This window comes from Pseudomonas sp. MF08831, from assembly GCF_059862645.1.
This window is the reverse complement of sequence record NZ_JCBCUX010000004.1, coordinates 282,432-337,203: the sequence shown is the minus strand read 5'-3', so window position 1 is coordinate 337,203 and position 54,772 is coordinate 282,432. Positions and strand designations below refer to the sequence as shown.

General features: G+C 61.9%; 54 protein-coding genes (2 of these 54 only partly in view). 29 read left to right on the top strand and 25 right to left on the bottom strand.

Features of this window, described 5'->3' with window-relative positions:
* Together AC19YS_RS10610 and AC19YS_RS10605 are read left to right on the top strand one after the other, a co-directional pair.
* A protein-coding gene (locus tag AC19YS_RS10610; protein ID WP_119739116.1) for a low temperature requirement protein A crosses the window boundary here: on the top strand, positions 1–987 show its 3' portion. It extends 201 nt beyond the left edge of the window; the window shows 987 of its 1,188 coding nt (coding positions 202–1,188); the start codon falls outside the window, past its left edge; its stop codon occupies positions 985–987.
* A 71-nt stretch (positions 988–1,058) separates the two neighbouring features.
* Positions 1,059–1,421 (top strand): 5-carboxymethyl-2-hydroxymuconate Delta-isomerase, encoded by a 363-nt coding sequence (locus AC19YS_RS10605; protein WP_106577293.1) that lies wholly within the window; start codon positions 1,059–1,061, stop codon positions 1,419–1,421.
* A gap of 3 nt (positions 1,422–1,424) precedes the next feature.
* On the opposite strand, the gene AC19YS_RS10600 is transcribed toward AC19YS_RS10605, so the two are convergent.
* The 4 genes from AC19YS_RS10600 to AC19YS_RS10585 form a co-directional block, all read right to left on the bottom strand.
* Positions 1,425–2,360 carry a LysR family transcriptional regulator gene (locus tag AC19YS_RS10600; RefSeq protein ID WP_106577292.1) on the bottom strand — a complete coding sequence of 312 codons (936 nt, stop codon included), beginning with the start codon at positions 2,358–2,360 and terminating at the stop codon, positions 1,425–1,427.
* 137 nt (positions 2,361–2,497) lie between these two features.
* Positions 2,498–3,685, bottom strand: coding sequence for a cyanate transporter (locus AC19YS_RS10595; RefSeq protein WP_500601658.1), 1,188 nt, complete (start codon positions 3,683–3,685; stop codon positions 2,498–2,500).
* Positions 3,686–3,891: 206 nt separating this feature from the next.
* On the bottom strand, positions 3,892–5,334 hold the full coding sequence (locus tag AC19YS_RS10590; protein ID WP_500601656.1) for an aldehyde dehydrogenase family protein: 1,443 nt from the start codon (positions 5,332–5,334) through the stop codon (positions 3,892–3,894).
* Positions 5,331–6,956, bottom strand: coding sequence for a 5-guanidino-2-oxopentanoate decarboxylase (locus AC19YS_RS10585; protein ID WP_200623260.1), 1,626 nt, complete (start codon positions 6,954–6,956; stop codon positions 5,331–5,333). The genes AC19YS_RS10590 and AC19YS_RS10585 overlap by 4 nt, the downstream gene beginning before the upstream one ends.
* A 110-nt stretch (positions 6,957–7,066) precedes the next feature.
* Here AC19YS_RS10585 and AC19YS_RS10580 point away from each other — a divergent pair, with 110 nt between their 5' ends.
* Positions 7,067–7,939, top strand: a complete 873-nt coding sequence (locus tag AC19YS_RS10580) for a LysR substrate-binding domain-containing protein (RefSeq protein ID WP_124416691.1) — start codon at positions 7,067–7,069, stop codon at positions 7,937–7,939.
* Between the two features lie 135 nt (positions 7,940–8,074).
* Here AC19YS_RS10580 and AC19YS_RS10575 read toward each other — a convergent pair whose 3' ends face one another.
* Together AC19YS_RS10575 and AC19YS_RS10570 are read right to left on the bottom strand one after the other, a co-directional pair.
* Entirely contained in the window at positions 8,075–8,689 is a 615-nt protein-coding gene (locus AC19YS_RS10575) for an NAD(P)-dependent oxidoreductase (protein ID WP_367241388.1), read from the bottom strand.
* Between the two features lie 32 nt (positions 8,690–8,721).
* The gene (locus AC19YS_RS10570; RefSeq protein ID WP_200623259.1) at positions 8,722–9,588 is read right to left on the bottom strand and encodes an MBL fold metallo-hydrolase; all 867 of its coding nucleotides are present in this window, start codon (positions 9,586–9,588) and stop codon (positions 8,722–8,724) included.
* 104 nt (positions 9,589–9,692) lie between these two features.
* Between AC19YS_RS10570 and AC19YS_RS10565 the strand changes: the two genes are divergently transcribed.
* Both AC19YS_RS10565 and AC19YS_RS10560 read left to right on the top strand, forming a co-directional pair.
* Positions 9,693–10,598, top strand: a complete 906-nt coding sequence (locus AC19YS_RS10565; protein ID WP_124416694.1) for a LysR family transcriptional regulator — start codon at positions 9,693–9,695, stop codon at positions 10,596–10,598.
* Positions 10,599–10,697: 99 nt separating this feature from the next.
* Positions 10,698–10,874, top strand: a complete 177-nt coding sequence (locus AC19YS_RS10560) for a hypothetical protein (RefSeq protein ID WP_164487913.1) — start codon at positions 10,698–10,700, stop codon at positions 10,872–10,874.
* Here the strand turns inward: AC19YS_RS10560 and AC19YS_RS10555 are convergent.
* On the bottom strand, positions 10,867–11,751 hold the full coding sequence (locus AC19YS_RS10555; protein WP_106576975.1) for a helix-turn-helix domain-containing protein: 885 nt from the start codon (positions 11,749–11,751) through the stop codon (positions 10,867–10,869). The two genes, AC19YS_RS10560 and AC19YS_RS10555, sit on opposite strands and share 8 nt — an antisense overlap.
* Before the next feature lie 180 nt (positions 11,752–11,931).
* On the opposite strand from AC19YS_RS10555, the gene pobA reads away from it, so the two are divergent.
* Positions 11,932–13,125 (top strand): 4-hydroxybenzoate 3-monooxygenase, encoded by a 1,194-nt coding sequence (pobA, locus tag AC19YS_RS10550; RefSeq protein ID WP_500601653.1) that lies wholly within the window; start codon positions 11,932–11,934, stop codon positions 13,123–13,125.
* A gap of 67 nt (positions 13,126–13,192) precedes the next feature.
* The gene (locus AC19YS_RS10545; RefSeq protein WP_367241390.1) at positions 13,193–14,710 is read left to right on the top strand and encodes an MDR family MFS transporter; all 1,518 of its coding nucleotides are present in this window, start codon (positions 13,193–13,195) and stop codon (positions 14,708–14,710) included.
* A gap of 132 nt (positions 14,711–14,842) precedes the next feature.
* On the opposite strand, the gene AC19YS_RS10540 is transcribed toward AC19YS_RS10545, so the two are convergent.
* Positions 14,843–15,679, bottom strand: coding sequence for a cache domain-containing protein (locus tag AC19YS_RS10540; protein ID WP_200623254.1), 837 nt, complete (start codon positions 15,677–15,679; stop codon positions 14,843–14,845).
* A 51-nt stretch (positions 15,680–15,730) separates the two neighbouring features.
* A complete protein-coding gene (locus AC19YS_RS10535; protein WP_500601650.1) occupies positions 15,731–16,504 on the bottom strand; it encodes a transporter substrate-binding domain-containing protein in 774 nt (257 codons plus the stop codon).
* A gap of 402 nt (positions 16,505–16,906) precedes the next feature.
* Between AC19YS_RS10535 and AC19YS_RS10530 the strand changes: the two genes are divergently transcribed.
* From AC19YS_RS10530 to AC19YS_RS10510, 5 genes are all read left to right on the top strand, one after another.
* Positions 16,907–18,277, top strand: a complete 1,371-nt coding sequence (locus tag AC19YS_RS10530; protein ID WP_200623250.1) for a glutamine synthetase family protein — start codon at positions 16,907–16,909, stop codon at positions 18,275–18,277.
* A 215-nt stretch (positions 18,278–18,492) separates the two neighbouring features.
* Positions 18,493–19,092 (top strand): class I SAM-dependent methyltransferase, encoded by a 600-nt coding sequence (locus AC19YS_RS10525; RefSeq protein WP_106576970.1) that lies wholly within the window; start codon positions 18,493–18,495, stop codon positions 19,090–19,092.
* A gap of 122 nt (positions 19,093–19,214) precedes the next feature.
* Entirely contained in the window at positions 19,215–20,348 is a 1,134-nt protein-coding gene (rnd, locus tag AC19YS_RS10520; RefSeq protein ID WP_124416699.1) for a ribonuclease D, read from the top strand.
* A complete protein-coding gene (locus AC19YS_RS10515) occupies positions 20,345–20,638 on the top strand; it encodes a YcgL domain-containing protein (protein ID WP_056857316.1) in 294 nt (97 codons plus the stop codon). The genes rnd and AC19YS_RS10515 overlap by 4 nt, the downstream gene beginning before the upstream one ends.
* A 106-nt stretch (positions 20,639–20,744) precedes the next feature.
* Positions 20,745–21,677, top strand: a complete 933-nt coding sequence (locus AC19YS_RS10510) for a D-2-hydroxyacid dehydrogenase (protein WP_106576968.1) — start codon at positions 20,745–20,747, stop codon at positions 21,675–21,677.
* Between the two features lie 106 nt (positions 21,678–21,783).
* Here the strand turns inward: AC19YS_RS10510 and AC19YS_RS10505 are convergent, their stop codons facing one another.
* Complete coding sequence (locus tag AC19YS_RS10505; RefSeq protein ID WP_169368487.1) at positions 21,784–22,368, bottom strand: nitroreductase family protein; 585 nt, start codon at positions 22,366–22,368, stop codon at positions 21,784–21,786.
* Positions 22,369–22,521: 153 nt separating this feature from the next.
* Here AC19YS_RS10505 and AC19YS_RS10500 point away from each other — a divergent pair, with 153 nt between their 5' ends.
* Positions 22,522–22,971: a YcgN family cysteine cluster protein gene (locus AC19YS_RS10500; RefSeq protein WP_500601648.1), complete on the top strand. Its 450-nt coding sequence runs from the start codon at positions 22,522–22,524 to the stop codon at positions 22,969–22,971.
* A 13-nt stretch (positions 22,972–22,984) separates the two neighbouring features.
* The gene (locus AC19YS_RS10495; protein WP_179606838.1) at positions 22,985–24,205 is read left to right on the top strand and encodes a hypothetical protein; all 1,221 of its coding nucleotides are present in this window, start codon (positions 22,985–22,987) and stop codon (positions 24,203–24,205) included.
* 142 nt (positions 24,206–24,347) lie between these two features.
* Here AC19YS_RS10495 and AC19YS_RS10490 read toward each other — a convergent pair whose 3' ends face one another.
* From AC19YS_RS10490 to AC19YS_RS10480, 3 genes are all read right to left on the bottom strand, one after another.
* Entirely contained in the window at positions 24,348–24,698 is a 351-nt protein-coding gene (locus AC19YS_RS10490; protein ID WP_119739148.1) for a YgaP family membrane protein, read from the bottom strand.
* 67 nt (positions 24,699–24,765) lie between these two features.
* A complete protein-coding gene (locus AC19YS_RS10485) occupies positions 24,766–25,233 on the bottom strand; it encodes an RNA methyltransferase (RefSeq protein ID WP_003189607.1) in 468 nt (155 codons plus the stop codon).
* A 197-nt stretch (positions 25,234–25,430) separates the two neighbouring features.
* Positions 25,431–25,805, bottom strand: a complete 375-nt coding sequence (locus AC19YS_RS10480; protein WP_003210675.1) for a YajD family HNH nuclease — start codon at positions 25,803–25,805, stop codon at positions 25,431–25,433.
* Positions 25,806–25,956: 151 nt separating this feature from the next.
* On the opposite strand from AC19YS_RS10480, the gene AC19YS_RS10475 reads away from it, so the two are divergent.
* Entirely contained in the window at positions 25,957–26,877 is a 921-nt protein-coding gene (locus tag AC19YS_RS10475; RefSeq protein ID WP_500601645.1) for a ParB/Srx family N-terminal domain-containing protein, read from the top strand.
* A gap of 38 nt (positions 26,878–26,915) precedes the next feature.
* Here the strand turns inward: AC19YS_RS10475 and AC19YS_RS10470 are convergent, their stop codons facing one another.
* Complete coding sequence (locus AC19YS_RS10470; protein ID WP_046035159.1) at positions 26,916–27,602, bottom strand: spermidine synthase; 687 nt, start codon at positions 27,600–27,602, stop codon at positions 26,916–26,918.
* Positions 27,603–27,680: 78 nt separating this feature from the next.
* On the opposite strand from AC19YS_RS10470, the gene AC19YS_RS10465 reads away from it, so the two are divergent.
* Entirely contained in the window at positions 27,681–27,965 is a 285-nt protein-coding gene (locus AC19YS_RS10465) for a hypothetical protein (RefSeq protein ID WP_106576962.1), read from the top strand.
* Here AC19YS_RS10465 and AC19YS_RS10460 read toward each other — a convergent pair.
* Both AC19YS_RS10460 and AC19YS_RS10455 read right to left on the bottom strand, forming a co-directional pair.
* Entirely contained in the window at positions 27,962–28,435 is a 474-nt protein-coding gene (locus AC19YS_RS10460; RefSeq protein WP_448199070.1) for a cyclic nucleotide-binding domain-containing protein, read from the bottom strand. The two genes, AC19YS_RS10465 and AC19YS_RS10460, sit on opposite strands and share 4 nt — an antisense overlap.
* 70 nt (positions 28,436–28,505) lie before the next feature.
* Complete coding sequence (locus AC19YS_RS10455) at positions 28,506–30,560, bottom strand: S9 family peptidase (protein ID WP_500601643.1); 2,055 nt, start codon at positions 30,558–30,560, stop codon at positions 28,506–28,508.
* Between the two features lie 21 nt (positions 30,561–30,581).
* Between AC19YS_RS10455 and AC19YS_RS10450 the strand changes: the two genes are divergently transcribed.
* From AC19YS_RS10450 to AC19YS_RS10440, 3 genes are read left to right on the top strand one after another with little or no spacing between them, the layout of a single operon-like run.
* Positions 30,582–31,118 (top strand): MFS transporter, encoded by a 537-nt coding sequence (locus AC19YS_RS10450; RefSeq protein WP_500601641.1) that lies wholly within the window; start codon positions 30,582–30,584, stop codon positions 31,116–31,118.
* Between the two features lie 30 nt (positions 31,119–31,148).
* Positions 31,149–31,925, top strand: coding sequence for a class II glutamine amidotransferase (locus AC19YS_RS10445; RefSeq protein WP_106576958.1), 777 nt, complete (start codon positions 31,149–31,151; stop codon positions 31,923–31,925).
* 11 nt (positions 31,926–31,936) lie between these two features.
* Positions 31,937–32,479 carry a DUF2937 family protein gene (locus AC19YS_RS10440; RefSeq protein WP_106576957.1) on the top strand — a complete coding sequence of 181 codons (543 nt, stop codon included), beginning with the start codon at positions 31,937–31,939 and terminating at the stop codon, positions 32,477–32,479.
* Between the two features lie 125 nt (positions 32,480–32,604).
* Here AC19YS_RS10440 and AC19YS_RS10435 read toward each other — a convergent pair whose 3' ends face one another.
* Positions 32,605–33,519: a LysR family transcriptional regulator gene (locus tag AC19YS_RS10435; protein ID WP_119739157.1), complete on the bottom strand. Its 915-nt coding sequence runs from the start codon at positions 33,517–33,519 to the stop codon at positions 32,605–32,607.
* 188 nt (positions 33,520–33,707) lie between these two features.
* Here AC19YS_RS10435 and AC19YS_RS10430 point away from each other — a divergent pair, with 188 nt between their 5' ends.
* From AC19YS_RS10430 to AC19YS_RS10420, 3 genes are read left to right on the top strand one after another with little or no spacing between them, the layout of a single operon-like run.
* Positions 33,708–34,448, top strand: a complete 741-nt coding sequence (locus tag AC19YS_RS10430) for a 5-oxoprolinase subunit PxpA (RefSeq protein WP_500601639.1) — start codon at positions 33,708–33,710, stop codon at positions 34,446–34,448.
* A complete protein-coding gene (gene pxpB, locus AC19YS_RS10425; RefSeq protein ID WP_500601637.1) occupies positions 34,445–35,149 on the top strand; it encodes a 5-oxoprolinase subunit PxpB in 705 nt (234 codons plus the stop codon). The genes AC19YS_RS10430 and pxpB overlap by 4 nt, the downstream gene beginning before the upstream one ends.
* Complete coding sequence (locus tag AC19YS_RS10420; RefSeq protein ID WP_500601636.1) at positions 35,146–36,060, top strand: 5-oxoprolinase subunit C family protein; 915 nt, start codon at positions 35,146–35,148, stop codon at positions 36,058–36,060. Before pxpB ends, AC19YS_RS10420 begins: the two co-directional genes overlap by 4 nt.
* 121 nt (positions 36,061–36,181) lie before the next feature.
* Here AC19YS_RS10420 and AC19YS_RS10415 read toward each other — a convergent pair whose 3' ends face one another.
* The 4 genes from AC19YS_RS10415 to AC19YS_RS10400 form a co-directional block, all read right to left on the bottom strand.
* The gene (locus AC19YS_RS10415) at positions 36,182–37,360 is read right to left on the bottom strand and encodes a vWA domain-containing protein (RefSeq protein WP_169368492.1); all 1,179 of its coding nucleotides are present in this window, start codon (positions 37,358–37,360) and stop codon (positions 36,182–36,184) included.
* Positions 37,360–38,205 (bottom strand): AAA family ATPase, encoded by an 846-nt coding sequence (locus AC19YS_RS10410; RefSeq protein WP_003210690.1) that lies wholly within the window; start codon positions 38,203–38,205, stop codon positions 37,360–37,362. The genes AC19YS_RS10415 and AC19YS_RS10410 overlap by 1 nt, the downstream gene beginning before the upstream one ends.
* Before the next feature lie 93 nt (positions 38,206–38,298).
* Positions 38,299–38,532 (bottom strand): hypothetical protein, encoded by a 234-nt coding sequence (locus tag AC19YS_RS10405; RefSeq protein ID WP_124416707.1) that lies wholly within the window; start codon positions 38,530–38,532, stop codon positions 38,299–38,301.
* 76 nt (positions 38,533–38,608) lie between these two features.
* Positions 38,609–39,682: a DUF748 domain-containing protein gene (locus AC19YS_RS10400; protein WP_106576951.1), complete on the bottom strand. Its 1,074-nt coding sequence runs from the start codon at positions 39,680–39,682 to the stop codon at positions 38,609–38,611.
* A gap of 124 nt (positions 39,683–39,806) precedes the next feature.
* Between AC19YS_RS10400 and cysK the strand changes: the two genes are divergently transcribed.
* Both cysK and AC19YS_RS10390 read left to right on the top strand, forming a co-directional pair.
* Positions 39,807–40,781, top strand: a complete 975-nt coding sequence (cysK, locus tag AC19YS_RS10395; protein WP_119739169.1) for a cysteine synthase A — start codon at positions 39,807–39,809, stop codon at positions 40,779–40,781.
* Between the two features lie 414 nt (positions 40,782–41,195).
* Entirely contained in the window at positions 41,196–42,134 is a 939-nt protein-coding gene (locus tag AC19YS_RS10390) for an aspartyl/asparaginyl beta-hydroxylase domain-containing protein (RefSeq protein ID WP_106576949.1), read from the top strand.
* A 133-nt stretch (positions 42,135–42,267) separates the two neighbouring features.
* On the opposite strand, the gene acnA is transcribed toward AC19YS_RS10390, so the two are convergent.
* The gene (gene acnA, locus AC19YS_RS10385; protein WP_119739172.1) at positions 42,268–45,009 is read right to left on the bottom strand and encodes an aconitate hydratase AcnA; all 2,742 of its coding nucleotides are present in this window, start codon (positions 45,007–45,009) and stop codon (positions 42,268–42,270) included.
* Between the two features lie 196 nt (positions 45,010–45,205).
* On the opposite strand from acnA, the gene rlmM reads away from it, so the two are divergent.
* Positions 45,206–46,282 (top strand): 23S rRNA (cytidine(2498)-2'-O)-methyltransferase RlmM, encoded by a 1,077-nt coding sequence (gene rlmM, locus AC19YS_RS10380; RefSeq protein WP_500601635.1) that lies wholly within the window; start codon positions 45,206–45,208, stop codon positions 46,280–46,282.
* Positions 46,283–46,434: 152 nt separating this feature from the next.
* Complete coding sequence (tusA, locus tag AC19YS_RS10375) at positions 46,435–46,686, top strand: sulfurtransferase TusA (protein WP_119739175.1); 252 nt, start codon at positions 46,435–46,437, stop codon at positions 46,684–46,686.
* On the opposite strand, the gene AC19YS_RS10370 is transcribed toward tusA, so the two are convergent.
* The gene (locus tag AC19YS_RS10370) at positions 46,683–48,065 is read right to left on the bottom strand and encodes an MATE family efflux transporter (RefSeq protein ID WP_500601633.1); all 1,383 of its coding nucleotides are present in this window, start codon (positions 48,063–48,065) and stop codon (positions 46,683–46,685) included. The genes tusA and AC19YS_RS10370 overlap by 4 nt on opposite strands.
* 302 nt (positions 48,066–48,367) lie before the next feature.
* On the opposite strand from AC19YS_RS10370, the gene pdxB reads away from it, so the two are divergent.
* A complete protein-coding gene (gene pdxB / locus AC19YS_RS10365) occupies positions 48,368–49,510 on the top strand; it encodes a 4-phosphoerythronate dehydrogenase PdxB (protein ID WP_169368493.1) in 1,143 nt (380 codons plus the stop codon).
* Between the two features lie 85 nt (positions 49,511–49,595).
* On the opposite strand, the gene AC19YS_RS10360 is transcribed toward pdxB, so the two are convergent.
* The gene (locus AC19YS_RS10360) at positions 49,596–49,769 is read right to left on the bottom strand and encodes a PA1571 family protein (protein ID WP_027604248.1); all 174 of its coding nucleotides are present in this window, start codon (positions 49,767–49,769) and stop codon (positions 49,596–49,598) included.
* 258 nt (positions 49,770–50,027) lie between these two features.
* On the opposite strand from AC19YS_RS10360, the gene AC19YS_RS10355 reads away from it, so the two are divergent.
* Complete coding sequence (locus tag AC19YS_RS10355; RefSeq protein ID WP_169368494.1) at positions 50,028–51,815, top strand: ABC transporter transmembrane domain-containing protein; 1,788 nt, start codon at positions 50,028–50,030, stop codon at positions 51,813–51,815.
* A 349-nt stretch (positions 51,816–52,164) separates the two neighbouring features.
* Here AC19YS_RS10355 and AC19YS_RS10350 read toward each other — a convergent pair whose 3' ends face one another.
* Entirely contained in the window at positions 52,165–54,093 is a 1,929-nt protein-coding gene (locus AC19YS_RS10350; protein ID WP_106576941.1) for a transglycosylase SLT domain-containing protein, read from the bottom strand.
* Between the two features lie 213 nt (positions 54,094–54,306).
* On the opposite strand from AC19YS_RS10350, the gene AC19YS_RS10345 reads away from it, so the two are divergent.
* Positions 54,307–54,772: the start of an ATP-binding cassette domain-containing protein gene (locus AC19YS_RS10345; protein ID WP_367241404.1), read on the top strand. It continues 1,457 nt past the right edge of the window; only the first 466 of its 1,923 coding nucleotides appear in the window; the start codon lies at positions 54,307–54,309; its stop codon lies off the right edge, out of view.

Sequence of the window (54,772 nt, the reverse complement as noted above, 5' to 3'; positions counted from 1 at the left end):
TCGTGGATCACCAACTGGCTCGATCCAGAAAAAATCCCGATACGCCTCGGCCTGTTCGGCTTGATGGTGGCCGGTCTGCTGCTGTCTTCCTCGATCCCCAAGGCTTTTACCGACCGAGGTGTACTGTTTGCCGGCGCCTACGTATTCATGCAGGTAGGACGCACGCTGTTTGCATTGTGGGCAGTGCGTGGCGAGTCGCTGAACATGATTCGCAATTTTCAGCGAATCCTGGCGTGGATGCTGTGTTCCGGCGTGTTCTGGATCACCGGCAGCCTGCTCGAAGGTCAACAGCGCCTGGCTTTCTGGGCGCTGGCGCTGTTGATCGAACTGATATCGCCGTCGGTGTATTTCTGGGTACCGGGCCTGGGGCGTTCGACCCTGGCGGACTGGAACGTCGAAGGCAACCACATGGCCGAGCGCTGCGGCCTGTTTGTGATCATTGCCCTTGGCGAATCATTGCTGGTGACCGGCGCCACCTTTGCCGAATTGCCCTGGAGCGTAGAAGGCCTGGGCGCATTCCTGGTGGCGGTGGTGGGCAGCATTGCGCTGTGGTGGATCTATTTCGACAGCGGCGCCGAGCGCGCCCATCACCGGATTGCCAGCTCTGCCGACCCGGGCCGCCAGGCGCGGATTGCCTATACCTACCTGCACGTGTTGATCGTTGCCGGCATCATTGTCAGCGCGGTGGCCGACGAACTGGTGCTGGTGCATCCGGGCCATGCCAGCCAGGCCGGCGTGGTCGCGATCATCGCCGGCCCATGGTTGTTTCTAGTGGGCAGCGCGTTGTTCAAGTGGGTAATGAGTGACCGGTCATTGCCACCGCTGTCGCACCTCGGCGGGTTGCTGATGTTGCTGGTGGTGTTGCCGCTTGGGTTGCAGCAGGTGTTTTCGGCCTTGGTGCTGGGCGCGCTGACCACGGCGGTGTTAGTGATCGTGGCCGTTTGGGAAAACCGTGCGCTGCGCAGCCTGAACGAAGTTTCACACTGAAGGCGTTCTGATTCGGTTCGGCTGCGTGCTATATGTATCGCTCTTTTTCCTACAACTATTCGGAGCTTTTCATGCCGCACCTGCACCTGGAATACACCGCCAATCTGACCGGCCTGGCCGTCGAGAAAACCCTGTTGCGGCTCAACAATGTGCTGATGGCGTCCGGGCAGTTCGGTTCCGAGTTCGATATCAAAAGCCGCGCCGTCAAGGTTGAGACGTTCCAGGTCGGCACCTCACTCAACCCACGAGGGTTTATTGCGCTGAAGCTGTCACTGCTCAGCGGGCGCTCGCCGCAGGTCAAGAAGCAGTTGTCGGAAAGCCTGTTGGCGGCGTTGCAGGACCAGGGCGAATGGCCGGCGAATATTCAGGTTCAACTCAGCGTCCTGCTGGTCGACATGGACCGCGATTCCTACAGCAAAGTCGCGATTGGCTGAGGGCTACAACAACCCCTGATCGGCGCACACCTTCACCACTTGCTCACGAAACCAGGTATTGGCACTGTCCTGGCCGCTGGTTTCGTTCCACTGCATGTCCAGGGTGAAGCCCGGCAGCCCGTTGGGCGCCTCGCAATGGCCAAACACGCTGGCGGGCGCCAAGAGCTTTTGCACACGGCGCGGCAGGGTGACGATGAAGTCGGTGCCGGTGATCATCTTCAACGCGGCGCTGTAACTGTTGGCCCTGGCGACCACTTGGCGCGTGTGGGCCTGGCGTGCCAGCCAGCCGTCGATCATGTTGGTGTGGGAGGTCCAGGGCGTGGGAAACACGTGCCGCCGCTCGACGAAGGATTGCAGGCTGAACGCCGGCTCGCGCGGGGTCGCGCGTTTATCGAACACACACACCAAGTCATCTTCCAGCAGCATCTGGACCTTGAAGTCTTTGTGGGCGCGGTGAAAGTTCGGGCCGAAACAAATCACCAGGTCGAGGCGACCTTCGCGCAAGTCCTCGGCGGGAATCTCGGTTTCCAGCTTTTGCACATTGACGATCACTGGCAGGTCGGCGCGGTCGAAGTTCTTCAACAGGCGCGGCAGGATCAATTGCTCAAAGTACTCCGGCGCGCACACGTTGAACGTCACGGCCTTCTGCGTCGGGTCGAAGGTCTGGCCGCCGGCGTGGCACAGGTTGATGCTCTCGAGGATCTTCTGCACATGCCCGTACATGGTCGTGGCTTTGTACGTAGGCCGCATGCCTGCCCGCGTGTTGATAAACAGCTCATCCTCAAAACTGGTGCGCAGTTTCTTCAGGCTGTAACTCACAGTGGACTGGCTGACGAACAGCGTTTCAGACACCTCGGTAACGCTGCTCTGGTCGTAGACGGCGATAAACACCATCAAGTCCTGCATATCGAGCTTTCTGAGCAAATTACTGTTTAGCATCCGTTCCATCCGGTAAGCCTTGGCACTGAGGCAGCGCGCGACAAGGGCAAAAGCTTAACGGAACGGTCGTGCCATTAGAAAGCTCTGTAGGGCGTTTCTATGTTTGGTGTGGGACAAAAAATGTTGGCAATACGACGTCAGCGGATATGTCGTGCGTAATGCTTCGGATTGAAACGCGTGACGATCAGCAGCATCACCGCAATCACGGCGGTCAGTGACCACCAGGCCCATTCGAAGCTGCCGAGTTGGTCGCGGATCATCCCGGCAATAAGTGGCGACAAGCCAGCAATCAGGTAGCCGATGCCTTGCACAAACGCAGTCAGGCCGCCGGCGCGGCGCGGGTTGTCCAAGTGGTCGAGGGACAGGATCAGGCTCATCGGAAACAGACCGCCAATGCCCAGGCCCAGCAGGCAAGGCCACAGCAGGCTCAGGTATTGAGGGCTGAGAATAAGGCCGCAAAAACCGCAGATGATCAGCACCAGCAACACCGCAACTACCCCGCGTTTGTCCTCACGGCGGTTGGCGATGGCCGGGGTGATCAGGCCGGACACGACTTCCATGGCGGTCAAGAACCCCAGCAGCAGGCCGGCCTGTTGTTCGCTCCAGCCTTGCTCCACGTAGTACGGCGCCAGCCACGCCAGCACGCAGGTGTAGGCGGCGGTGCCGAGGCCAAAAAAAATCGCCAGCAACCATGCGCGACGATTGCCGAAAAACGATTCCTGCGCGCCGGCACCGGCCTGGGGCAGTGGCGGCATTGCCGAACGCTGGGCGTACCAGAACACCAGCGCCAATACCGCAAGCGCCGCCCAGATGGCCAGGCCGATACGCCAGCTGCCGGTCTGCACCTGCACGAGCGGCGCGAACGACGCGGCCAGTGCCGCGCCCCCCATGATGGCGGTGACGTACAGGCCCATGAACAGCGAGACGTTGGCGCTGAAGCGCGTCTTGATCAGCGCCGGCATCAACGCCTGGATCATCGCGATACCGACGCCAGCAGCGATGGCGCTGACGATCAACGCCGACGCCGAATCCACAAACAGCCGCGACAGCGTGGCCAAGCCAATCACCAGCAGTGACAGCACAATGCTGCGGTGCTCGCCCATGCGTTTACCCAAGCCCATGCCGAAGAACATCGCCAGGCCCATGGCCATGACTGGCAGCATGGTCAGCAGCGCGGCGCTGCTGAAACTCAACGGCACGTCGCCGCGAATCGATGACAACAGTGGACCGACGGCGGCCATCGACGGGCGCAGGTTCAGGGCGACCAGTACGACGCTGATCATCAGCCAGACGGCGGTGGCGGGCGTTGCGCGAACGTTTTCCATGGGTGGACCTTGAAGAGACAAGGGCGAATCAGGCCACGCAGGGGAGGAGGGGAGCAAATCAGAAAATCGTTGGGGCTATCTAAAAATTGCAGGTGATCAAACATGTAGGCGCTGGCTTGCCTGCGATGGCGGTGGGTCAGTCCAGAAATGACTGCCTGATACACCGCTATCGCAGGCAAGCCAGCTCCCACAAGGGATCTGTGTCACTAGAGGGCGCGGATCACATGTTTGATCTCCTGAAACGCCGCCAAGCCCCACGGGCCCAACTCGCGGCCGATGCTGCTCTGCTTGTAACCACCCCACGCCGTTTGCGGGAAGATCACCTGCGGGGCGTTGATCCACACAAGCCCGGCCTGCAAGGCGTTGGCCACGCGTTCGGCGGTGTCGACATCGGCGCTCACCACACTGGCGACCAGGCCGAAATCGCTGTCATTGGCCAGGGCAATGGCTTCCTCGGCAGTGGTAAAACGTCGGACACACAGCACCGGGCCGAAGATCTCCTCGTTCCACAACGCGCTGTTCAACGGCACATCGGTAAACACGGTCGGGCGAATGAAATAGCCCTTCGCCAGGTCGGCCGGTCGTTCACCACCGCACAGCAAACGCGCGCCGTCTGCGATGCCTCGCTGAATATGCCCCAGCACTCGCTGATACTGCGCACGGTTGATCAACGCGCCCATTTGCACCTCATCGGCAAACGGGTCTGCCACGCGAATCCCCTCGGCCCGTGTCTGCAAACGCTGCAGGAACGCGTCCGCCAGGCTGTCAGCCACCAGCACGCGGCTGGTGGCCGAACACATCTGCCCGGCGTTGAAAAAGCCACCCCCACAGGCCAGCTCCACCGCCAGGTCAAGGTCGGCGTCCGCGAGCACCAGCAACGCCGATTTACCACCCAGCTCAAGGCTTACACCCTTGATGGTTTCTGCCGCGCGCTGCATCACTTGCACGCCGACGGCGTTACTGCCGGTGAAGGAAATCTTCGCCACGCGGCGGTCTGCGGCCAGCGGTGCGCCAACCGCCAGGCCCGTGCCGCAGACCAGGTTGAACACACCCGCCGGCAGCCCTGCCTGGGCAATAATTTGCGCCAGTTGCAACTCCGCCAACGGCGTGACTTCCGATGGCTTGAGCACCACGCAACATCCGGCCGCCAGGGCCGGGGCGAGCTTCCAGGCGGTGGTCACCATCGGGAAATTCCACGGCACAATCAGCCCGACCACACCACAGGGCTCACGGCGCAGGCGTGCGCTGAAGTCCTCGCCGGGCAGTGCCACCGGGCGGTCTTGCGTGGCGTCCATGTCGTCGCACATGCCGGCGTAGTAGTCGAAGGTGGCGATCACATCGTCCACATCAATGCCGGCCTCAAACAGCGGCTTGCCATTGTTGCTCGACTGCAACTGCATCAGCTGGTCGCGCTGGGCGCTCACACCCTGGGCGATCTTACGCAGCACGGCGCCGCGGTCACGGCCGGTGCTTTTCGACCAGTCGACGAACGCCGCGCTGGCCGCCGCCACCGCGTGGGCCACGGTGCTCGCGTCGCCCACGCTGACGTTGGCCAGGGTGGCTTCGGTGGCGGGGTTGATCACCTCGATAACGTCATGGCCTGCGCGCCATTCGCCTGCAATGTACACACCGTCCAATACTGCGTTCATACCGCTACCTCCTGCATCCACAGCCCCTGGTCGATTTCTATCAGCGTCGGTCCCTGGCGATCAGCGGCGGCGCGCAATGCCGTGCGCAGCTGCGCGATACCCTGAATGCTCTCGGCGGCGCAGCCCAAGGCTTTGGCCACACCGATAAAGTCCGGGGTGTAGATGTCCACACCGACCGGCTCGATGGCGCGGTTGAGCATGTACTTCTTGATCTCCTCGTAACCCTGGTTATTCCACAGCAGCACGATGACCGGCACGCGCGCCTCGACCGCGCTGGCCAGTTCCGGCAGGCTGAATTGCAGGCCACCGTCGCCGATCAGGCACACCACCGGTTGCCCGTCGCCGCGTCCCAGCCAGGCGCCAATCGCTGCGGGCAGGGCGTAGCCCAAGGTGCCGTAGCCGGTGGAGGAATTGAACCAGCGGCGTGGGTGGTCGAGGTTCAGCGTCAGGTTGCCGCTGTACACCGGTTGGGTGGAGTCGCCCACCAGCACGGCGCCGGGCAGTTGCGCCAGCACGGTGTTGAGAAACAGGGTTTGCGCGCGGGTGGCGGCGTCCCAGGTGGGCGTCAATTCAGCCCACAGACGTGCGACGCGTGCGCTGCCCCAGTCGGGGGCGCGATCGCCCGATACCTGGGCGTCCAGCGCGGCCAACAAGGCTTGGGCTGCGATCTGCGCATCGGCCACCAGTGCGACCTGAGGCGGGTAATTGCGCACGGTCTGGTCGGGGTCGATATCGATGCGCAGCAGCGTGCCGGGAATCTCGAAACCCCCGGCGAAGGTCACGTCGTAATCGGTTTCCGCCAGCTCGGTGCCGATGGCCAGCACCACATCGGCTTCGGCGACCAGGGCGCGGGTGGCGACCAGCGTCTGGGTCGAGCCGATCAGCAACGGGTGCGCGGCCGGCAGCATGCCTTTGGCGTTGATGGTCAGGGCCACCGGTGCACCCAGCCGTTCGGCCAGGCGCGTCAATTCGGCGGCCGCCTCGATGGCGCCGCCGCCGGCCAGGATCAGCGGGCGTTTTGCTGCCGCCAGCCACTGGCTCATCTGCTTCACCGCCGCCGGCGCGGCACCGGCGCGCGCCACGCTGACCGGCTCGCTGCCGAGCAGGGCATCGGCGTTTTCGACCAATACATCCAGCGGAATCTCGATGTGCACCGGGCGCGGTCGACCGGCCTGGAACAGCGCAAACGCGCGCGCCAGCACGCCAGGCAACTCCGCCGCCGACATCAAGGTGTGCGAGAACGCCGCCACGCCCGCGATCATCGCGCTCTGATTCGCCAGCTCATGCAGCTTGCCGCGCCCGCCACCCAATTGGCTGCGCGATTGCACACTGGAAATCACCAGCATCGGGATCGAGTCGGCATAGGCCTGGCCCATGGCGGTGGTGATGTTGGTCATGCCGGGGCCGGTGATGATGAAACACACGCCAGGTTTACCGCGGGTGCGTGCATAGCCGTCGGCCATGAAGCCTGCGCCCTGTTCGTGGCGCGGGGTGACGTGGCGGATGCTCGAGCGCGCCAGGCCACGGTACAACTCCACGGTGTGCACGCCGGGAATGCCGAACACCTGGTCTACGCCGTAGCGTTCCAGGAGGTTGACCAATACTTCGCCGCAGGTCGCCATACATGTCGCTCTTGTTATGGATTCGAGGCGCTATTGGAGCGGCTGGCCGGTAGCGCCAACAATCGATAAAAAGTCATACTAGCCATGTCCCCACGTCATGGCTGCGCCCGATGAAACGCTTGCCACCGCTGCCCGCGCTGCACACCTTCTGGGTCACGGCCCAGTGCTGCAACTTCACCCGCGCCGCCGAGCAACTGCACATTACCCAAGGTGCGGTGAGCCGGCAGATTGCCGGGCTCGAAAACCATTTGGGCTATGCCTTGTTCCAGCGCCAGGCGCGGGGCTTGAGCCTGACCGAAGAAGGGCGCGAGTGGTCGCTGCGGGCGCAGCAGGTGTTTGGCTTGATCGGTGACGCGGTGGAGCAGATCGGCAGCCGCCGCCAGACCCTGCAACTCAAGGCCTCCACCTGCGTAATGCGCTGGCTGCTGCCGCGCCTGATGCAGTGGCAACAGGAGCGCCCGGACGTGCCGGTGGAACTCACCACCACGGTGGCCTACACCGTGGACTTTCGCCGCGAGCAATTCGACGCGGCGGTGATCTATGCGCCCATCGCCGAGCAGTCGGCGCAGGCGCGGCATTTATTCGATGAACAACTCACCCCGGTCTGCGCGCCGGCGTTGCTCGCCAGCCTGCACACACCGGCTGATCTGCAGCGACAGGTGCTGCTGCACCCCACGCGGGACGAGCGCGATTGGGCGTTGTGGCTGAAGGCTGCGAATACGCGCTTGAGCAACCTGGCCCAGGGGCATCATTTTGAAACGCTGGACCTGGCAATGACGGTGGCGTCCCAGGGCTCGGGAGTGGCGATTGGCGACAGCGCGTTGATTGGCGAGGATGTGAAGGCGGGGCGGTTGGCGACACCGTTTGAACTGCGCGTGCCGACGGGGATGGGGTATTACCTGGTGTATCCGCCGGGAATTGAGCCGTCTACTGGATTAGTCGCCTTGATGGAGTGGTTGGTAAGCCAGGCACAACCGTCGTAACACCGAAGACCCGAATGTGGGAGGAGGCTTGTGTGGGAGCGGGCTTGCCTGCGATACAGGCACCTCGGTGTGTCAGTCATGCCGCGGTGATCCTATCGCAGGCAAGCCAGCTCCCACAGTTTTAACCGTGTCGGTTCAGTAGCCGACGGTGAAACGCTGGCGCGAGTGCTTCGGCGACTCAACCTCGTCGATCAACGCAATCGCGTAGTCAGCAAAGCTGATCCAGCTGCGCCCTTCAGCGCTCACCAGCAAGTGATCCTGGCCGACACGGAATTTGCCGGTGCGCTCAGTCTCAACGAACTCCGCCGACGGCGACAGAAAGGTCCAGTCCAGCTCTTTTTCCTGACGCAGCGCATCAAGAAATTCAGCGCCTGCACTGGCTTCGGCCTTGTACTCTGCCGGGAAGCCAGGGCTGTCGATGACTCGGCTGCCATCCGGCAACAACAATGAACCTGCACCGCCGACCACCAGCAGGCGTTTCACCCCGGCGCTCTTCACCGGGCCGATCACGGCACTGGCCGGCAGTGTGGCGAAGTGCGCCGCACTGATCACCACGTCGTTGCCGCTGACAGCCTGTTGCAGGGCGTTGGCATCCAGGGCGTCGACCTGTTTGACGGTGACGCCCGGGCGTGCGGCCAGCGTGCCGGTATTACGCGCAATGGCGGTGACGGTATGCCCACGACGCAGCGCTTCTTCCAGCAGTTGGCTACCGGCGCGGCCGGTGGCACCAATGATTGCGATCTTGCTCATGACGTTCTCCAGTACGTTAAGGTTTAAACCATTCACCACTTCATTTCGCCCTTGGCGACTTTGGCACCGAGTTCCAGGCTGCTCTCATCTTCAAGTTTCGGGTAACGTTTTTTCATGGCCGCGATCAGCGCAGTCGAATCCTTGGCCTTGGCGGTTTCCTCATCGAACGCTTTGATATAGCCCGCGGTGAATGCCACGGACTGCACAGTCGGCGTACCCAGGTAATGACCTGGAATCACGGTGCGCGGTTTCAAGTCTTCGATGCGTTGCAAGGTTGCCAGCCAGTCGGCGTGGGACTGAGCGGTTTGCGTATCGGCCATCCACACGTGGGTGTTCTCGAAGACCACAACGCCGCCCACCACGGCCTTGATCGATGGAATCCACACAAACGTGCGGTCCGGCTGCGGGCCGTCCAGGCCGACCACTTCCAGCGTCTTGCCTTCCAGGGTCAGGCTATGGCCTTGGAGCACCTGCGGGATGATGGCTTTGGCCGGTTTGTCGGCACCCAGCTTAGGGCCCCAGAACGCGAGTTTCTGCTCGGCGGTGGCCTTGATATGGTCGACCACCGGCTGGGTGGCTACCACCTTGGCGGCGGGGAATGCCTGCGTCAGGACGTCGAGGCCGAAGTAGTAATCCGGGTCGCCGTCACTGACGTAGATGGTGGTCAGGCGCTTGCCGCTGGCGCGAATCTTTGTCACCAGTTGCTCGGCTTGGGCATTGCCGAATTGCGCGTTCACCAAAATGACGTCGTGCTCGCCGCTGACCAGTACCGAGCTGACGGGCATCATTGCCGAGGTGCCAGGGTTATAAGCGTCCAGCGTCAGATCGGCCGCCGCGGCATGGGCGGCGAACGCCAGGGCGGCCATGGCCGTGGCCAATCGTTTAAGCGTCGAGATCATGTGCAACTCCAGCGGCAGGTAAGGGATGCACAGAGCTTAGTTGCACTAAACGTCACAAAAAATGCCATGCTTGAACATAGTTTGTTTCTAAAAGCGTGCAAATCATGGATCGTCTTCAAGCAATGCGGGTGTTTGTCACGGTCGTTGACCTGGGAAGCCAGTCGGCGGCTGCGGATCAACTGGACCTGTCGCGGCCGGTCGTTTCACGTTATCTGGCGGAGCTTGAGGATTGGGTGGGCGCGCGGCTGATGCATCGCACCACGCGCAAGCTCAGTCTCACCGCAGCGGGCAGCGAAATGCTGCCCCGAGCGCGGCAGATGCTGGAGTTGTGCAACGACATGCAGGCGGCCGTCAGCGAGCCGGACGAAGCGCCGCGCGGCCAGCTACGGCTGAGTGTCAGCAGCTCATTCGGCCAGGCGCAATTGGCGGACGCCGTGGCCGAGTTCGTCAAGCGCAACCCGTTGGTCAGTATCGATCTGCAGATGCTCGACCGTACGGTAAACCTGGTGGATGAGCGGATCGACCTGGCGATTCGCACTAGTTTTGAGCTGGACCCCAACCTGATCGCTCGCAAGCTGACGCTCTGCCGCTCGGTCATTTGCGCGTCCCCGGCGTACCTGCTGGAACATCCGCGCCCGCAGCACGTGCACGATCTGGCGAAGCACAACTGCCTGACGCACACCTACTTCGGCAAAAGCCTGTGGCATTTCACAGAAAACGCTGAGCCAGTGTCGGTGGCGGTGCAGGGCAATATCAGCGCTAACGAGGCGACCGCCCTGTTACGGGTGACGTTGGCGGGGGCAGGGGTGGCGCGGCTCCCCAGTTATCAGGCGGGGGATTACATCCGCAGTGGCGAACTGATCCGTTTGCTGCCCGAGGCAGAGCCCCAGCAAATGAATGTCTACGCGGTGTACGCCTCGCGCAAGCACATGCCGTTGGCGCTGCGCAGCCTGCTGGATTTTCTGGTGCTGCGCTTTCCTGAGGAGCCGGTGTGGGATGTCGGCCTTTGAAGCCGACATAAAGATGTTGAATGGCGTCCAATAATGGCAACTCTTGCTGACTGACCTATGCTTTAAACAGCACCGAGTCGATCCGTTCAGAGGTGTGCCATGACTCTAAAAATCAGAAAGTACCTGATGATTTTCATCCTGTGCGCCCTGGCTACCGCGCTGTACGGCACGGCTGCCTATCGGGTTGAACAAACCCGCATGCAGCCGACCTTTGCGGTCAGTTGCCATCAGGACATGTGCCTGCCGCGTACCGGCAGTTTCAGCGCGCTCAGGTAGGCTGTTCGGCCTTCAACTGCTCGCGGAACGCTTTGGGCGAAAACCCGACCCGCCGACGAAACAGTCGCGAGAAGTTGGTCGGGTCGGAAAACCCCAGCACCTGCGACATCTCATTGATGGTCATGCTGGTGTAAGTCAGCAGGCGCTTGGCTTCCAGCAACTGGCGGTCATGCATGATCTGCAGCGCAGGTTGCCCACCCAATTCCCGACACGTGCCGTTCAAGTGTGAGACCGAGATGCCCAGCTTGTGGGCCAGGTCTTCGATCTTGGGGTGCTCGCGGTAATGCTGTTCGACCAGTTGGGTAAAGCGCCGGAAATATTCACGCCCTCGAGGCGCGCGCGCGTGGCGGCGCTGGATGGCCTGGCGGCTGATCCACACCAGCAGCACGCTGACCAAGGCGTGCATCATCATGTCGCGCGCCGGTTGCTCATCGGCGTATTCATCTTGCAAGCGCGCAAACAGGCTATTGAGGTAGTCGCTGTCCTTGCCTGCCGGGTAGTTGCCCAGGGCTTGCAAGCCGTCCACCGCCGAGCCCAGCTGCGCCTGCAAATGGCTGACCAGCGGCGCTGACAGCGTGACGATGAACCCTTCGACATCTTCGGCAAACCGAAACCCATGCACACACAAGGGCGGCAGCACCTGCAAGGTCGCCTCGTTGAGTGTGGTGCGCTGACCTTCGATTTCCAGTTGCGCCTGACCTTTATGCACGTACAACAACTGGCACAAGTCCGCGTGCCGGTGGGGCTGGATTTCCCACTGGTATTCCCGACTGCGCCGGGAAATGGTTTCACAGTGCAACAAATCGGGCGTCGGCCATTGCTGGCTTTCCCCGTAAAGCTTGAAGACCGGAATCGCGGTACTGGCAGTTTTGGTCATGGTTTCAATCCGATACTCAGGATAGTGGTTCGGTAATCGCCCCGATTGGCAAAAAGCGCAGGCTTTGTCTCAGTTTTCACCTTCTTATGGCGGTCACTCAAGTGAAAAATGTCAGCAACAAGATCAATGACAACTCTTTCACCTTATCCGTTCGGATGAGCCTCGCGGACCCTAAAAATAATGAAAGCGCTGAAAACCCAAGTCGCCATTATTGGCGCCGGTCCCTCCGGACTGTTGCTCGGTCAACTGCTGCACAACGCGGGTATCCAGACCCTGGTGCTAGAGCGCCAGCGTGCCGATTACGTGCAAGGCCGCATCCGTGCCGGGGTGCTGGAACAAGGCATGGTCGACCTGCTGCGCGAAGCCGGTGTCAGCCAGCGCATGGACGCCGAAGGCTTGGTGCATGACGGTTTCGAACTGGCGCTCAATGGCCAGCTCAGCCATATCGACCTCAAGGGCTTGACCGGTGGCCAGTCGGTGATGATCTACGGCCAGACCGAAGTGACCCGCGACCTGATGCAAGCGCGCGAAGCCGCCGGCGCCCTCACGCTGTACGAAGCGCACAACGTGCAGCCCCATGGCCTTAAAAGTGATCGACCGTGGCTGACCTTCGAGCATCAGGGCGAAGCCTTTCGTCTGGAGTGCGACTACATTGCCGGCTGTGATGGTTTCCACGGCGTGGCGCGCCAATCCATTCCGGCTGATTCGTTAAAGGTTTTCGAGCGCATTTACCCTTTTGGTTGGCTGGGCATCCTCGCCGACACGCCACCGGTGCATGCCGAACTGGTCTACGCCAGGCATCCGCGCGGCTTTGCGCTGTGCAGCATGCGTTCGCCGACCCGCAGCCGTTATTACCTGCAAGTGCCGGCTGAAACGGCGCTGGATGAATGGTCGGATGAGCGTTTCTGGGATGAGCTGAAAACCCGCCTGCCCAGCGCCTTGGCCGCACAGTTGGTGACCGGGCCGTCCATCGAGAAAAGCATCGCGCCGCTGCGCAGCTTTGTGGTGGAGCCGATGCAATACGGGAGGCTGTTCCTGCTCGGGGATGCGGCGCATATCGTGCCGCCGACCGGGGCCAAGGGGTTGAACCTGGCGGCCAGTGACGTGAATACGCTGTTTCGCATCCTGCTCAAGGTGTATCGCGAGGGGCGCGTGGACTTATTGCAGCAATACTCGGCGATCTGCCTGCGCCGGGTGTGGAAGGCCGAGCGGTTTTCCTGGTGGATGACCTCCATGCTGCACCAGTTTGCGGACGCGGATGGCTTCAGCCAGCGCATCGCCGAGAGTGAGCTGGCATATTTCGTCGATTCGCAGGCAGGGCGCACAACCATTGCAGAAAATTACGTCGGGCTTGCTTACGAAGCTATCGAGTAGCCTGCTATCGTATCGAGCATTCCCGCGGGCCCTTTCTGCCCCGTGGGCCTTGCTCGAAGGTTCTGCCGTGACCAACCTCAACCAGCCCACCCAACCCGTTCCCGCCGTGCGCAGTGTGCTCGCCGCCTTGATGATGGCGATCTTCCTCGGCGCGCTGGACCAGACCATCGTCGCCGTGTCCATGCCGGCCATCTCCGCGCAGTTCCATGACGTCAACCTGCTGGCCTGGGTGATCTCCGGCTACATGGTGGCGATGACGGTGGCGGTGCCGATTTACGGCAAGCTCGGTGACTTGTACGGGCGTCGCCCGATGATGCTGATCGGCATGGGCGTGTTCACGCTGGCGTCGCTGTTTTGCGCCATGGCGCAAAACATGGAGCAACTGGTGCTGGCGCGCATTCTGCAGGGCATCGGTGCCGGCGGGATGATCTCGGTGAGCCAGGCGATCATTGGTGACATCATTCCACCGCGCGAGCGCGGGCGTTATCAGGGTTATTTCAGCAGCATGTACGCGGTGGCCAGCGTGGCCGGGCCGGTGCTTGGCGGGTACATGACCGAATATCTGTCCTGGCGTTGGGTATTTCTGATCAACCTGCCGCTGGGCGCTGGCGCCTGGTATGTGGCGCATCGCACGCTGGTCGGGTTGCCGGTGCCGCAGCGCAAGCCGATCATCGATTATGTCGGCACCTTGCTGATGATCATCGGCCTCACGGCCTTGCTGCTGGGCATCACCGAAATCGGCCAGGGCCATCATTGGCGCGACCAGCAAGTGCTCGGGCTGCTGGTGTGTGCGGGCGTGGCGCTGACGGCGTTTGTCTGGCATGAACGCCGCGCGCGCGAGCCTTTGCTGCCGATGCACCTGTTCGCCAATCGCAGCGCCGTGTTGTGCTGGTGCACGATTTTTTTCACCAGTTTTCAGGCGATTTCCCTGACGGTGTTGATGCCGCTGCGGTATCAGACGGTGACCGGTTCGGGCGCGGACAGCGCCGCGCTGCACCTGCTGCCGCTGGCGTTCGGCCTGCCGGTGGGGGCTTATTTTGCCGGGCGCATGACCTCGGTGACCGGGCGCTATAAGCCCATGATTCTGAGCGGGGCGTTGCTGAGCCCGTTCGCGATTCTGGGCATGGCCTACAGTGCGCCGCAGGCGGTCGGGATGACGGCGGTGTTCATGTTGCTGTGTGGGATTGCGGCGGGGATGCAGTTTCCGACGTCGCTGGTGGGAACGCAGAATTCGGTCGAGCAGCGCGACATTGGCGTGGCGACCAGCACCACCAACCTGTTTCGCTCCCTGGGCGGGGCCGTTGGCGTGGCCTGCATGTCGGCCTTGTTGCTGGCGCTGTTGCAGGATTCGAGCTTTGCGCATTTGGCCAGCGGCGCGCTGGTGGCCGAAGGCAGTTCCGGCAACGTCTTGCTGGACGGCTTGAACGCCGCGCCCGGCCCGGCGCAGGATGCCCTGCGCGGGGAGTTGGCGGTGACGTTCCGGCACTTGCTGATGGTGAGTGCGGCGGTGTCGTTGCTGGGGTTGGCGGCGGCGATTGCGATGCCAAACCGAGTGCTGCGTGGGCGTGAAGACAAGGCCAAGTAACTGACCCGATGATGATCAAGCTGTGGGAGCAGGCGTGCCTGCGAAAGCGGTGTATCAGTGCCGGCTATGCCAACTGACCCACCGCTTTCGCAGGCAAGCCAGCTCCCCCAGGTGACTGCATTTCAATGCTGATCAGGGGCTGTAATACCCGACCGCCACCATGAAATGCCCGGCCTTGCGCACATACGCGTGTTTGTTCTCGACCTTGTCGGTCACCGGGTTTTTCCAGCGGTACTTGTACTCACCCTGATCCTGCTCGGCCATCAGCTTCAAAATCGGCTCGCCCACCGGCTTGCCGTCCGGGTCCCTGATCTTGGCGAAGTCGGTGTCCACCAGCCGCAGGTTGGTGCCGTGGGCCACATAGCGCCCGGTATTCAGGTCGACCACGAACACGTACAGGTCATCCTGCAGGAAGTCGCCCTGCAACGAATTGATCGCCTTGAGCGTGCCGGCTTCATCCTTGACCAGTGCTTTCACCGCCTTGTCGCGCAAAGCGCGAGCCTGCTCTGGCGTGGCGCGTGGCAGGTAATAGCCGACGGCCAGAATCCGCTCGCCGATCCGCTGATAAAACACGTGCTTGTGCTCAACCTTGCCGTCGTTCCAGTTCTGCCAGCGATAATCGGCCTGCTGGATGCCCTGGCCTTCGGGCACCGCCAGCGCTTGTTTGAATGAGGCTTGCAAGTCAGGCCCGAGCAACTCGGACACATCGCGGCCGATCAAGGCCGAGGAGGGCCCGCCACTGGCCAGCAACACGCCCTGGGTGTCGACCACAAACACATAACGGTCATGGTCGACAAACTCCCCTTGGCGACTGAACGCAGCAAACGCCTTGTCGCCGTTGCTCTGGTAATAGGTCAGGGCCTTGGTCAGCAGCGTCTTGGCGGCGTGGGCGTCCTCCTCCTGAGTGGCCGCGTGCACCTGGCTGCAACACAACAGCAGCAGCCAGGTGATTCGGAGCAATCCCTTCATTACTCATCCCTCGTTATTGTTTGATGTGACCACAGCGTAGACGGCTGCGGCTCAGGGCGCCGCCAGCCATTGATTGACAATGGCGTCGTACGCCCCGGTAGCGACGCTCAAGTGCAACCACTGGTCGACATAGCTTTTCCACGCCACATCATCGCGGGGCAGCAGGAAGGCCTTTTCGCTGTACTGCATCTGCTGCTGCGGGTTGACCGCGCACAATCCCGGCTTGAGCTTTTGCTGGAAGCGCGCCTCGCTGGCGTCGGTGATCATCACGTCCGCCTTGCCCGCCAGCAACTCGTCGAAGATGGTCACGTTGTCATGCAGGCGGATCTGCGCCTGGCCCAGGTGAGTGCGGGCAAACACTTCGTTGGTGCCGCCGGCCGGCTCGATCACCCGCACCTGCGGCTGGTTGATCTGCTCAACGCTTTGGTAGCGCTGCACATCGGCGCAACGCACCAACGGGATCTTGCCGTCCACACCCAGCGTCTGGCTGAAGAAGGCCTTTTTCTGGCGCTCCAGCGACACCGAAATCCCGCCCACCGCGATGTCACAGCGCTGGGCCAGAAAGTCCGGCATCAGGGTTTTCCAGGTGGTGGGCACCCACGTGATCGTCGCATTCAGGCTTTTGGCCAGCGACTCGGCCATGGCAATGTCGATGCCTTCATAACGGCCATCGGCGCGCAGCGAAGTGTAAGGCTTGTAATCGCCGGTGGTGCAAACGGTGAGCGTGCCGCGCTGCACCACCTCATCGAGGCGCGAGGGCGCGGTATCGGCCAGGGCGGTGGTTGCCAAACTCGCCAATACACACAGGGCCAGGGGAGCTTTCATGCGGTCGAGTCCTTGGGGCATGATCGGGGCGGCCATTATTTCCAGGAGCGCTCCGAGGTAGCAAGCGGCGTGAATGTTTAGCCAAGCTGCAACCAAACTCCATCAACGCTGAATTTAACCACCCTGTGCAGGCGTGTGACGCTGCCGGGCATCTACCTCACTGTGAATCCCGCATGGACGGTTCCCCCGACACTCATCCCGCGACATTGCCTGGCGCTTTAGTGCCCAGCCGTACCGCGGTTGTCGAGGCCCTTCCTTCCGAGCTGGCCTTCTGGGCCTTGTTCCACTGCCGACACGCACGCCCACCGGATACCGCTCTCCTACGTTGATCTCTCCCATAGACCAGGCGCCCCTGCGCGCGTTGCCTATGTTCCTGCCTGACGCAAACGTATGAGACTTGCCATGAGTGATTTCGCCTGCCTGCAAGAAGCCCGATCTTTCCTTGAACAGCACCCGGACATCGAGATGTTCGAGCTGTTTATCCTCGACAACAACGGCGTGCCGCGCGGCAAATTGCTGCACCGCGATGAGCTGCTGGCGGTGTACGAAAGTGGCCGGCCGTTGCCCAGTACCATCCTTGGCCTGACGATTAATGGCGATGACGTGGAAAACTCCGGGCTGGTGTGGGAAGTCGGTGACATCGACTGCCGCGCCTACCCGATCAGCGGGAGCCTGCAGCGCATGCCATGGCGCCTGATTCCCACGGCCGCCGTGCAAGTGAGCATGCACCCCACCGAGGGCATGCCCGCCACCGTGGCCGACCCGCGGCATTTGCTCGCCAAGGTCATCGACGGGCTGAAAGCCGACGGTTACTACCCGGTGATGGCGGCGGAGCTGGAGTTTTACCTGCTCGACCAGAAACCCGACAGCAATGGCCGCCCACAACCGGCGCGGGATGTGGACGGCAATCGCCCGCGCTCGACCCAGGTGTATGGCCTGCGCGAGCTGGAGCAGATCGAGCCGTTTCTCGCCGACCTTTATAGCGCGTGCAAACTGCAAGGCATTCCGGCGCGCACGGCAATCTCCGAATACGCCCCGGGCCAGGTTGAAATCACCCTGGAACATCGCGCCGATGCCTTGCAGGCCATGGACGAAGCCGTGCGCTACAAGCGCCTGGTCAAGGGCGTGGCGCATAAACACGGGATGACCGCCTGCTTCATGGCCAAGCCGTTCGACGACCTGGCGGGCACCGGCATGCACATGCACGTCAGCCTGGCGGATGCCCACGGCAATAACCTGTTCGCCAGTGAGGCCGCCGACGGCACGCCGCTGCTGCGTCAGGCCGTGGGCGGCATGCTCAGCACCTTGCTCGATTCGTTGCTGATGTTCTGCCCCAACGCCAACTCCTATCGCCGCTTCCAGACCAACAGCTACGCACCGCTGGCCGCCACGTGGGGCGTGGACAACCGCACCGTGAGCCTGCGCGTGCCGGGCGGGCCGGCCAATTCCCGACACATCGAGCACCGGATCTGCGGTGCCGACGCCAACCCTTACCTGGCTGCCGCCGCAATCCTGGCGGGTATCCATCGCGGTATCCGTGAGCAACGCGATCCCGGCGCGCCGGTGGAAGGCAACGGCTACGCGCAGGCCAAACATTTGCTGCCCACCGACTGGCTCACGACTCTGCGTGCGCTTGAAGAGTCAAGCTGGGCGCGGGATGCGTTTGGCACTGAGTTCCTGGGTGTGTACCTGGCGGTGAAGCGTGCCGAATATCGCCAGTTCATGGGCGAGGTAGGCGAGCAGGATTGGCGCTGGTATCTGCACCAAGCGTAATCCACCCTGGGAGCCGGGCTTGCCCGCGATAGCGGTGTGTCAGCCAGGGATGGTTGCCTGGCCCACCGCCCTCGTAGCCTCGCTCAAGCTCGACAACGCCCACAATGGATTTTGGGTGTTGGGTGGCCGTGACGGCTTCGACCTTTTTTTCACGTTGCAGTGGGTAAGCTGCGGTTCAAGGTCGTTCACTACCGTTCCACACACATGAGCCCGTGATGTCGTCACAACCACCTTCCTCCATCGAGATTGAGTTCACCGAGCGCTGTGACCGCGAGCATGCCAGGGTCTGCGGCGACACACGCCCGCCACGCCTGCGCCAGCGCGTGGCAGCGTGGCGCGATGAGCGGTTGGTGCGCCAGGCATTGAAAGTGGCTGGCGAACCTGGGCTGATCCTCGACCTGGCCTGCGGCTCCGGCCGGTTCTGGCCGGTGTTGGCAGAACATATCAACCGCGTGATTCTGGCCTCCGACAACTCCCAGGCCATGCTCGACCATGCGCGCACTCATCACCCGGCGGCACTGCTCAAACGCGTCAAAACCTTCCAGGGATCAGCGTTTTCCATCGGCTTGTCGGCCAATGCGGTGGACTGCATTTTCTGCATGGAACTGTTTCGCCATGTACCCAGCAGTGAAGGGCGTTTGGCGCTGCTGCGCGAGTTCCATCGGGTCAGCCGCGACACCGTGATCGTTTCCGTGGACGCACCTGCGCCTGTCGAGGGCGAGTTTCGCCAGGCCGGTTTCAAAATACTCAACCATCAGGAATTCCTGCCGGGCTCCAAGCTGTGGCGGGTTTACGTATTGCGTAAGAGAAGCTAACTCCCGCCCGTCGGACTATTCTTCCTCTCTTGTCGGAGTTTTCATGAAGGCGTGTGCACTGCGGATGCTCGCAAGCGTCTTTCGCGATATATACTGCGCGCCATTCTTCAAGGGAGAGCCGTGTGGCCATCGATATTCACTGGATCTGCGACAACGATAGCCTCGGCCAGCATTGCGCCGAATGGCAGCAGTTGCCATTCGTCGCCCTCGACACCGAATTCATGCGGGTCGACACCTTTTACCCCATTGCCGGGCTGATCCAGATCGGCGATGGCGTACGCGCTTACCTGATCGACCCTCTGACCATCGACAATTGGCAACCCTTGGCCGCCTTGCTGGAAAACCCGGCGGTGATCAAGGTGGTGCACGCGTGCAGCGAAGACCTGGAAGTGTTGCTGCGCCTGACCGGCAGCCTGCCGGTGCCGTTGTTCGACACCCAATTGGCGGCGGCTTACCTGAACCTCGGTTTCTCCATGGGCTATTCGCGCCTGGTGCAGGCCGTGCTGGATATCGAGTTGCCCAAGGGTGAAACCCGCTCGGACTGGCTGCAGCGGCCGTTGTCCGAGACCCAGGTGAGCTACGCCGCCGAAGACGCGGTGCACTTGGCCGAGGTCTACATCCGCCTGCGTCCGCAGCTCTCAGACGACAAATACGCCTGGGTGCTGGAAGACGGCGCCGAGTTGGTGGCCAACCTGCGCCGCGAAGTCGACCCGTACGAGGTGTACCGCGACGCCAAGCTGGCGTGGAAACTGTCCCGCGCCCAGCTCGCCGTATTGCGTGAACTGTGCGCCTGGCGCGAGCAGCAGGCCCGTGCCCGCGACCTGCCGCGCAACCGCATCATCCGCGAACACTCGTTGTGGCCTCTGGCCAAATCCCAGCCGGACAACCTCGCCGCGCTGGGCAAAATCGAAGACATGCACCCGCGCACCGTGCGTCAGGACGGCCAGTTTCTGCTGGACCTGATCAAGCGCGCCGCCAGCGTGCCCATGGACCAATGGCCACCGGCTGTTGCCGAGCCGCTGCCGGTGGACGCCGCCACGCTGATCAAGCATCTGCGGGCCTTGGGCCAGGCCGAAGCCGAACGCCTGGACATGGCGCCGGAACTGATGCTGCGCAAGAAAACCCTCGAAGCCCTGGTCAAGAGTGGCTACCCCGATGGGCCTTATACATTGCCAGACTCGCTGCGTGGCTGGCGCCGCGAGTTGATGGGCCAGGCGCTGCTCGACAGCCTGGCCACTGCCGGAGAACAGCCTTGAAACGTATTTGCTCCATCTACCGCAGCTTGAAAAAAGACGGAATGTACCTCTACGTGCTCAAAAGCGACGCGCTGGAGCGTGTGCCGGAACCGTTGATGGCGGCCTTCGGCAAGGCCCATCTTGCGTTCGAGATGATCCTGACGCCGGAGCGCAAGCTGTCCCGCGAGGACATCACCGTGGTCCTGGAAAACCTCGACAAGCAGGGCTACCACCTGCAAATGCCACCGGCCGAGGATGAGTACATCGAGCACTTGCCCGAAGAGCTGCTGCGCCGCAACGACCCGATGTGATCGGTCAGTGCCCGAACCGGGCACCTTCTTCAATGCAAACGTATTCGTTGGCGGTGGCCGTAAGGATGCGGGCGGCCGTCTGCAGTGTTTTTGAAAGGTTTGAACCATGCGTGTTCTGATTGCTGAACAGGATTACCCGCTCTACGCCCAATTGCTGGGTGATGCCGCGCCGGACGTCGAAGTGCTGACCAGCGGCGACTCGGCCGAACTGTCGCGCCTGGCCGCCGATTGCCCGGTATGGCTTGGCCAGCCGGATCTGCTCGCCACCCTGTTGCGCCAAGGCCACCAGCCGCAATGGCTGCAATCGACCTGGGCGGGCATCACGCCGCTGCTGGCCGATGGCTTGCCACGCGACTATCGCCTGACCCGCGCGGTGGGCATTTTTGGCCAGGTCATGGCCGAATTTGTGCTCACCTACATGCTCGGCCACGAGCGCGAAGTGCTCGCGCGGCTGGTCAGCCAGGTTGAGCGCAAGTGGGACAACCGCATGGGCCAGAGCCTGGCCGGGCGCAAGGCGCTGATCGTCGGCACGGGCGATATCGGCCAGAGCGTTGCCGATTTTCTGCTGCCGTTTGGCGTCAAGCTGTACGGCATCGCCAGCACCGCACGTGAGCAGGCGCCGTTTATCGAAGTGGCCGGGCTGGATCAACTGGGCCGCCTGGTGGGCGAGGTGGACTACGTGATCAACCTGCTGCCCAACACGCCCAACACGCATGATTTGTACGATGCGGCGTTGTTCAAGCAATTCAAACCGACCGGCTTGTTTATCAACGTTGGCCGCGGCGTGGCCGTGGTCGATGCTGACCTGGTCGAGGCGCTGAAAGAAGGGCACCTGGCCGGTGCGGTGATCGACGTGTGCCGCCAGGAACCGCTGCCGCAGCGCCATCCGTTCTGGACTGCGTGGGGGCTGCTGCTGACCGGGCACAGCTCGGCGCCAACCTCGCCGGGGATGATGGTGGAGTTGTTTGTGCACAATCTACGGGCGTATCAAGCCAAGCAAGCGTTACGCGGAGAAGTGAGCTTCGAACGCGGTTATTAAGGTGCGAGCGGGCTTGCCCGCGATAGCAGCGTGTCAGTCAAGGATGCCGTGACTGACCGTGCGCTATCGCGGGCAAGCCCGCTTCCACAGGGGATATCAGCAAGGCTTACAGGCTGAAATCGCCTTCGGACACCAGCTCGCTCAACGGCTTGCGTGGGCTTGGCGCTTCACGGCCCTGCAAGTACTCGGGCAGGCTCGACTTGTCGCCCAGCTTGCCCACGGCCACCGCCGCGTGCAGTGCATAGCCTTGGGGAATCTTCAGTTCTTTGCGGGTCAGTTCCTGGTCGAAACCGGCCATGCCGTGGGTGTGCCAGCCGCTCAGGCTGGCTTGCAGCGCCAGGTGGCCCCAGGCCGAACCGGTGTCAAAGGTGTGCCACAGCGCCGGGGTTTCTTCGCTGGCGCCGGGGGCGGTGAAGTCGGTTTTTGACGCGATGATCACCAAGGCCGACGCATGCTGCGCCCAGGCACGGTTGAATTCATTCAGCAGGCCCAGGTAGCGTTCCCAATCCGGCGTGTCACGGCGCGCGTAGAGAAAACGCCAAGGTTGCGAGTTATAGGCCGATGGCGCCCAGCGCGCGGCCTCGAAAAAGCTCAGCAGGGTGTCTTTCGGGATGCTCTCGCCGGTAAAGGCGCGAGGCGACCAGCGTTCGGTAAATTGGGTGTGGATCGGGTAGTCGGCAACGCGTGTCATGGGCAGTTCCTGAGGTGCGATTCGGCGTTCAAAGCTACTGCGCGCCCACTGGACTGACAAGTGTTGTTACACCGCCAGTCGTAAGCGCTTGGCCCCAGGGGCCTTGGGCACTAGACTGGCGGCCTTTTCACCGACCGATACTGATGTAGAGCCATGGCCGCTAAAGTCGAACCTTTCTGGATACGCAAAACCCTTGAACACCTCGACCAGGAGGAGTGGGAGTCGTTGTGCGACGGCTGCGGCCTGTGCTGCCTGCAAAAGCTTGAGGACGAGGAGGACAACAGCGTTTATTACACGCGCATTGCCTGCAAACTGCTCGACCTGAACACCTGCCAGTGCACCGATTACCCCAACCGCCGCGCCTCGGTGCCCGACTGCATCCAGCTCACGCCGGGCCAGGCCGACCAGTTCAAGTGGCTGCCGCCAACCTGCGGCTACCGCCTGGTCAGAGAGCGCAAGGACCTGCCGCTGTGGCACCACCTGGTCTGCGGCGACCGCGATGCCGTGCACCACGAACGCATTTCCCAGTCCGGTCGCATGCTCGCCGAAGGCAGCGTGCCCGAAGACGACTGGGAGGATTACCTGATCTTCCGCGCAGGCTGAAAAAGGAGTGTGTATGACGGTGGCAACCAAGCTGGCGGCCTCTTTTGTGTTGCTGGCGCTGAGCCTGCCCGCGTGGTGCGCGAAGAAAGTCGACCTCGACTACCACGTCAAACTGCTGCCCCAGAGTGATCAAGCCGAGGTGCGTGTGAGCCTGTCCCAAGGCTCGGCGGTGCGCAGCCTGAATTTCGACCTGGGCCGCGACGGCGATTACAGCGACTTCAAGGCCGATGGCCAGTGGAAGGTCACCGGCACCCATGGCCTGTGGCAACCCAGCGCCGACAAGGCCAGCCTGAGCTACCGGGTACGCCTGACCCACGCGCGCAAACCTGGCGTGTATGAAGCGCGGATGACGCCCAGTTGGGCGTTGTTCCGAGGTGAAGACCTGGTGCCGGCTGCGCGGCTCGACCAGCAGGACGGCGTCGAGCTGGTCTCGCGCCTGGTGTTCGAGTTGCCGGCAGGCTGGAAAAGCGTCGAAACCGCCTGGCCGCGCATCGGCAAGCACAAATTCCGCATCGACAACGTTTCCCGCCTGTTCGACCGCCCTACCGGCTGGATGCTCGCCGGCACCCTCGGCAGCCGCCGCGTGCGCCTGGGCGAAACCGAGGTCACCGTGGCCTCGCCCAAAGGCCAGGCCATGCGCCGCATGGACGTGCTGACGCTGCTGACCTTCGTCTGGCCTCAAGTGGAGGCCGCTTTCCCGCGCCACCCGGCCAAGCTGCTGGTGGTGGGCGCCAGCGACCCGATGCGCCGTGGCGTGTTTGCGTCGCGCGACTCGATCTACCTCAACAGCCGCACGCCGCTGGTCAGTGAGAACGGCAGCAGCGCGTTGATCCGTGAGGTGGTGCAGGCGATCGGGCGCTTCAATGATCACGACACCAGTGACTGGATCAGCGAAGGGCTTGGCGAGTATTACGCCATCGAGCTGCTGCGCCGCGCGGGCGGCATCACCGATGAGCGGTATGCCGCGATTCAGGCGCGCTTGAGCAAAGAGGGCAAGGACGTGACCACATTGCGTGGCGACCACGTCAACGGCGCGACCGTCGCGAGGGCGGTGGTGGTGTTGCAGGAGCTGGACCGTGAGATTCGCGTGAAGACCCACAACAAGCGCTCGCTGGACGACCTTGCGCAGGCGGTGATGCGCGCGAACAGCATAACGACGGCGGAGTTTGTGCAGTTGGCCGACAGTGTGATCGGTGAGTCGTCGGTGGTGCTGGATAGCAAATTATTGCGCTGAGCTTAGGCCATACACAAAGCAAAAATGCGGGAGCGGGCGTGCTCGCGAATACGTGTGTCAGCCAAATACTTGGCGACTGATTCACCGCTTTCGCGAGCACGCCCGCTCCCACATTCAGCTCTCCAATAGGTGGAGAGGGGCGTCAGCCAGTGGTTTTGGTGGCTTTTTCAGCGGCGACTTCGGCCTTGGTCTTCAGGTTTTTCAGCTCTTCGCCCGCGCGCTCGATTTTGGTACGCACGCTGTTCATTTCCTGGCGGCCCTGTTCCAGCTTGTCTTTGAGCGAGCTGCGCCCGGTAACGCCGCGCACCAGCGCCACGCCACCAATCGCCACCTGGATGAGCCCGAAGATCCCGCCACGGCGCAGGCCTTTGCCAACCATCATCACGCCACCGGCCACCGAGCCAATGCGCTCCCAGCCGTGCACGTTTTGAGGCGGTTGGGTTTCAAACGGCGTGTGTTCGATGATAGGCCGCAGGATTTTGCTGTCGCTCATGATCTGTCTCCAACAAGGCAAGTGATATGTAGCTGACTGCCTGCAGGCGCCGGATGTTCCCAAAAAATCAGTACTTGGGGCCCGAGCGGGTGTTGTTGCCCTTGGCCAGGCGATCGTAGAGCACCACGTTGACCGTGGCGGCGAGGTTCATGCAGCCGGTGGTCGGGATGTACACCACGTCTTCACACCAGTCGCGAATCTCTTTGTCCAGCGAGCCGTCTTCGGGGCCGAAGATGTACAACGCGCGATCAGGGTGGGTGTATTCGGGCAGCGGGCGGGCGCCTTCGACCAGCTCCACGGCGACCGGGATGCAACCCAGCGGCAGGATTTTTTTCAGGTCGTCGATGCCGATCAGCGGAATGTCGTGATGGACCTTCTTGGTGTCGGTGATGAAATCCCGGGCGCGCTCGTAACGCACGCCGGTGTAGAACACCGAGGCCACGCCGTAGCAGCCGGCGGCACGCATCACCGAACCGACGTTTTCGGGGGATTTGGGGTTATACAGACCGATGCAGCTGTAGCGTTTATTGCCCACGGGGAAGGGTGCCTTGGAGAAAAACGGCGATTATACGGGGAATGCTCGGGCTGCGGTCGGTCGCGAGTTGGGTGCCGTTACAGCTGCCGCCTTCGCGAGCAAGCCCGCTCCCCCATTCGACCGCATTTCAAAGCATGTACGCGGACAAATGTGGGAGCGGGCTTACCGCGAAGAGGCCATGACAGGCAGCGACGATTTCAGTCGTCTTTCTTCATCAACCCAGCCAACGCCGCAAACGGGTTGTGCGTGGCCTTGGCAATCGTCGGGCTGCTGGTGGAGCCTTCGCCGAAGTACTGCTGGTCGGTGTAGCGTGAGTGTTCGTTGTCGTGGCAATACAGGCACAGCAACTCCCAGTTGGAACCGTCCTGGGGGTTGTCATCATGGTTGTGGTTGCGATGGTGCACGGTCAGTTCGCTCAAGCGCTTGCCGGCAAATTCACGCGCGCAGCGGCCACACACGTGCGGGTACATCTTCAAGGCTTTGTCGCGATAGCCCATTTCCCGGTCGCGCTGGGCATCGGCGAGGATGCGGTCCAGCTTGGCGGTGTGGGAGGGCGGGTTGGTCGAGCTCATCATGGCTCCTGGCTATTTGGGGGTTCACGGATAAGGTTGATTCTAGCCGCTTGCGGGGTAAATGACTGCTGGCTTTTTCAGCTGCGGTACAGCCTGCCGGCGGCAATCGTTTGTAGTATCGGCTCACTTCATTCTCAAGGATCTGAAACCAATGCGTTTATACACATGGACCGCAGCACTGCTACTCAGCGTCCTGGCGGCCCAAGCCCAGGCATTCTCCACGCCCAAGCCTGGCCAGATCATCGAGGTGGCCCTTGAACAATTGCACCCGACCCAGGCCGTCGTGGGCTTTGACCAGATTTACTACAGCCTGGGCCTGTTTGCCGACACGCCGGCCAAGGTCTTCGACGAATACTGCGAAACCAACGGCCAGGGCGAGGCCGACAAGGTGCCCAAAAAGGCCGACCTGCACCAACCCGCCAGCTTCAGTTGCAAAGACCCGGTGGGCACGCATCCCGATGACATGAAAACCGTCGTGGTCGGCCCTGGTGGCCAGTTGTACCTGACCGACGGTCACCATAGCTTCACTACCTTGTGGGAAGTCACCGGCGGCGGCCCGCAGCTGCACATGTGGGTGAAGGTGACCGATGATTTCAGCAACAGCCCGGACATGGCCACCTTCTGGCAGCGTATGGAAGCGGCGCGCAAGGTCTGGCTCAAAGGCGATCACGGCCAGCCGCTGTCACCGCAGCAATTGCCGGCGCACCTGGGCTTCAAGAACCTGCAGGACGACACCTTTCGCAGCCTGGTGTATTTCACCCGCAAGGCCGCCTACGGCAAGCCGGACGATGGCGCCGTCGCGCCGGAATTCCTGGAGTTTTACTGGGGCAATTGGCTGCGCACGCAGATCGACCTGGGTGCTTTCAACCTGAACAAGAAAGGCGGTTACAAGGACGCGATTGAAGCCGTCGCCCAGCGCATGGTCAGCCTTTCGCCCGGTTCACAGGTGGGTGACAGCGGTTTCACCGCCCACCAGTTGGGCGGCATGGCCCAGTTGGATCAAGCCGAGCTGAAGAAGACCGTCGAGAAAAAAGTGCCGTATGTGATCGATTACCGCAAATCCCGAAGCTGACTCAGGACAAAAGATGTGTGGCGTTTTGGGGATGTTGCTCAGCCCTTGAGTTTTTCGGCGATCCAGATGGTGTGCCGGGTGCCCTTGTTGCCGTGGGCGAACACCTGCACTTCCTCGGCCTTGAACCCGGCCTTGCGCAGTTTGTCGCTGAACAACTTATCGGCACTGGCCGACCACACGGCCAATACGCCCTTGGGGCGCAGGGCTTTGGCGCAGGCAGCCAGGCCACCGGCCGAGTAGAGCCAGCTGTTGGCCTTTTGCGTAAGGCCTTCGGGGCCGTTGTCGACATCCAGCATGATCGCGTCAAAGCCTTGAGGCTCGGCTTGCAACACCTTGGCCACGTCTTCCAGGCGGATCACGGTGCGTGGGTCGAGCAGCGGGCGGCCGGACTTTTCACCCAGGGGCCCACGGTTCCATTCCACGACGCCGGGCACCAATTCGGCGACCACCACTTCGGCCGTCTTGCCCAGATGTTTGAGCGCTGAGGCCAGGGTAAAGCCCATGCCCAGCCCGCCGATCAACACCCGCGAACCCGGGCGCCCGGCGACTTTGCGGCAGGGAATTTCCGCCAGCGCGTCTTCGGAGCCGTGCATGCGCGTGTTCATCAGTTGGCCGCCGTCACCGCCCTGGATCTTGATGACAAAATCCTCGCCGTATTCGAACAGGCACAAGGCACCGCCGTTATCGGGGATTGGAGTGGTGTCGAGCAGAACGAAACGTTTCATTGAAATCTCATTGGGAAGGGCATTCTTGCGCGGTTGGGAGTAGCCTTACGACATTCCGGTCAGGCCATGGAGCCATCGATGAAGTGCAGCATTCTAACGGTCATTGTGCTTGGCGCGCTCACATTGGGTGCGGCCCAGGCTCAGGAGGTGCAAACCGTTCCGGTCGCACCCGCGCCAACGCCCGGTGCGCCGGGTACACCGACACCGACGTTGTACCCGCAAGTCACCCCGCCTGTGGCGCCCAAAGCCACCGCCAACGGTTCACCCGCGCTGGTGCCGATTGTGTTGCCAACGCCGCCCAAGGACCAGAGCGTGCCTGGCCTGCTGCAAAATGACAGCAAGCCGAAGACGCCCGGCGGTTAAAACGGTTGCGAGAGCAATTGCCCGTCGGCCATGCGCAGGCGTTTGGACAAGGCGATCGCAATCGCGCGGATGATCTTGGCTGCGACCCTGGGCGCTTCGTTGAGCATTTTTTCCAGCGAGTCCTTGCCCAGGTTCAGCAGCACGCAGTCACTTGCCGCCAGGCAACTGGCAGAGCGCCGCTCGCCATCGAGTACCGCCATTTCGCCAAACGCCCGCCCACTGCGCAGGGTGGCGATGGTCAGGCGCTGGCCTTCATGGTTGGTTTTCTGCACGGCCACCTGGCCGCTGTGGATGATGCACATGAACGTGCCGGCATCGCCCTCGACGAAGATCACTTCGCCCTGGGCAATGCTGCTGATGTTGAAGTAGCCGGCGGCGACGTGAAAATCTTCCGGCAGCAAAGGGTCGAACAGGCCGCAGTCCATGAGCATGTCGCGGATTTCATTGTTCAATAAAGTTGGTTGAGGCATAGCTGCAATCTTGGTCCATCAATCAAGTAGGCGGTCTGTGTGTTCAGACAGGACCGCCGGCCTAAGTTCCTTAAATCAACCCCAGCGCCTTGAACACAAATGCATATTCGAGCGCTACATCACGTAATCCCTGATAACGCCCGCTCATGCCACCATGGCCGGCGCCCAGTTCAGTCTTGAGCAACAGCAGGTTGTCGTCTGTCTTGGTGTCGCGCAGCTTGGCCACCCACTTGGCCGCTTCCCAGTACTGCACGCGGCTGTCGTTGTAGCCGGCGATCACCAGCAGGGCCGGGTACGCCTGGGCGCTGACGTTCTCGTACGGCGCGTAGGCCTTGATGCGTTCGTACACCTCTGGCTCTTCAGGGTTGCCCCACTCGTCGTATTCGGTGATGGTCAGTGGCAGCTCGGGGTCGAGCATGGTGTTGAGCACATCCACGAACGGCACTTCGGCAATCGCCGCCTGGAACAGCTCCGGGCGTTGATTGAGTACCGCGCCGATCAACAGGCCGCCGGCACTGCCGCCGCTGATGGCCAGTTGTTTGGAGGTGGTCAGGCCCTCGGCGATCAGGTGCTCGGCGCAGGCGATAAAGTCGCTGAAGGTGTTCTGCTTGTGTGCCTGCTTGCCGTTGCGGTACCAGGCTTCACCCAATTCGCCGCCGCCGCGTACATGCGCGATGGCAAACGCCACGCCACGGTCGAGCAGGCTCAGGCGTGCGTGCGAGAACCAGGGGTCGAGGCTGTGGCCGTAGGCGCCGTAGCCGTAGAGGTACAGCGGCACCGGTTTGCCCAACTGGTCGCGTTTGACAACCAGGCTGATCGGCACCTGGGTGCCATCGGCAGACGTGGCCCACAGGCGTTGACTGACGTAGTCGTCGGCGTTGAACTCGCCGAGTACCGGCGTTTCCTTGAGCACGGTTTGCGCGCCGGTCGCCAATTCCAGCTGGCGCACCTGGGCCGGACGGTTCAGCGCTTCATAGCGCAGACGGATCTTGTCGCTCGGGAATTCCAGGCTGTTTTGTACATAAAGGCTATAAGCGGCGTCGGGCAGTTCGACGCGATAGGCCGGTACGTCCTCAGGGTGCACTTCGATCACTGGCAGGCCGCCGATGCGCAGGCTCAAGGTCATCGCGCTGGCATTGAGGCTCACGCCGTCGAGCATCACTTCGTCGCTGTGCGGGATCAGGTTTTGCCATTGATCTTCGGTGGGCACGCTGCCGGTGTCGGCGGCGACGAACAGCGCGTAGTTGATGCCGTCGCGGTTGCTGCGGATAAACCAGGTCCACTCGCCATTGCGCTGGCCATGGTCGACATCGTATTCGTGGTCTTCGACCCGTGGCGCCAGGCAAGTGAAGTCGAGGTGCGGCTGGTTGGCGTCCAGCGCCCAGATTTCACTGGTGGTCTTGCTGCCGAGCGCCAGCAGCAACTGGCGCTCGGAACTGGAGCGGTAGCAGTGCAGGAAGAAACGTCCGTCAGGCTCGTGGAACACTTCCTGCGCTGCCGTGCCATCCAGGCGGTAGCGATACAGTTTGTGTGGGCGATGGGTGTCGTCCAGCTCGCCGAAGAACAGGGTCAGGCTGTCATTGGCCCAGGTCATGCTGCCGTCGCAGTCCTGAAACTCCAGTTCGCTGACTTTGCCGTTAGCCAGTTCCTTCACGTACAGGGTGTAGATCTCTTCACCGCTGGTGTCCAGGCTGTAGGCCAGGCGCTGGTGGTCGGGGCTGATGCTGAACGCGCCCAGCGAGAAAAAGCCGCCGTTGGCGAGTACGTTGGGGTCGAGCAGCAGTTCTTCGCTGCTGTCGTCCACTGTGTTGCTGTCATCTGCCGGGCGGCGGCAGCGGTAATGGCGGGCGTATTCGTCACCGGCGGTGGTGCGCGTGTAGTACAGGTACGGACCCCACGGCGAGGGCAGGGACAGGTCGGTTTCGAGAATGCGGCCCTTGATCTCGTCGAACAGGGTTTCGCGCAGCGCCTGCTGATCGGCGAGTTGCGCTTCCTGCCAGGCATTTTCGGCTTTGAGGTAATCGAGGACTTCAGCCGTGTCACGCTCTTGCAGCCAGGCGTACGGGTCCTGGCCTTCGGCCTTGCGGGCAATCGGGGCGGCAGTGATGTGGGTCGATGAAGGCATGGATCACTCTCTGTCTGGCGGATGGTGGCAGGCATTGCAGCCGAGACACGCAAAAGCCGTTATCATAGCCGCCTGTTTGCCTACCTTGCCATGGACACCATGACCGAGAACGACTATCTGACCGCTTGGGGCCTTTACGCCTTCGCCGCTTTGGGCTGCCTGTTGGTGTGGTGGCGCATGACCCGCTGGATCTGGCGCTGGCTGCGCGAGCCGTTGCAGTTGCTGATGGCGGTGCTGCTGTTCAGCCCGACCATCGTCGATCCGGTCAAGACCCAGTTCGCGCCGGCGGTAGCGATCACGGCCCTGGACCTGGTGCTGCATGTCGGCAATAACGCCTGGCGGGCCATTTCCGATCTGTTCATGTACACGATGATCGCGTTTGGCGTGTATATCGTGTTTGTGCTGATCCGCTGGCCCATCGAGCGCGCCGCCAACGCCCGGCGTGAGCGCAAGGCCGCTGTCGACGCCGCCCTGGCTGCCGAGACGGTTGACGAAGACGACGAGCCGTTCCGTCGCCCGGCGCCTGCCAGCGGAATGCGCGTCGAACCGCGCCTTTGACGTCGTCCGCCCTGCAGCGAGAGCCCTGGCATGTGTGAATTATTGGGCATGAGTGCCAACGTCCCCACCGACATCGTGTTCAGCTTTACCGGGCTTATGCAGCGGGGCGGGCGTACCGGCCCCCACCGCGATGGTTGGGGCATCGCGTTCTACGAAGGCCGTGGCCTGCGCCTGTTTCAGGACCCGGCCGCCAGCAGCGAGTCGGAAGTCGCGCTGCTGGTGCAGCGTTATCCGATCAAAAGTGAAGTGGTGATTGGCCATATCCGCCAGGCCAACGTGGGCAAGGTGAGCCTGGCCAATACCCACCCGTTCGTGCGCGAGCTGTGGGGCCGCAACTGGTGTTTTGCCCATAACGGCCAGCTGGCGGACTTCAACCCGCGCGCCACGTTCTACCGGCCGGTGGGCGATACCGACAGCGAAGCAGCGTTCTGCGACTTGCTCAACCGTGTGCGCGAAGCCTTCCCCGAGCCGGTAGAGATCGAACAAGTGCTGCCGGACCTGATCGCCGCCTGCGCCGAATACCGCAGCAAAGGCGTGTTCAACTGCCTGCTCAGCGACGGTGACTGGCTGTTTTGCTACTGCTCGACCAAGCTGGCGCAGATTACCCGGCGCGCACCGTTCGGCCCGGCGCGCTTGAAAGATGTCGACGTGATCGTCGATTTTCAAGCCGAAACCACGCCCAATGACGTGGTCACCGTGATCGCCACCGAGCCGTTGACCGACAACGAAAACTGGACCCGCTACGAACCGGGCCAATGGAGCCTGTGGCGACGCGGTGAATGCGTCAGCCAGGGCATTACCGAGTAAGGATATCGACCATGCTGCTCAGTTATTTGCGGTTGGTGCTGTTTGCCATTGGCTTGTTGGTCGGCGTGCAGGTGCCGGGTTTCATCAACGACTACGCCAAGCGCGTCGAGGCCCACCTGATCGAGGCTCAGACCGGCCTCAGCGGGTTTGAAACCACTGCACGGCAGTTCTTCAACGGTGATTTGCAGGCGTTGGTGGCGCATTACCGCGCCAGTGATGATCCGGTGTTCCAGAGCGACGCCAACAGCCTGGGCACCTTGCTGGATCGCCAGGTGGCGTTGGACAAGCAATTCCAGGCCATGCAAGGCCCGTGGTACATCCGCGCCCTGCAGGTGGCGGTGGCCGCGGACCCGGCGATTCGCCTGGAAACGTGGAACGGCTACAGCTATCAGATCCTGCTGACGCCGGAAGCGATGGGCTGGGGCCTGGGCGGGGCGATGCTGTTGTCGTTCGGCATTGAATGCCTGTTCCGCTTGATCGACTGGGTGGTGTTGGGCGGCAAGCGCCTGCGTCAGAGCCGGCCGATTGAAGAGCGTGACCTGAAGGGCCTCTAAAAACCGCTGAAAATCTAAATGTGGGAGTGGGCTTGCCCGCGAATGCGGTGGATCAGTCGCCTAATAGGTTGGCTGACACTGCGCATTCGCGAGCAAGCCCGCTCCCACATTTGGCCCCGGTTTTTTCAGTGGCTTAGCACCATGTGCGCTTTGCCGACCTCTTCGGCATAGCGGGCCACCACCTTCTGGCACAGCCCGACAATCTCCTCCACCAACTCCACACCTACCCGCCACGACACCACCACCTGCAAATTCGGCAGCTTCTGCGCCATGGGCAGCATCACCAACTCCCCGCGCGCCAGCTCTTCGCTGACCAGCACGGGTGGCAGGGCGCCGATGCCGAAGCCATCGCGCAGCAGGCGGGTAATCGCCGACACCGAATTCACACAGTTCATGCGCGGCGCGGCGACGCCGTTGGCCTGCATCAGGCTCAGCACGTCTTGGTGCGGGTGGGAGTTTTTCGAGTAGGTGATGATGCGCTCCTGGGCCAGTTCGGCGAGGGAGGCATAGTCGCGGTTGTAGAGCGAGTGGCTGGCGACGATCCAGGCCATCGGGTGGCTGGCCAGTTCCAGGCTGCGCACGGTTTCCAGGCGCAGCAGGTCGGTTTGCAGGATCAGGTCGAGGAAGCCTTTTTGCAGCTGATCGCTGAGGTTCAGTGCGGTATCGGCGACCAACTCGATTTCCACCAACGGGAAGTGGTCCATCAATTCGGCCACCAAGGGGCTGAGCCAGGTGTGAATCACCGTGTCCATCGCGCCGATGCGAATCCGCCCGACCTTGCTGCTGGTGGTCTCCAGTGACTGCTTCAAACCCTGCATGGTCACCATCATCTGCTCGGCGTAATCGAGCACCTTCAAGCCTTCCGGGGTCAGGCTCACGCCGCGTGAGTCGCGTAGAAACAGCTTCACACCCAACTCGCTCTCGAGCACGGCAATGCGGCTGGAAATCGAGGCCTGGGTGGTGAACAACTTCTCGGCGGTCAGGCGAAAGCTCTTGAGCTTGGCCACCCAGACGAAGGTTTCGAGGAACTTCAAATTCATGGGATCAACTTTTCTTATGCATGGATCGGTTTTTATTAGTTGGACGCCGCACCGGGCAAACGCCAAAAATCGAGCTATTGCACGATAAGCGTCGTTGGGGTGTGAGGACAAGTTGCCAGTTCTGTACGAAAAATCCCACACTACAAAAAATACAACGCCTGAAAAAAACGCCTGGAGGAGCACCCACCGTGAGCCGTCTGCTATTGAATTGCGACATCGGCGAAAGCTTTGGCAACTGGACCATGGGTCTGGACGCCGAGGTCATGCCGTTCATTGATTGCGCCAACGTGGCCTGCGGCTTTCATGCCGGTGATCCGAGCATCATGCGCAAGACCGTCAGCCTGGCCTTCAAGCACGGCGTGCAAGTGGGGGCGCACCCGGCGTACCAGGACCTGCAAGGCTTCGGTCGCCGCTCCATGGCCTACACACCGCAGGAAATCCAGGACCTGCTGCACTACCAGATCGGCGCCCTCGACGGCATCTGCCGTGCGCAAGGCGGGCGGGTCAGCTACGTCAAACCCCATGGCGCGATGTACAACGACATGATGGCCAACCCTGCGCAATTGCGCGCAGTGATCCAGGCCGTGGCCGCTTATGGCGACCTGCCGCTGATGCTACTGGCCACCCGCGACAACAGCGCGGCCCAGGCCTTGGGCGATGAGTACGGGGTGACCTTGTGGTTCGAGGCCTTTGCCGACCGCGCTTACGACCCCAAGGGGCATCTGGTCTCGCGCCAGTTGCCGGGCGCGGTGCACCATGATGCCGAAACCATCGTGCAGCAGGCGCTGACGATTTCCCGTGGCGACGCCCTGACCGCCAGCGATGGCAGCGCCCTGGTGTTGCAGGCCAACACCTTGTGTGTGCATGGCGACAACGCCAGTTCGGTGGCCGCCGTGAAACGTATCCGCGAGGCGCTGAAGACAGCATGAAGCCACGCATTGAAGTGGTGGCGATCGACTGCCTGATGGTGCGTCTGTTTGATGTCATTGCCGAAGCCAACATGCCGTGGATGCTCGCCGCCACTCAACGCCTGCGCGAGGAGTTTGGCGCGGCGTTGGTGGACCTGGTGCCGTCCTACACCACGTTGATGGTGCATTACGACCTCACCGCCTTAACCCCGGCCCGGGCGCGCGTGTTGATAGGCCAGGCGCTGACCGACTTGCAACCCCAGGCCCAGGGCAGTGGCCAGTGTCACGTGTTGCCGGTGTGGTACGACCTGAGTGTCGGCCCGGAACTGAGCTTGCTCAGCCAGCGCAGCGGTCTGTCGGTTGAGGACGTGATCCGCCGCCACAGCGCCCATGAATACCAGGTGTTCGCCCTCGGGTTTGCCCCCGGTTTTGCCTTTATGGGGTTGGTGGACGAAATCCTGGCAACGCCGCGCCTCAATACCCCGCGAAAGCGCGTGGCGGCCGGCAGCGTCGGCATTGCCGAGCGGCAAACCGCCGCGTACCCGGTGGTTTCGCCCGGTGGCTGGAACCTGATCGGCCGCACCCCGGCCAAGCTGTTCGACCGTGAACGCGACGGTTACAGCCTGATGCAGCCCGGCGATACGGTGCGTTTCGAGGCGGTCGGTCACGCCGAATTTATCAACCTGGGTGGCGATGACACGCCGTTGGAGGCGCAGGCATGAGCCGCTTGTTGATTGAGGCCAGCACGCCGCTGTGCCTGTTGCAGGATGCCGGTCGCTTTGGCGTTCGGCACCTGGGCGTGACCCAGGGCGGCGCGCTGGACTGGGTGTCGATGTCCTGGGCCAACTGGCTGCTGGGCAATGCGCTGGATGCGTCGGTGGTCGAAATCACCTTGGGCGGGTTCACCGTGCAGGCCGAGGAGTATTGCTTGCTGGCATTGGCCGGCGCGGATCTGGGCGCGTACATCGATGAGCGTGCGATCAGCCCGGGACGCAGTTTTATCCTGCAAAAGGGTCAGCGTTTGCGCTTTACCCAGCCGTTCAATGGCGCGCGGGCCTACCTCGCGGCGCCGGGCGGCTTTGATGCGCCGCAGGTGTTGGGCAGTTGCGCCACGGTGGTGCGTGAAGCGTTGGGCGGCGTGGATGGTTTCGGCACGCCGCTGGCCGAAGGCGCACGGCTGGCTTACTCCGGGGTGGGCGGCGCGATGAAGGTGCTAAGCGCGCCGGACTTGCCCGCCAAGGCGCCATTGGAGGTGATAGTCGGCGCACAAATCGGCCAATTCAGCGGCCAGAGTTTGTTCGATGCCTTTAACAACGATTGGGCACTGGACAGCCGCGCCGACCGCATGGGCATGCGCCTGCTGGGCACGCCGTTGCAGTATCAGGGGCCGTCGTTGATCTCCGAAGGGATTCCGCTGGGAGCGATCCAAGTGCCGCCGGATGGGCAGCCGATTGTGTTGCTCAATGATCGGCAAACCATTGGTGGCTACCCGCGTTTAGGCGCGTTGACGCCTTTGGCGCTGGCGCGGCTGGCCCAGTGTTTGCCGGGGGAGAAGGTGCGCTTGGCGCCGGTGGTGCAGGAGACGGCGCATCGGCAGCATGTGGACTTTTTGCAGCGCTTCAGCGAAGGCTAAAAATGTAGGAGGGGGCTTGCCCCCGATAGCGGCCTTTGAGTGCCCGTTGCATTGGCTGACACTCTGCCATCGGCGGCAAGCCCCCTCCCACATGGGATGTGCGTTGCGTGGGAGGTTTGAATTACTTGGAGAGAAAGCGCATCCCTTCTTCCAGGCCCCGCAGCGTCAGCGGATACATCTGATCTTCCACCAGCTCGCGCACAATTCCCGTCGACGCTGTATACCCCCACGTGTCTTTCGGGTACGGGTTAATCCAGATCAGCTTCTTGTACTTGGCCATGAAACGCTGCATCCACACGTACCCAGGCTCCTCATTCCAGTGCTCGACGCTGCCGCCGGCCTGAGTGATTTCATACGGCGCCATCGACGCATCGCCGATAAAGATCACTTTGTAATCGGCGCCGTATTTATGCAGCAAGTCCTGGGTGGAGGTGCGTTCGGAGGTGCGGCGGTGGTTGTTCTTCCACACCGACTCGTACACGAAATTATGGAAGTAGAAATACTCCAGGTGCTTGAACTCGGTCTTGCACGCAGAGAACAGCTCTTCGCAGATCTTCACGTGGGCGTCCATTGAGCCGCCGATGTCGAACAGCAACAGCAGTTTGATGGTGTTGCGCCGCTCCGGACGCATCTGGATATTCAGCAGCCCGGCATCGCGGGCGGTGTGGTCGATGGTGCCATCGATGTCCAGCTCTTCGGCCGCACCCTGGCGCGCGAACTTGCGCAGGCGGCGCAGGGCAATCTTGATGTTGCGCGTGCCCAGTTCCACCTGATCGTCGAGGTTCTTGTACTCGCGCTGGTCCCAAACCTTTACCGCCTTGCCCTGGCGCTTGCCGGCGTCACCCACACGGATGCCTTCCGGGTTGTAGCCGCCGGAGCCGAACGGGCTGGTGCCGCCGGTGCCGATCCACTTGTTGCCGCCGGCATGGCGCTCTTTCTGTTCTTCCAGGCGTTTCTTGAATTCTTCGATGAGCTTGTCCAGGCCACCGAGGGACTGGATCTGCGCACGCTCTTCATCGCTCAACGAGCGTTCGAACTCCTTGCGCAGCCACTCTTCGGGGATCAGCGCCTGCAGGTGGTCGTCGAGCTTTTCCAGGCCGTTGAAATAGGCACCGAACGCGCGGTCGAACTTGTCGAAATGCCGCTCGTCCTTGACCAGAATCGCGCGGGCCAGGTAGTAAAACTCGTCCATGTCGGCGAACACCACACGCTGTTTCAGCGCGTTGATCAGGTCGAGCAGCTCGCGCACCGACACCGGCACCTTGGCGGCACGCATCTCATTGAACAGGTTGAGCAACATTATCGATTACCGCGACGGCTCATGAAGGCCAGACGTTCCAGCAACTGCACGTCTTGCTCGTTTTTCACCAGGGCGCCGGCCAACGGCGGAATGGCTTTGGTGGGGTCGCGTTCGCGCAGCACGGCTTCGCCGATGTTGTCGGCCATCAGCAGCTTGAGCCAGTCGACCAGTTCGGAGGTGGAGGGCTTTTTCTTCAGGCCTGGCACCTTGCGCACGTCGAAGAACACGTCCAGCGCTTCGCTGACCAGGTCTTTCTTGATGTCGGGGTAGTGCACATCGACGATCTTTTGCAGGGTGGTGCGGTCAGGGAAGGCGATGTAATGGAAGAAGCAGCGGCGCAGAAACGCGTCCGGCAGCTCTTTCTCGTTGTTGGAGGTAATGATGATGATCGGGCGTTTCTTGGCCTTGATGGTCTCGTCGATTTCGTAGACGTAAAACTCCATCTTGTCGAGTTCTTGCAGCAAGTCGTTGGGAAACTCGATGTCGGCCTTGTCGATTTCATCGATCAGCAGAATCACGCGCTCCTCGGACTCGAAGGCTTCCCAGAGCTTGCCCTTCTTCAGGTAGTTGCGCACATCGTGGACCTTGTCCACGCCCAGTTGCGAGTCGCGCAGGCGGCTGACCGCGTCGTACTCGTAGAGGCCCTGATGTGCCTTGGTGGTGGATTTGATGTGCCAGGTGATCAGCTTGGCGCCGAAGGATTCGGCCAGTTGCTCGGCAAGCATGGTCTTGCCGGTGCCGGGCTCGCCCTTGACCAGCAGCGGCCGTTCCAGGGTGATGGCGGCGTTGACGGCCAGTTTCAGGTCATCGGTAGCCACATAGGCCTGGGTGCCTTCGAACTTCATCGGTCATTCCTCGAATTCATCAATGCCCGGACTATACCGCGCAGCCCCGGCGACTGTGAACGCAGACGGGTTATTCAGTCTCTGAATGGCCGGTCACGCGCGACCCTTGGTGGCTTTCTCTAACGCGTACGCCCGCGCGTCCGCTTTGTCCCTCAGCTTGCTGCCGCCCCAAAGGGCCAGCGCGGCCAGCACCAGGGTGACCGTGCCGGCGAGGATCATCATGCCGGCGATGGGGCCGCCGTGCATGGCGAACCCCACTATTTTCACGAAGCCTGAATAGGCCAAAAGGTAGCCAATAATTGTCAGTATCCAGCCTGTAATGCGCATGCTCAGTGTCCTTACTCGTTGGTCATTCACACGTCGGCACGCTAATCGCTAAGCCATCTCCCGGTCGGCGTGCGGCTCAGTCCGCGCTGGGCTTGGGTTGTTCATACCGCGCATTGAACGCCTGGATAAAACCATTACGCAAAATCGCCAAAAATGCCGAGAACGCGCTGATATTTTGCTGGTGCACGCTGCCGCTGAGTTCCACGCGGGTGGCAAACTGGTTTTTGTTCTGGTTTTTTAATACGGTCTCGCTGGCGCCAACCACGGCTTCCCAGATTGAGCGGAAGATATTCTTGTCCTTGTTTTCGACATCCTGTTTCCAGTCGAACACCTCTACGTCGCGCAGCAGCGGCTTGATATAACCGCTCAGTTGGCCTTTTTCAGCCTGTGCTTCGACCACCACATCACCGGTGCCGGCCTTGAAGTCGAACTTGCCGTACGCCGACGCGAAGTCATTCAGGCGTTTGAGTTGAATATCCTTGGCGCGAAAGCGGAATTCGAAGTCTTCGAAGTTGCTCAGCGGGTCGAAAGCCGCGGTGGCTTCCAGTGGCGCTTGGCCGAGCAATTGGGCCTTGCCTTCAAAGGTGGCGTCCCGCTTGCCTTTGATGTCCACCACATTAGTCAGGTTGTAGAAGCTGGCGTTGACCTGGGTGGCGTAGATATTCACCGCAGGCTTGGAATTGAAGTTGTGAAAGGCAATCTTGCCATCCTGTATGCGGACTTCGTTGAGGGTGATCGGCAACAATTTGCCCAACTGTTCACGCCAGTCGGTGCCTTTACCGGTCTGCGACGCCTGTTGGTTGCCACCGTCGACGAAGTTCAGCTCCGGCTGGAAGAACTGCACCTCGGCCACCACCGCATGGTCGTACCACAATGAATGCCAGCTCACCGACACGTCGATCACCGGCGCCTTGACGAACGGAACCGGCACTTTACCGTCGACTTTGACGATCTGCAGGCCGTTGATTTTATAGGCCCCGCGCCACAGCGCCACGTCCACATCCGTGACCTGGCCACGGTAGTCGCCCATGTCGGCGAGCTTGTCGTTCAGGTAGTTGCGCACCAGGTAGGGCAGGGCGAGGTCCAGGGCAATCAGTACTACCACCAGTACGGCGACGATCCATAGCAGCCCACTGTAGCGACGTTTCATGTGCAGGTTCTCCAACGTTATAGGCGATGGACCGCGCGTACCGGCCCAACGTTCCTCTGACTGGACGCCTACCAGCCTGAGGCATACCCTTGTGGCCTTGTTGAAATTGCCTTAAGGACCCGTCATGAGCCGTATCTTTGCAGACAACGCGCACTCCATCGGTAACACGCCCCTGGTGCAGATCAACCGTATCGCACCGCGTGGCGTGACTATCCTGGCCAAGATCGAGGGGCGTAACCCAGGTTATTCGGTGAAGTGCCGCATCGGCGCAAACATGATCTGGGACGCCGAAAGCACCGGCAAACTCAAGCCGGGCATGACCATTGTAGAACCGACTTCCGGCAACACCGGCATCGGCCTGGCGTTTGTGGCCGCCGCCCGTGGCTATAAGCTGCTGCTGACCATGCCAGCATCGATGAGCATCGAGCGGCGTAAAGTGCTCAAGGCGCTTGGCGCCGAGCTGGTGTTGACCGAGCCGGCCAAAGGCATGAAAGGCGCGATCGACAAGGCTGGCGAGATCGTCGCCAGCGACCCGGCCACCTACTTCATGCCGGCGCAGTTCGAAAACCCGGCCAACCCGGCGATCCACGAAAAAACCACCGGCCCGGAAATCTGGAACGACACCGATGGTGCCGTGGACGTGCTGGTCGCGGGCGTAGGCACTGGCGGCACCATCACCGGCGTGTCGCGTTATATCAAGAACACGGCGGGCAAGCCGATTTTGTCGGTGGCGGTAGAGCCGATTGTCTCGCCGGTCATCACCCAGGCGTTGGCCGGTGAAGAGATCAAGCCGAGCCCGCACAAGATCCAGGGCATCGGCGCCGGGTTTGTGCCGAAAAACCTCGATCTGTCGATGGTTGACCGCGTGGAGCTGGTGACCGACGAGGAATCCAAGGCCATGGCCCTGCGGCTGATGCAGGAAGAGGGAATTCTGTGCGGTATTTCCTGTGGCGCCGCAATGGCCGTGGCCGTGCGTCTGGCCGAGAAACCGGAAATGCAGGGCAAGACCATCGTGGTGATCCTGCCGGACTCCGGTGAGCGCTACCTGTCGAGCATGCTGTTCAGCGATTTGTTCACCGACCAGGAAACCCAGGCCTGATCGGTACTGTGTAGCAAGTAGGGCTGTTGTGGCGAGCGGCTTGATGTGGCCTGTGGGCTTGCTGTGGCGAGCGGGCTTGTCCCGCGTTGGGCTGCGAAGCAGCCCCTAAAACCTGACAACGCGGTCTATCAAGTACACCGCGACGTCTGAAGTGGGAGCGCTGCGCGCTCCAACGCGGGGCAAGCCCGCTCGCCACGACCAGCTTGCAGGCCACTACAAGCCCGCAGGCCACTACAAGCTTGCAGGCCACTACCGGCCCGCAAGCCACAAGGGCCCCAGGGTGTTGATTTATGTCAGCCGGTCGGCCTGGCCCTTCTGCATAATGGCCCAAGTGTTTATCATGGCCGGCTGCTACGTCTGGTTTCCCGTCGACGGGAGGCTGTTGGCCAGGCGCTTATTTCCAGGAGTTGCTGCATGACCTTTTCTTTGGCCGCCAAACTGTCGGTGTTGCTGTTGTTTATCGGCAGCACGCTGTATGTGCACCTGCGTGGCAAGGCGCGTTTGCCGATGTTGCGTCAGTTCGTCAACCATTCGGCGCTGTTTGCACCCTATAACGCCCTGATGTACCTGTTCTCGGCCGTGCCGTCCAAACCGTACCTGGACCGCAGCAAGTTCCCGGAGCTGGATGTGCTCAAGGACAATTGGGAAGTGATCCGCGAAGAGGCCATGCACCTGTTCGACGAGGGTTACATCCGCGCCGCCGAAAAGAACAACGACGCCGGTTTCGGTTCGTTCTTCAAGAAGGGCTGGAAGCGTTTCTACCTCAAGTGGTACGACAAACCGCTGCCATCGGCCGAGGCGCTGTGCCCGAAAACCGTGGCCCTGGTCAGCAGCATCCCCAACGTCAAGGGCGCGATGTTCGCGCTGTTGCCGGGCGGCAGTCACCTCAACCCGCACCGCGACCCGTTTGCCGGTTCCCTGCGCTATCACCTCGGGCTGTCCACGCCAAACTCCGACGATTGCCGCATCTTCGTCGACGGCCAGGTCTATGCCTGGCGCGACGGTGAGGACGTGATGTTCGACGAAACCTACGTGCACTGGGTGAAGAACGAAACCGACCAGACCCGCGTGATCCTGTTCTGCGACATCGAACGCCCGCTGAGCAACCGCATCATGACCCGCGTCAACCGTTGGGTCAGCAAGCAACTGGGTCGGGCCACTGCGCCGCAGAACTTGGACGATGAACGCGTTGGCGGGATCAACCAGGCGTATGCCTGGAGCAAGACCTTCAGCGACAAGTTCAGCGGTGTGGTCAAGCAATGGAAGCGCAAGCATCCCAAGGCCTACCGCATTGCGCGGCCGGTGCTGGCGGTTATCGTGCTGGTGCTGCTGTGGAAGTGGCTGTTCAGCTGATTTGAATGGTTAAACACAGGTTGAAAGGTGGGAGGGGGCTTGCCCCCGATAGCGGTGTGTCAGGCTGAGTATCTATACCTGATCCACCGCCATCGGGGGCAAGCCCCCTCCCACATTGGTTTTGCAGTATTGCTTAAGAGGCGATCAACTGGCGCAGCACATAGTGCAGAATCCCGCCGGCCTTGAAGTATTCCACTTCATTGAGGGTGTCGATCCGGCACAGCACTTCGACCTTCTCGCTGCTGCCATCCTCGCGCGTAATCACCAACGTCAGGTTCATCCGCGGCTCGATCTCGGCATGGGTCAGCCCAAGAATGTCGATCTTCTCCTTGCCGGTGAGTTTCAGCGCCTTGCGGTTCTGATCCAGCTTGAACTGCAACGGCAGCACGCCCATGCCCACCAGGTTGGAACGGTGAATGCGCTCGAAGCTCTCGGCGATCACTGCCTTGACCCCCAGCAGGTTGGTGCCCTTGGCTGCCCAATCGCGGCTTGAGCCGGTGCCGTACTCCTGGCCGGCGATCACCACCAGCGGTGTGCCCGACGCCTGGTATTTCATGGCCGCATCGTAGATCGGCATTTTCTCGCCGGTGGGGATGTACAGCGTGTTGCCGCCCTCTTCGCCGCCAAGCATTTCGTTGCGGATACGGATATTGGCAAACGTGCCGCGCATCATCACTTCATGATTGCCCCGGCGTGAGCCGTAAGAGTTGAAGTCACGCGGCTCCACGCCCTGCTCGCGCAGGTAGCGCCCGGCGGGGCTGTCGGCCTTGATGTTGCCAGCAGGGGAGATGTGGTCGGTGGTCACCGAATCGCCCAGCAAGGCCAGTACGTTGGCGCCTTTGACGTCCTCGATGACCGGCAGTGGCCCGGCGATGTCGTCGAAGAACGGTGGGTGCTGGATGTACGTAGAGTCTTTCTGCCATACGTAAGTCGCCGCTTGCGGCACTTCAATCGCTTGCCACTGCTCATCGCCGGCAAACACCTCGGCATATTCCTTGTGGAACATGCCGGTGCTGACTTGAGCCACGGCGTCGGCGATTTCCTTGCTGCTTGGCCAGATGTCTTTCAGGTACACCGGCTTGCCGTCTTTGCCTTCGCCCAGCGGCTCGCTGCTGATGTCGATGCGCACCGTACCGGCCAAGGCGTAGGCGACCACCAGGGGCGGCGAGGCCAGCCAGTTGGTTTTCACCAGGGGGTGTACGCGGCCCTCGAAGTTACGGTTGCCGGAGAGCACCGAGGCGACGGCGAGGTCGGCTTTTTGGATGGCTTTTTCGATCGGCTCGGGCAATGGACCGGAGTTGCCGATGCAGGTGGTGCAGCCATAGCCGACCAGGTCAAAGCCAAGCTGGTCGAGGTACTGGGTGAGGCCCGCCGCCTTGTAATAGTCGGTGACCACTTTGGAGCCAGGCGCCAGCGAGGTTTTTACCCAGGGTTTGCTGGTGAGGCCTTTCTCCACAGCTTTTTTCGCCACCAGGCCTGCGGCCATCATCACGCTGGGGTTGGACGTGTTGGTGCATGAGGTAATCGCGGCAATCACCACGGCGCCGTTTTTCAGGCGATAGGTGTGGCCGTCGTACTCATAGTCGGTTTCGCCCACCAAGTCGGCGTTGCCCACGGCGACCCCGCCGCCGCCTTCGCTTTCCAGGCGGCCTTCTTCTTTGCTGGTCGGTTTGAATTGCAGGTCGAGGAAATCGCTGAAGGCCTGGCCTACATTCGGCAGAGACACACGGTCCTGCGGGCGTTTCGGCCCGGCGAGGCTGGCTTCGACGCTGCCCATGTCCAGCGCCAGGGTGTCGGTGAATACCGGCTCCTGGCCGGCGATGCGCCACAGGCCCTGGGCCTTGGTGTAGGCCTCCACCAGTTTGACGGTTTCGGCAGGGCGACCGGACAGGCGCAGGTAGTCCAGCGTCACTTCATCCACCGGGAAAAAGCCGCAGGTGGCGCCGTATTCCGGCGCCATGTTGGCGATGGTGGCGCGGTCGGCCAGCGGCAGGTCGGCCAGGCCGTCGCCGTAGAACTCGACGAACTTACCCACCACGCCTTTTTTACGCAGCATCTGGGTGACGGTCAGCACCAGGTCGGTGGCGGTGATGCCTTCCTTGAGTTTGCCGGTGAGCTTGAAGCCGATCACTTCCGGAATCAGCATCGACACCGGCTGGCCGAGCATCGCCGCTTCTGCTTCGATGCCGCCCACGCCCCAGCCGAGTACGCCGAGGCCGTTGATCATGGTGGTGTGCGAGTCGGTGCCTACCAGCGTGTCCGGGAAGGCGTAGGTGCGGCCGTCTTCGTCCTTGGTCCACACGGTGCGACCCAGGTATTCAAGGTTGACCTGGTGGCAGATGCCGGTGCCCGGTGGCACCACGCTGAAGTTGTCAAAGGCGCTTTGGCCCCAACGCAGGAAGGCGTAGCGTTCACCGTTGCGCTGCATTTCGATGTCGACGTTTTGCTCGAACGCGCTGGTGCTGCCGAATTTGTCGACCATCACCGAGTGGTCGATGACCAGGTCCACGGGGGAGAGCGGGTTGATGCGCTGCGGGTCGCCACCGGCCTTGGCCACGGCGGCGCGCATGGCGGCCAGGTCGACCACGGCGGGCACGCCGGTAAAGTCTTGCATCAGCACGCGGGCCGGGCGGTATTGGATTTCGCGGTCGGACTGGCGCTCTTTGAGCCAGGCGGCGATGGCCTTGAGGTCGGTGCCGGTGACGGTTTTGTCATCTTCCCAGCGCAGCAGGTTTTCCAGCAGCACCTTGAGGGACATCGGCAGCTTGTCCAGGTCACCCAGGCTCTTGGCGGCTTCGGGCAAGCTGAAGTAGTGGTAGGTCTTGTCGTCGATTTGCAGGGTTTTAAGGGTTCTCAGGCTATCAAGGGATGACATTACATGACTCCTTATGGTCCGCACGGCTACGGACCTGACGGGACGAACAGAGCTATCAACTTAGCCCTGTTTTCATTAGCAGGCTAATAACTGGACTCTATCGTTAAGTCCAAGGTTCCGAACTCGGCTATCATGCGCGCGTTTTCATGACAGGTAGTGCGATAGCGCAATGCCGGTTGATTCACCAGGAGAGTTGATGAACACCCTTTTTATGCACTGCCGGCCGGGTTTTGAAGGCGAAGTCTGTTCCGAGATCGCGGAACACGCCGCGCGCCTCAACGTTTCCGGCTATGCCAAGACCAAGACCGGCAGCGCGTGTGCCGAATTTGTCTGCACCGAAGAAGACGGCGTCCAGCGCCTGATGCACGGCCAGCGCTTTGCCGAGCTGATCTTCCCAAGGCAGTGGGCGCGCGGGGTGTTCATCGACCTGCCGGAAACCGACCGCATCAGCGTGATCCTCGCGCACCTGCAAGGCTTCCCGGTGTGCGGCAGCCTGTGGCTGGAGATGGTCGACACCAACGACGGCAAGGAACTGTCGAACTTCTGCAAGAAATTCGAAGTGCACCTGCGCAAAGCCTTGCTGAATGCCGGCAAGCTGGTCGACGACCCGAGCAAGCCGCGCCTGCTGCTGACGTTCAAGAGCGGCCGCGAAGTGTTCATGGGCCTGGCCGAGTCGAACAACTCGGCGATGTGGCCGATGGGCATCCCGCGCCTCAAGTTCCCGCGTGAGGCACCTAGCCGCTCCACCCTGAAGCTGGAAGAGGCCTGGCACCACTTCATCCCCCGCGACCAGTGGGATGAGCGCCTGCACAGCGACATGACCGGTGTCGACCTCGGCGCAGCGCCTGGCGGCTGGACCTGGCAATTGGTCAACCGTGGCATGTTGGTTACGGCCATCGACAACGGCCCAATGGCCGAAAGCCTGATGGACACCGGCCTGGTTCAGCACCTGATGGCCGACGGCTTTACCTTTGTGCCCAAGCAGCCGGTGGACTGGATGGTGTGCGATATCGTCGAGAAGCCGGCGCGTAACGCGGCCCTGCTGGAAACCTGGATTGGCGAAGGCTATTGCCGTGAGGCGGTGGTGAACCTGAAGTTGCCGATGAAGCAGCGTTACGCCGAGGTGAAGCGTTTGCTGGAACGCATCGAAGACGGCTTCAAGGCGCGTGGTATTCGTGTTGAGATCGGCTGCAAGCAGCTGTACCACGACCGTGAGGAAGTGACCTGCCACTTGCGTCGGCTGGTGGATGCGAAGAAACAGAAGTCCCGCTGACACCTTGAGGTAACCACAGGACCCATGTGGCAGCGGGCTTGCTCGCTAAAGCGGTATAACCGTCGAAATTTATGTTGAATGTGCCCGCGTCTTCGCGAGCAAGTCGAACCGCCGCTCCCACATTTGAGCGGTGCACGTTTCAGGAGTGATGTATGAACCAGCCCCTCGAATTGCCGGCAGACGCTGTGCTCGACGCCACCGGCCTCAACTGCCCGGAGCCGGTGATGATGCTGCACCAGCACATCCGCGACTTGCCGCCCGGCGGCTTGCTCAAGGTGATTGCGACCGACCCGTCCACCCGCCGCGATATTCCCAAATTCTGCGTGTTCCTTGACCACGAACTGGTGGATCAGCAGGAGCAGGCCGGTACGTACCTGTACTGGATTCGCAAGAAGGCCGATTAAACCAGGCGAATCCGCCGGCGCGCGCTGCGTGCCAGGCGGATCACCAGCATCGCGGCGGCGCAGCTCAAGCCCACGATCAGTCCCTGCCACAAGCCACTGGGCCCACTGGGGGCGCCCAGCCAATCGGTCAGCCCCAGCGCGTAACCCACCGGCAACCCCACGCCCCAATACGCGAACAAGGTCAACACCATGGTCACCCGTGTGTCCTGATAGCCCCGCAGCGCGCCAGCGGCCGTGACCTGGATCGCGTCCGAAAACTGGAACAGCGCCGCAAACACGATCAGCATCGACGCCACGTGGATCACCGAGGGGTCCGGGGTGTAGATCGTGGCAATTTGCTCGCGAAACAGCAGCATCAGGCTGCACGACAGGCACGCGTAGGTCAGCGCCGTGCCCATGCCGACTCCAGCGGCGAAACGCGCCTCACGCGGCTCGCCGCGGCCCAGGGCCTGGCCGACACGCACGGTCACGGCCATGCTCAGCGAGTAAGGGATCATGAACACCAGCGAACTGAAGTTCAGCGCGATCTGGTGTCCGGCCACTACGCTGGCGCCCAGGCTGCCGATCAGCAGGGCGATCACCGCAAAGATGCTCGATTCGGCAAACACCGCGATGCCAATCGGCAGGCCGATGCTCAGCACACGCTTGATCACCGACCATTGTGGCCAGTCGAAACGCTTGAACAACTCGCTGCTCTGATAGGCCGGTGCCCAGCGCGTCCACGCGGCCAGGCCGAGCATCATCACCCACATCACGATTGCCGTGGCCCAGCCGCAACCCACGCCGCCCATGGCCGGCACGCCGAAGTGGCCATAAATGAACACGTAGTTCAGCGGAATATTCAGCGCCAGCCCGCACAGGCCCATGACCATGCTCGGGCGCGTGCGGCCCAGGCCATCGCTGAAGCAGCGCAGCACGTAATACAGGGCGATGGCCGGCATGCCGGAGGCGATGCCGTGCAAGTAGGCCATGCACGGTTTGATCAGCTCGGGGTCGACATTCATCGCATGCAGGATCGGCTCGGCGCTGACCAGCATCAGCAGCGCGGTGAGCCCGACCACCACGGCCAGCCACAGCGATTGACGCACCAGCGGGCCGATCTCGGTGTAGTGGCCGGCGCCGAAGCGCTGGGCGACCTTGGGCGTGGTGGCCAGCAAGGTGCCGGTCATCAGCAGGTACACCGGAATCCAGATCGAGTTGCCCAGGGCCACCGCTGCCAGGTCTCGCGGGCTTACGCGCCCGGCCATCACCGCGTCGACGAAGCCCATGGCGGTGGTCGCGAGTTGGCCGATCATGATCGGCAGGGCCAGGGTCAGCAGGCTGCGCACCTCGCGGCTGACGCGGGCGGGGCGGGAGAGGGCGGTAGTGGCGGTGTTCACGTGCGAGTGTCCAGTAAAAGTATTGCAAAGGACGGCGAAGTCTACGCGCTGACGCAACGGTCAGGAAAAAACCTGTGTTAGCGATTTGTAAGCGCTCCTGCGCCAGCCGCGTTAATCCTGTGTGTACTGGCTTATGTGGGCGCCGGACTTGCCTGCGATGCAGACGCCTCGGTCTATCAGCTCTACCGAGGTGATGTTATCGCGGGCAAGCCCGGCTCCCACATAAGCACTGCCCACCTGGCATCTGCGGTGTTACGCAAGTCGCATCCCTGTACACTGCTGGTCCGCGAAAGGAGCCTGCCATGCTGATTGTTGCCGACGAAAATATCCCGCTGCTCGATGCATTCTTCGAAGGGTTTGGCGAGATTCGCCGGGTGCCCGGCCGGTCCATCGACCGCGCCACGGTCGAGCAGGCCGACGTGCTGCTGGTGCGCTCGGTGACCAACGTCAATCGCGCGTTACTGGAAGGCACACAGGTACGGTTTGTCGGCACTTGCACCATCGGCACCGACCATCTGGACCTGGATTACTTCAAGCAGGCCGGCATCACCTGGTCCAGCGCGCCGGGCTGCAATGCGCGTGGCGTGGTGGACTATGTGCTGGGCAGCCTGCAGACCCTGGCCGAAATCGAAGGCGCTGACCTCAATCAGCGCACCTATGGCGTTGTGGGTGCCGGTGAAGTCGGCGGGCGGTTGGTCAAGGTGCTCAAGGGCCTGGGCTGGAACGTGCTGGTGTGTGACCCGCCGCGCCAGATCGCTGAAGACGGCGATTACGTCAGCCTCGAACAGATCATCCAGCAGTGCGACGTCATCAGCCTGCACACGCCGCTGACCAAGTCCGGCAACGGCTCCACTTGGCATTTGTTTGACCGCGAGCGCCTCAACCGCCTCAAGCCTGGCGCCTGGCTGATCAATGCCAGCCGTGGTCCGGTGGTGGATAACGCGGCCCTGCGCGAAGTGTTGCTGGCGCGCGAGGACCTGCAGGCCGTGCTGGACGTGTGGGAGGGTGAGCCGGAAGTGGACGCCGACCTGGCTGACCTGTGTGTGCTGGCCACTGCGCATATCGCCGGGTACAGCCTCGACGGCAAGCAGCGCGGCACTGCACAGATTTATCAGGCGTTCTGCGCCCATCTGGGCCAGGCGCCGAGCATCCAGCTAAGCGATCTGCTGCCGCAGCCCTGGCTGGCCGAGGTGCACTTGAACGCTTCGACCGACCCGGCCTGGGCGTTGGCGACCTTGTGCCGCAGCGTGTACGACCCGCGCCGTGATGACGCGGATTTTCGCCGTAGCCTCGTAGGCTCTGTGGGCGAGCAACGCAAGGCGTTCGACCTGCTGCGCAAGCATTATCCGCAGCGCCGTGAGATTGACGGCTTGAAGGTGCGAATCAATGGCGACTCTGCCGCGCTGTCGGCGATCGTCACCGCCCTGGGCGCCGAACTGCTTTAACGCAACGCGCCGGCAGAGGGCGTGCGCATACGCAAGGCATAAAAAACCCGGCCACAGGGGCCGGGTTTGAAAGAGCTCGGGCGTATCAGCCTTGCTGCGCAGGCTTGACCAGGCGCTGTTCCAGTTCGCGGCACGCTTGCTGGATCATCTCTTCGGTAATCTGCACTTCGCGGCCTTGAGCGTCGATCACGGAGCAAGGCAGATGCTGCGGTTGGCGGATTACTTCAATCTTGGCATCGCTGCTGTTTTGCAAGGTCATGGCCTGTCTCCTCATCAGGTTGTGTACCTACTGTGTTTCTTACATTAAGCCCCCCGCGTGACCAAGCTATTACAACTCCTTACAAAGTCACCGGTTCGAACGACCAGTCCACCAGAAAGCGATACAAATTTCCAGCTGGGGGTTAGACCGATAACCTCTAGGGATCAGCATCGGCGGGCATAATTAACCTGACTCATTGTTATTTACTCAAGTTCCCCCAATGTTGTGGTGTAGATACTTATCTCCCCTGCGCAGGTGATGCCCTCCATGTTCTCAGTCCGTCAACGCCGTGCGATCCGCTTGGCCAGCCGCTTTATCGCGCCCTACCGTTGGCAGGCGCTGGGTGCCTTGCTGGCGCTGATCGTCACGGCAGGCATCACCTTGTCCATGGGGCAGGGCATTCGCCTGCTGGTCGACCAGGGTTTCATGACGCAGTCGCCGCACCTGCTCAACCAATCCATTGGCCTGTTCATGATTCTGGTGCTGGGCCTGGCTGTGGGTACGTTTGCGCGGTTTTACCTGGTGTCGTGGATCGGCGAGCGGGTGGTGGCGGATATTCGCCGCCAAGTGTTCAACCATTTGATCTATCTGCACCCCGGCTTTTACGAAAACAATCGCAGCTCGGAAATCCAGTCGCGGTTGACCACCGACACCACCTTGTTGCAATCGGTGATCGGCTCCTCGCTGTCGCTGTTCCTGCGCAACGCCCTGATGGTCATCGGCGGCATCGTGCTGCTGTTTGTCACCAACCCCAAGCTCACCAGTATCGTGGTAATCGCGCTGCCGCTTGTATTGGCGCCGATCCTGATTTTCGGCCGGCGTGTGCGTAGCCTCTCGCGCCTGAGCCAGGACCGTATCGCTGACGTCGGCAGTTATGTGTCCGAGACCCTCGGCCAGATCAAGACCGTGCAGGCCTACAACCATCAGGTCCAGGACGAGCAGCGTTTTGCCGTTACCGTGGAAGAGGCCTTTGCCACCGCGCGCAAACGGATCGTGCAACGCGCCTGGCTGATTACGCTGGTGATCATGCTGGTGCTCGGCGCCGTTGGCGTGATGCTGTGGGTTGGCGGGATGGACGTGATTGGCGGGCGCATTTCCGGCGGTGAGCTGGCCGCGTTCGTGTTTTACAGCCTGATCGTCGGCAGTGCGGTCGGCACGTTAAGCGAAGTACTTGGCGAACTGCAACGCGCCGCCGGTGCTGCCGAGCGGATTGGCGAGTTGTTGCAGTCGAGCAATGAAATTCAGGCTCCAGCCGATGGCACCGTACGGTTACCGGAGCGTGTCAGCGGCCGCATGGAACTGCAAGACCTGCGCTTTTCCTACCCGTCGCGCCCGGACAGCTATGCCATCGATGGTTTGAGCCTGACCATTAATCCCGGCGAAACCCTGGCACTGGTCGGGCCGTCCGGCGCCGGTAAATCCACGATCTTCGACCTGCTGCTGCGTTTTTATGATCCCCAGCACGGCCGCATTCTGCTCGAAGGCCACGCGCTGACCGCGCTCGACCCGATGGACCTGCGCCGCCACTTCGCATTGGTGTCCCAAAGCCCGGCGCTGTTTTTCGGCAGCGTCGAAGAAAACATCCGCTACGGCAACCCGTCCGCCACCACCGCGCAGGTCGAGGCTGCGGCGCGCATCGCCCATGCCCACGACTTCATCCTGCAAATGCCCCAGGGCTATCAGACTCACCTTGGCGACGGCGGCATGGGCCTCTCCGGCGGCCAGCGCCAACGCCTGGCCATCGCCCGTGCATTGTTGGTGGACGCGCCGATTCTGCTGTTGGACGAAGCCACCAGCGCACTGGATGCCCAGAGCGAGCATTTGATTCAGCAGGCATTGCCGCAACTGATGCAGGGCCGCACCACGTTGGTGATTGCGCATCGATTGGCAACGGTGAAAAACGCCGACCGCATTGCGGTGATGGACCAGGGCAAGCTGGTGGCGGTGGGCACGCATCAGCAACTGATCGCGAGCAATCCTTTGTATGCGCGGTTGGCGGCGTTGCAGTTCAATGATGGTGATGAGGTCGCGAAAAGCGAGGCATAGCCGGCCTGCATTGCGCTGTTCCTGTGGTGAGCAGGCCTGTTGTGGCTAGCAGGCCGGATGTGGCGAGCGGGCTTGGTGTGGCAAGTAGGCTTGTTGTGGTGAGCAAGCTTGTTGTGGCAAGTAGGCATGTTGTGGCGAGCGGGCTTGTCCCGCGTTGGGCTGCGTAGCAGCCCCAAAACCTGTCTACCCGGTTTGAGCGGTTATGCCGAGGCGCCTGGATGGGAGCGCTTCGCACTCCAGCCCAGGGCAAGCCTGCTCGCCACGACAAGCCTGCTGGCCACATTAAACCTGCTGGCCAAGCCGGGCCCCGTACCGGAAAAAACCGCAACAGGCTCTTCGTCAGTCAACCTTACTGATCGTCAAAATACCGCTCATGCCAATCCACCAACGGCTGCGGTGAGTTGAGCTTTTGCCCGTAGATGACCGAATAAGACAGTACGTTCTGCACGTACTGGCGGGTTTCGTCGAACGGGATGCTTTCCACCCACACATCAAAACTCAGGTGATCAGCACCGCGCAGCCATTGGCGTACACGCCCTGGGCCGGCGTTGTAGGCGGCGGAGGCAAGCACGCGGTTGCCGTTGAACTGGCTGTGCACCTGGCTCAGGTAGGCGGCGCCAAGCTGGATGTTTTTGTCCGGGTCCAGTACCTGGGCCGGGGAGGCCAGTGGGATGCTGAACTTGCGCGCGGTTTCCTTGGCGGTGCCGGGCATCAGTTGCATCAGGCCGCTGGCGCCGACGCCGGAGCGCGCGTCGTCCATGAAGGCACTTTCCTGGCGGGTAATGGCAAACACCCAGCTGGAATGCAGGCCGCGCACCTTGGCCTCACGCACCAAGGTGTCACGGTGGGCCATCGGGAAGCGGATATCCAGGTCATCCCAGTATTGGGCCTGGCTGATGGTGCGGATCGCCGGGAAGTACCACTTCATGTCGTAGGCAAGCTTGGCCTGGGCGACCATTTCATCGCGGTTGAAGTGGCGGCTGACGTGGTACCACTCGCGGCGGCCATCGACAATCTGGCCACGTGCATAGAACTCCAGCGCGCGGCGTACGCCGGGCGTGTTTCGGACCTTGTTGACCAGCGCCTGGCTCATCACCAGCGGCTTGTTTTTCAGCTGATACGGCGCTTTGGAGCGGTCGGCGGCAAGGAAACCGTAGAAATCCCGTTCTTGTGCAAGGTTTTTGTACAGCACCAGCGGCTGCGGGTTTTTCGGCTCGGCCAGCTCCAGGCTGCGCGCTTGCCAGTAACGCCAGCGGTTGGTGGTCGCCAGGTCTTGTGGGAGTTTGCGGGTCAACTGGTAGGCATCTTCCCAGCGTGCCAGACGCAGCAGCAGGCGCAGGCGCCATTCGGAGACGGTGTTGTCACGCAGCTCGGGGTCGTATTTGGTCATCACGTCCAGCGCGCGCGGGTCGTAGCGGCGTGCCAGGGTCAAGCCGATTTCGCGGGCGATCGACACCTTTTCGTCACGCGAGAAGTGCATGCTGCTGGCGTAGCCGTCGAGCAGCGCCATGGCCTTGTCCGGGTCCTGGCGTGCCAGGCGGCGCAGGCCCAGGCCGACGGCGTCAGACATCGCCTCGTTGGCCGGCAGGAAGCGCGACGGGTCGCTGAGCATGTCCGGCTTTTGCGCCACGTCGACCATCAGGCGGCCTTGGGCGCCGAGGGTCGGCAGGGTTTTCACCAGGCTGTTGGCCAGCGCGTAGTTGCGTGCTTCGGCGGCGAGCTTGGCGCGGTCCCAGATTTTCTGTTCAGTGAGTTGGCCATCGGCGGCCCACTGGCCGAACGTGGCGTCACACGCGGCGGGTTGGGATTTGCCGGTCAGCCAGAGTTTTTCGGTGGTCTTGTAGCCTTCGGCTTTCAAGTTATGGGTGAGCTGGTACTGACCATGCAGGCAGTCCAGTTCGACGAAATTGAGTTTGGCGTCGTAGTACTTTTCGAACGTCTGCCAGTCGCCACGGTCGGCCAGCCAGCGCAACCAGCGCAGCTTCATCCAGTTGGCCTGGGGCAGGTCACCGTTTTTAGCGAGGAACTGTTCGATTTCCTCGTTGCTCGCGGTTTTCAGGCGCGCGGTCAGCTCGTCATAGGCCAGGTACGGCGTGAGCGGGTAGTCGGCCAGGGCCTGGCTGTATTGCATGTACGGCCCGCTGTCGCCTTTGGCGAGGGCGCGTTTGGCTTCATCGTAATATTGACGTTGGGTGGTGAGGTCCACGGCCTGGGCGGATTGAACGGCGGTGGCGGAAAGAAGCAGACAAGATAAAAAGTTGAAAAGGCGACTGCGCATGAGACGTCCGTGCAGAGAAATCACGACTAGCACCGGCACCGCCGACACTGATTGCCCCTAGCTTAGCCTTTTGCCAGCGACCGGCGAAAGCTTTGCCGGCCGGCTGGCTGAAGTTCATCGTAAATGTCCTGCAGAACGTGTCGACAGCGAAAATGCCGACCGCATCCCACCTTCAAGTCAGGTAGAATGCGCGCCCAGTTTTTGGAGAAGCGTATGACCCTGCTCAAATTCAGCGATGTGTCCCTTGCTTTCGGCGCTATGCCGTTGTTGGACAAGGTGTCCTGGCAGATCGCCCGTGGTGAGCGGGTGTGCATCATCGGCCGCAACGGCACCGGCAAGTCCAGCATGATGAAGCTGGTTAAAGGCGATCAGAAGCCCGATGACGGCTCTGTTTGGCGTGCCCCGGGCCTGAAGATCGGCGAATTGCCGCAAGAATTGCCGGTGGCCGACGGACGGACAGTGTTCGACGTGGTTGCCGAAGGCCTGGACGGCGTTGGCGAGTTGCTCGCGCAATACCATCACCTGGCGCAGAACTGCGTCACCGAAGAGGACCTGGACAAGCTGATGCACGTCCAGCAAGACCTCGAAGCCCGTGACGGCTGGCGCTTGCAGCAACTGGTCGACAGTACCCTGAGCCGCCTGCAGCTGCCGGCCGACAAGACCCTCGCCGAGTTGTCCG

Bases quoted from the DNA above. Each gene is read 5' to 3' on its own strand.
- AC19YS_RS10585 (WP_200623260.1), bottom strand. From the start codon at position 6,956: ATGGCGACCTGCGGCGAAGTATTGGTCAACCTCCTGGAACGCTACGGC.
- AC19YS_RS10535 (WP_500601650.1), bottom strand. From the start codon at position 16,504: ATGAAAGCTCCCCTGGCCCTGTGTGTATTGGCGAGTTTGGCAACCACC.
- AC19YS_RS10465 (WP_106576962.1), top strand. From the start codon at position 27,681: ATGAAGTGCAGCATTCTAACGGTCATTGTGCTTGGCGCGCTCACATTG.
- AC19YS_RS10450 (WP_500601641.1), top strand. From the start codon at position 30,582: ATGGTGGCAGGCATTGCAGCCGAGACACGCAAAAGCCGTTATCATAGC.
- rlmM (WP_500601635.1), top strand. From the start codon at position 45,206: ATGAACACCCTTTTTATGCACTGCCGGCCGGGTTTTGAAGGCGAAGTC.
- AC19YS_RS10540 (WP_200623254.1), bottom strand. From the start codon at position 15,679: ATGAAGGGATTGCTCCGAATCACCTGGCTGCTGCTGTTGTGTTGCAGC.
- AC19YS_RS10405 (WP_124416707.1), bottom strand. From the start codon at position 38,532: ATGCGCATTACAGGCTGGATACTGACAATTATTGGCTACCTTTTGGCC.
- AC19YS_RS10435 (WP_119739157.1), bottom strand. From the start codon at position 33,519: ATGAATTTGAAGTTCCTCGAAACCTTCGTCTGGGTGGCCAAGCTCAAG.
- AC19YS_RS10490 (WP_119739148.1), bottom strand. From the start codon at position 24,698: ATGAGCGACAGCAAAATCCTGCGGCCTATCATCGAACACACGCCGTTT.
- AC19YS_RS10505 (WP_169368487.1), bottom strand. From the start codon at position 22,368: ATGACACGCGTTGCCGACTACCCGATCCACACCCAATTTACCGAACGC.
- AC19YS_RS10555 (WP_106576975.1), bottom strand. From the start codon at position 11,751: ATGACCAAAACTGCCAGTACCGCGATTCCGGTCTTCAAGCTTTACGGG.
- AC19YS_RS10575 (WP_367241388.1), bottom strand. From the start codon at position 8,689: ATGAGCAAGATCGCAATCATTGGTGCCACCGGCCGCGCCGGTAGCCAA.
- AC19YS_RS10415 (WP_169368492.1), bottom strand. From the start codon at position 37,360: ATGTTGCTCAACCTGTTCAATGAGATGCGTGCCGCCAAGGTGCCGGTG.
- AC19YS_RS10600 (WP_106577292.1), bottom strand. From the start codon at position 2,360: ATGCTAAACAGTAATTTGCTCAGAAAGCTCGATATGCAGGACTTGATG.
- cysK (WP_119739169.1), top strand. From the start codon at position 39,807: ATGAGCCGTATCTTTGCAGACAACGCGCACTCCATCGGTAACACGCCC.
- AC19YS_RS10560 (WP_164487913.1), top strand. From the start codon at position 10,698: ATGACTCTAAAAATCAGAAAGTACCTGATGATTTTCATCCTGTGCGCC.
- AC19YS_RS10475 (WP_500601645.1), top strand. From the start codon at position 25,957: ATGCGTTTATACACATGGACCGCAGCACTGCTACTCAGCGTCCTGGCG.
- AC19YS_RS10355 (WP_169368494.1), top strand. From the start codon at position 50,028: ATGCCCTCCATGTTCTCAGTCCGTCAACGCCGTGCGATCCGCTTGGCC.
- AC19YS_RS10455 (WP_500601643.1), bottom strand. From the start codon at position 30,560: ATGCCTTCATCGACCCACATCACTGCCGCCCCGATTGCCCGCAAGGCC.
- AC19YS_RS10530 (WP_200623250.1), top strand. From the start codon at position 16,907: ATGAGTGATTTCGCCTGCCTGCAAGAAGCCCGATCTTTCCTTGAACAG.
- AC19YS_RS10565 (WP_124416694.1), top strand. From the start codon at position 9,693: ATGGATCGTCTTCAAGCAATGCGGGTGTTTGTCACGGTCGTTGACCTG.
- pxpB (WP_500601637.1), top strand. From the start codon at position 34,445: ATGAAGCCACGCATTGAAGTGGTGGCGATCGACTGCCTGATGGTGCGT.
- AC19YS_RS10470 (WP_046035159.1), bottom strand. From the start codon at position 27,602: ATGAAACGTTTCGTTCTGCTCGACACCACTCCAATCCCCGATAACGGC.
- AC19YS_RS10480 (WP_003210675.1), bottom strand. From the start codon at position 25,805: ATGAGCTCGACCAACCCGCCCTCCCACACCGCCAAGCTGGACCGCATC.
- AC19YS_RS10420 (WP_500601636.1), top strand. From the start codon at position 35,146: ATGAGCCGCTTGTTGATTGAGGCCAGCACGCCGCTGTGCCTGTTGCAG.
- AC19YS_RS10580 (WP_124416691.1), top strand. From the start codon at position 7,067: ATGAAACGCTTGCCACCGCTGCCCGCGCTGCACACCTTCTGGGTCACG.
- AC19YS_RS10500 (WP_500601648.1), top strand. From the start codon at position 22,522: ATGGCCGCTAAAGTCGAACCTTTCTGGATACGCAAAACCCTTGAACAC.
- AC19YS_RS10510 (WP_106576968.1), top strand. From the start codon at position 20,745: ATGCGTGTTCTGATTGCTGAACAGGATTACCCGCTCTACGCCCAATTG.
- AC19YS_RS10525 (WP_106576970.1), top strand. From the start codon at position 18,493: ATGTCGTCACAACCACCTTCCTCCATCGAGATTGAGTTCACCGAGCGC.
- AC19YS_RS10570 (WP_200623259.1), bottom strand. From the start codon at position 9,588: ATGATCTCGACGCTTAAACGATTGGCCACGGCCATGGCCGCCCTGGCG.
- AC19YS_RS10440 (WP_106576957.1), top strand. From the start codon at position 31,937: ATGCTGCTCAGTTATTTGCGGTTGGTGCTGTTTGCCATTGGCTTGTTG.
- AC19YS_RS10445 (WP_106576958.1), top strand. From the start codon at position 31,149: ATGTGTGAATTATTGGGCATGAGTGCCAACGTCCCCACCGACATCGTG.
- AC19YS_RS10605 (WP_106577293.1), top strand. From the start codon at position 1,059: ATGCCGCACCTGCACCTGGAATACACCGCCAATCTGACCGGCCTGGCC.
- AC19YS_RS10590 (WP_500601656.1), bottom strand. From the start codon at position 5,334: ATGAACGCAGTATTGGACGGTGTGTACATTGCAGGCGAATGGCGCGCA.
- AC19YS_RS10400 (WP_106576951.1), bottom strand. From the start codon at position 39,682: ATGAAACGTCGCTACAGTGGGCTGCTATGGATCGTCGCCGTACTGGTG.
- AC19YS_RS10595 (WP_500601658.1), bottom strand. From the start codon at position 3,685: ATGGAAAACGTTCGCGCAACGCCCGCCACCGCCGTCTGGCTGATGATC.
- tusA (WP_119739175.1), top strand. From the start codon at position 46,435: ATGAACCAGCCCCTCGAATTGCCGGCAGACGCTGTGCTCGACGCCACC.
- acnA (WP_119739172.1), bottom strand. From the start codon at position 45,009: ATGTCATCCCTTGATAGCCTGAGAACCCTTAAAACCCTGCAAATCGAC.
- AC19YS_RS10460 (WP_448199070.1), bottom strand. From the start codon at position 28,435: ATGCCTCAACCAACTTTATTGAACAATGAAATCCGCGACATGCTCATG.
- AC19YS_RS10350 (WP_106576941.1), bottom strand. From the start codon at position 54,093: ATGCGCAGTCGCCTTTTCAACTTTTTATCTTGTCTGCTTCTTTCCGCC.
- pdxB (WP_169368493.1), top strand. From the start codon at position 48,368: ATGCTGATTGTTGCCGACGAAAATATCCCGCTGCTCGATGCATTCTTC.
- AC19YS_RS10390 (WP_106576949.1), top strand. From the start codon at position 41,196: ATGACCTTTTCTTTGGCCGCCAAACTGTCGGTGTTGCTGTTGTTTATC.
- AC19YS_RS10360 (WP_027604248.1), bottom strand. From the start codon at position 49,769: ATGACCTTGCAAAACAGCAGCGATGCCAAGATTGAAGTAATCCGCCAA.
- AC19YS_RS10495 (WP_179606838.1), top strand. From the start codon at position 22,985: ATGACGGTGGCAACCAAGCTGGCGGCCTCTTTTGTGTTGCTGGCGCTG.
- AC19YS_RS10410 (WP_003210690.1), bottom strand. From the start codon at position 38,205: ATGAAGTTCGAAGGCACCCAGGCCTATGTGGCTACCGATGACCTGAAA.
- pobA (WP_500601653.1), top strand. From the start codon at position 11,932: ATGAAAGCGCTGAAAACCCAAGTCGCCATTATTGGCGCCGGTCCCTCC.